We start from the raw sequence: 51,045 nt of genomic DNA, 5'->3' as shown, positions 1-51,045 counted from the left end.
ACACCCTCGGCCCAGCCCGTCCCGTCCGCCGACGCCGCGAACGCCTTGCAACGCCCGTCCGCGGACAGACCCCGCTGACGCGAGAACTCCACGAACATGCCGGGTGTGGCCATCACGGTGACACCGCCGGCCAGCGCCATCTCGCACTCACCACGCCGCAGCGACTGCACCGCCAGGTGCAACGCCACCAGCGACGACGAACACGCCGTGTCCACCGTCAGCGCCGGCCCCTCAAGACCGAACGAATACGCCAGCCGACCCGACGCGACACTCGTGGTGCCGCCGGTGAGCAGGTAGCCCTCGGAGCCGTCCGCGGTCTCGTGCAGGCGCGGGCCGTAGTCCATCGCGGTGGCGCCGATGAAGGTGCCGACCCGCTTGCCGCGCACGGACGCGGGGTCGATGCCCGCGCTCTCGAACACCTCCCAGGCCGTCTCCAGCAGCAGGCGCTGCTGCGGGTCCATCGCCGCGGCCTCGCGGGGGTTGATGCCGAAGAAGTCCGCGTCGAACTCGGTGGCCGTGTCGAGGAATCCGCCGTGCCGGGCGCTCGACAGGCCCGGCTGCGACGGGTCGGTGCCGAGGAGGGCGTCGAGGTCCCAGCCTCGGTCGGTGGGGAAGTCGCCGATGGTGTCGATGCCCTCGGCAACGACCTGCCAGAGCTCCTCGGGAGAGGTGATCCGGTCCGGGTAGCGGCAGGACATGGCGACGACGGCGATCGGCTCGTCGGCACGGACGACGGTGGCCATGGGGGCGCCGCTGTCCGTCGAGGTGCCGGAGAGCTCGCCGACGAGGTGGTCGATCAGAACCGCGGGCGTCGGGTAGTTGAAGAGCAGGCCGGCGGGCAGTCGGAGGTCGAGTTCCTCGTTGAGGATGTTGCGCAGTTCGACGGCGAGCAGCGAGTCGAAGCCCAGTTCCTTGAAGGTCTGGGTGAGTACGACGTCGTCATCGGCGGTGTGGCCGAGGACCGTGCCGACCGTGTTCCGTACGAGGTCGGTGAGTTCGCGGGTGAGTTCCCGCGTGCCGAGGGAGGCGCGGCGGCCCGGCTCGACGGCGGCGTGCGCCGTCTCCTCGTCCTTGGCACTGTGCGTGGCGGGGACGGCCGGTCCGGCGGTGGCCGCCGCGGTGGGGCGCGGGGTGTGCTCGGACCAGTAGCGGCGGCGTTGGAACGCGTAGGTGGGCAGGTCGACGACGGTCGCGTCGGCGTCGATCACCGCGCGCCAGTCGATATCGGTCCCGTTGACGTACAGCCCCGCGAGCGCGGCCGTAATCGCGTGTCCCTCGGCGCCCTCCCGCATACCGGGCAGGAAGACGGTGCCGGGCTCGTCCAGGCACTCCTGGCCCATAGCGGTGAGCACTCCGCCCGGCCCGACCTCGAGGAAGGTTCGCGCGCCGGCGGCGCGCAGGGCGTTCAGGGCGCCGGCGAAGCGGACCGGCTGGGCGACATGCCGGACCCAGTAGGCCGCAGACCGCAGTTCGTCCGCGTCGGCCGGTTCTCCGGTGACGGTGGAAACCAGCGGAACGGTCGGCTCGTGGTAGGTCAGGGTCTCGGCGACGGCCTGGAACTCGGCGAGCATCGGGGCCATGAGCGGCGAGTGGAAGGCGTGGCTGACGTTCAGCTGCCGGGTCTTGCGGCCCATCCGGCGGAAGTGCTCAGCGATCAGCAGCAGGTCCTGCTCGGCTCCGGAGATCACCGTGGAGTTCGGCGAGTTGATCGCCGCGAGCCCGACAGTCTGCTCCGAGCCGCGCAGCAGCGGGATCACCTCGGCCTCGGAGGCCTGGAGCGCGATCATCGCGCCGCCGGCCGGCAGGGCCTGCATCAGCCGGCCGCGCGCGGCGATCAGCGTCGCGGCATCGGCGAGCGAGAGGACACCAGACACGTGGGCGGCGGCGATCTCACCGATGGAGTGTCCGGCGAGGTAGTCGGGACGCACCCCCCATGAGGTGATCAGCCGGTAGAGGGCCACCTCGACCGCGAACAGCGCGGGCTGGGTGTACCGGGTCTCGTCGAGCGAGGCGCGGTCGGCGGCGGACCCCGCCTCACCGGTACCGCCCTTGTCGTCCTCCGCCCAGATGATGGCGCGCAGCGAGCGGCCGATGCGGTCGTCGAGTTCGGCACACACCTCGTCGAAGGCTTCGGCGAAGACCGGATGGGTCTCGTACAGCTGCCGGCCCATCCGCAGCCGTTGGCTGCCCTGGCCGGTGAAGAGGAAGGCGAGGGCGCCCTCCTCGGCGCCGCGACCGGTGATCACGCCCGCAGAGCGCTTGCCCAGCGCCAGCGCCTCCAGCCCCGCAGTGAGTGCGTCGAGGTCGCCGGCCACCACGGCGGCGCGGTGGGCGAAGTGGGTGCGCGTGGTGGCGAGTGAGAGCGCGACGTCGGCGGGGCACCGCGGCGCGTCGGTGCTAAGCGACGCGAGCAGCCGCTCGGCCTGGGCGCGCATCGCGGCCTCGGTCTTCCCGGACAGCAGCCAGGGCACGGGGGATCCGTCCTTGGACGGATCCCCGGCGGGCGCCAGCGGCCGGTGCCCGTCACGGTCGGCCGCGGGGTGCTCCGTCTCCTCCGCGTGGCCCGGCTGCGAGGCGAGCACGAGGTGCCCGTTCGTACCGCCCATCCCGAAGGAGCTGACCCCGGCCACCAGTTGACGGTCCGGGTGCGGCCACGGGCCCGATTCACTCTGCACGCGCAGGTGCAGGTCGTCCAGCGGGATCGCGGGATTGGGCCGCTCGTAGTTGAGGCTCGCCGGAATCCTCCGGTGGGCGATGCTCAGTCCGGCTTTCAGCAGACCGACGATGCCGGCGGCGCCTTCGAGGTGGCCGACGTTGGTCTTCGCCGAGCCGACGAGCAGGGGCGCGGCGACGGCCCGGCCGGCGCCGAGCGCGGCACCCAGCGCGGCGGCCTCGGTGGGGTCGCCGACCCGGGTGCCGGTTCCGTGCAGTTCGACGTACTGGACCAGGGCCGGGTCGATGCCGGCGTCGTCGTAGGCCCGCCTGATGACGTCTTCCTGGGCCGCTCCGCTGGGCACGGTGAGGCCGTCGCTGGCGCCGTCGCTGTTGACGGCGCCGCCCATGATGAGCCAGTGGATGCGGTCGCCGTCGGCGAGGGCCTGCTCGTACGGCTTGAGCAGCAGCGCGGCGCCGCCCTCGCCGCGCACGTAGCCGTTGGCCCGCTCGTCGAAGGTGTAACAGCGGCCGTCGGGCGAGAGACCGCCGAACTTCTCGGTGCTGAGGGTGGTCTCGGCGAGGATGTTGAGGCTGACCCCGCCGGCCAGGGCGAGTGTCGAGTCTCCACGGGCCAGGCTCTCGCATGCCATACGGACCGCCACGAGCGCGGAGGACTGCGCCGTGTCGACGGTCATGCTCGGCCCATGCAGGTCGAGGACGTAGGAGACGCGGTTGGCGATGATGCCGCGGTGGGTGCCGGTGACGGTGTGCGCGGTGATGCCGTCCGCGCCGGCCGTGTGCATCAGGTGGGCGTAGTCGTCGGCGATCGCGCCGACGAAGACGCCGGTCCTGCTGCCGCGCAGGTCGGCGGGAACGATCCGGGCGTCCTCCAGTGCCTCCCAGCCGAGTTCGAGCATCAGGCGCTGCTGTGGGTCCATGACGGTCGCCTCGCGGGGCGAGACTCCGAAGAAGCCCGCGTCGAAGCGGTCCACCTGGTCGAGGAAGCCGCCGAAACGTGCCGCGATGGGTGTGTCGGGATCCCAGCGGTCGGCGGGTGCCTCGGTGATCGCGTCCTGGCCGCCGTCGAGGAGCTTCCAGAACGCCTGCGGGTCCGGCGCTCCCGGCAGCCGGCAGGCGACGCCGATGACCGCGATGGTCGGGGTGCCCTGCGAGCGGGGGGTCTGTGCGAGCTCAGCCATGGGTCTTCTCCGGGGCCTGGAAGGCGGCGCAGGACCAGGTGTAGCCGGCGCCACCACCGATCACGAGGGCGATCTCGCCGGGCAGGAGCATGTCCGAGGCGATGATGTCGCTGAGGTTGGCGATGAAGTCGCCGGCGCCGAGGTGGCCGGTCTTCCGGCCGAGGAACAGCGGCTCGGCCTTGGTCACGTCCTCGATGACGGGCAAGTACATGAGGTTGTAGACGGAGTCGCCGGCGCGGGGCAGCGCGATGCAGCGGATTCGCGGGTCGCCCGGCTTGATGCCGGCGAATTCCAGGCACTCCAGCAGGATGTGCCGCACCTTGGCCAGGCCGAGCGACTTGAGCTGCTCCATGCCGCCCATCTCCAGGTACGCCTTCTTCGGGCGGCGTACGTCGATGGGCCGGCTGTGGTCGAGGGCGGCGTCGCTGAACGGATCGCGGCCTCGGAAGAAGAGCTCGGTCTCGGCGGCCGCGGCGGTCGAGAAGGAGAGCATGTGCAGCAGGTCGCCCTGGCCGTCGGTGCGGCCGAGCAGGAGGGCGGTACCGGCGTCGCCGTAGACGACGTCGTAGTCGCCGGCCCAACGGTCGAAGCCGGGCAGGGAGAAGCGGTCGCCGGTGGTGACCAGGACCGAATCCATCGCCGGGTCCGCGACCAGACGGGTCGCGGCGAGCTGAACGCCGAGCGCACCGCCGTTGGACATGTGCTGGAGGCCGAAGGGCAGCGCCTTGCCGACACCCGCCTGGTCGGCGACGTAGTGAGCGGGAGCCCAGAAGTCGTGACCCTGGTGGTAGATCCAGGCGTGGGCCAGCAGGCCGACGCGGTCGGTGTCCCAGTCGGCGGCACGCAGCGCCCGCTGGGCGGCACGCGCCGCGAGCTGCGGGCCGGCGAGCTCGGTCGAGACCGGGAGCTCGGTGACGCCGACGCGGTGCCGGTGCTCGGGTTCCAGCCGCCCGTCCGCGATCACCTCGTCCACGGCTTCCCGGTCCTCCGGTAGCCATGTCGAGGCCGCCTTGATGCTCAGAGCGCCGCCCAGCCTCATCCTGGAATCCCCCTACTGCCACGTGCTTCGAATGTGAAAGTCCGGCGTGAAGGGCAGGCATCCCGCCCGCTGACCTGCCGCGCGGAGGCCACGTTAGTTAGCCAAGAGCGTTGGGAAGTAGGTCACTTAAGGCGCAGCCGACCGTGTGCTCCTTTAGTGATACCGATGTGTCTCATGACCCTCATCGGTGCCCGCGCGGGCGTGCCGGAGGGCGGTTGGCGCAGGTCATCACTCTGATCACGACCCGGGTGCACCGGGCAACCCCCCACCCCGGGCGCCGGCCCGGAGGCGCGTACGGCGGCGCCGAGGATCACACTTACCGGCTGTGACCGTGGCGAAACGCTAAGAGTTCCGACTGTGCGGATCTACATCAATTGGCCATCGAGAAATGGAAGTTGAAACCGGTCCGAAACGCACGGCGGGGATTTCCGTGGTAGCCACGGTCGCCGCCACCCCACCCCCCCAGGCCGACACGTGACTCGGATCACTCCATTGGCGCCCACATCGGGCCGCCCCGCGAATCGGCGCCCCAATTAAACTGACTTGTCGTCATAACTGGAGCCATAGATGGCCGCGAACCAGAATCGAGCCTCGCGGCTCGCAGTGGACGATGTATCCTCGCCTTTCCAGGTCTGCGGCGTTGAGCAGTGCACCCGGGCGTTGCAGCAGGTGGTGCGCCGCCCCGAGCCGAGGACCCGGTAGATCCTTGGGAGCCCACCGAATCGGGGGATTACTCGTGGCCTTCAAGAAAAATCTGAGCAAAGAAAACGGGCCGGGGCATGCCCTCCTGGGCCGTTCCTCCGCCCTGGTCGAGCGGTTTTGTGCGCAACTGGTAAGCCAGCGGAGCACGCTGATGTGGAGTACTTCGAGCCGCGACCGTATCGCCGTCCAGGCCGGCGAGGTCATCGCCGCCTGTGCGCTGACCCTGGAGCTGGGGCGGGCCGTCACCCCGGAGGAGGCGACCCGTCTGGCGCGAGCCGCCGCCGATGCGCATCCCGCGGTCCATGCCGACGACCCGGTCGCCCTGGCGCAAGCGTCCACACTGCTCTTCGAGACGGTGGCGGCCGCACTGCGGGAGGTGGTGGGCGACGGGCCTCAGCGGACCTCCCTGCTCACCGAAGCACTCCTGACGCTCCACCGCAGCGTCAACGCACGGTGGCAGGTCATCTCGGGTGACCGCGAGGCCGCCCTGCTGACCGCGCTGCACAACACGACCGATGCCCACCGGCGGGCGCTCGCGCGTGACGTGCACGACCGCGTGGGCAGCAGCGTGAGCCTGGCGATGCGCCAGTTGGAGCTCTACGCACTGTCGATCGCCGACCGGCCCGAGGCCGAGCAGCAGCCGGTGCTGGCCGTGCGCGACACGCTCGTCGACACCCTGCTGGAACTGCGCGAACTCATCACCCGGCTCCGCGAGGACTCCTCCGACCTGGACCTGCGCGGCGCTCTCGCGGCGTTCGTGGAGTCGATGCAGGTGGCCAGGACGAGCACGGTGACGATCGATGTCATCGGGGACGGCGGCCCCGCCGGCCACCGGACGCTCGCCGAACTCTTCCTCGTGCTGCGCGAGTGCCTGCTCAACGCCCTGGCGCATTCCACGGCCAGCCGGATCGAGGTGCGCGTGGAGTTCACTGCGAGCGAGGTGAACGTCTTGGTCGAGGACAACGGCATCGGGCTCGACCTGCACCGGGCCGCATCCGGCCGCAGGGGCCACGGCCTGATCTCCATGTCCGAGCGGGTCGAGCAACTCAACGGCCGACTCACCATCAAGGACGCCGCGCCGACCGGCACCCGAGTCGACCTGTGGATACCGATCGGAGTCGCAGAACATGTCTGACCAGATCCGCATACTCGTCGCCGACGACCACACGATACTTCGCCAGGCCCTGTGCGACTCCCTGCGCAGCGAACCCGACCTCGAGATCGTGGCCGAGGCCGGGGACGGCCAGTACGCTGTGGAGCTGGCGGTGCAGCACCAGCCCGACATCGCCCTGCTGGACGTCGAGATGCCGGGGCAGAAGACCCTGACCACCGTGACGCAGCTGCGCGAGCGCTGCCCGGACACGAGCACGGTCATCCTGACCATGCACGACTCCCCCGGCCTGGTCCAGGAGTTCCTCGAACTGGGCATCAGCGGCTTCCTCCACAAGAGCGCGACCCGCGCGACGCTGATCTCCGCGATCCGCGCCGCCTGCAGCGCCGACCAGCAGGTGACCATGTCGGTCTCCCGGAAGAGCCTCAAGGTCTCCCGGCAAAAGCCGACCGGGCCGGGTGCGCTGTCCAACCGCGAGATCGAGGTTCTCAACCATGTCGCCGCAGCCCGCAGCAACAGGCAGACGGCGGCCTCGATGGGAATCGCTGAAGGCACGGTGAAGCGCCACATGCGAAACATATTCGAGAAACTCGACGCGGTTTCCCGGATCGACGCGGTGAACAAGGCGATGGCCGCCTCGGTCATCCGGACCGACACCTCGCACACATCGTGGCACGCGAATAACGCGGCCGTCTGAGCGCAAGAATTCGGTGCCGCCACCCGGGTGGCGGCTCTCCTTTTTTCGAATATCGCGCGCCGAATGAAATACCGTAGGCTACCGAGGAAATCTGTGAATATCGACCCCGCTCTCTCCCCCGTGCTCACCACCCTTCCGACGCTCGACTGGTTCAGCGACGTCGACGGCACCCGCGCCGCCACCCGGCAGCTGCTCGCCGCCGCTCCCGCGCCCGCCGACCCGAGGATCGAGATCAGCGGGGCCTCGTTCACCGGCCCTGACGGCAACCAGGTGGAGCTGCGCATCTACATCCCGACCGGGGAGGGCGCCGCGCCGTTGCCCGGGGTGCTCTACTGCCACGGCGGCGCCTTCGTCACCGGAGACCTCGACACCGCCGACGGCAACTGCCGCGAGATCTGCCTCGGAGGCGGCGCGGTGGTGGTCTCGGTCGGCTACCGGCTGGCGCCCGAGCACCCTTACCCCGCCGGGCTCACCGACTGCCACGCCGCGCTCGGCTGGCTGCACGCCAACGCGGCCGGCCTCGGCGTGGACCCCGACCGGCTGGCGGTCAGCGGGCGTTCCGCAGGCGGCTGCCTCGCCGCCGCGGTAGCCCTGATAGCCCGCGACCAGGGCGGCCCACGGCTGATCCACCAGCTCCTACTCATCCCTGTGCTGGACGACCGCTGCGACACCCCCTCCGCCCACAGCGTCACCGACCACCGCATACTCAACCGGCGGACCGCGTTGACCATGTGGCAGACCTACCTCGGCGGCGCGGACCCGACCGCTCCCTACGCGGCCCCCTCCCGCGCCGACGACTTGTCGGGACTCCCCTCCGCCTACATCATGGTGGCCGAAAACGACCCCCTGCGGGACGAGGGCATGGACTACGCGCGCCGACTCGTGGAGGCCGGTGTCAGCACCGAACTCCACCTCGTACCGGGCGCCTTCCACCTCTTCGAGGGGTACGCGCCGGACAGCGCCCTGGCCCGACGCACCACGGAGCACTGGATGGCCGCGCTGCACGGCGCGCTGCGCCGCTGAACCCGAAGTGGCATGGACACTCCCCAAAAGGAGTAGCCGCCCGTGCCCCTAATCGGCCTTACCGTCCAGCGCGGGTGCGGATAACTTCCAAGAGGCCACGACGGAGACGGCTCCCGCTGACGCGGCCCACTTCCCCTTTGACTCATGACGGAAGGCAGGGCCATGTCGGACGGCGGACGCGAGGAGAACACCTGGATTCGGCGGTACCAGCCCACCCCCGGGGCGGACCGCCGACTGGTGTGCTTTCCGCACGCGGGCGGATCGGCCACCTTCTTCCGCCCGCTCGCACTCGCCCTGTCGGGCGTCGTCGACGTCGTGGCCATTCAGTATCCGGGCCGCCAGGACCGGCGTACCGACCCTCTCATCGACAGCATTCCCCGGTATGCCGACGCGGTCGCCGAGGCACTCGCCGACTGGACCGACCTTCCGCTGCAGTTCTTCGGGCACAGCATGGGCGCGATTCTCGCCTTTGAGGTGGCTTTGCGATTCCAGCGCGAGGACATTATGGTCACCCACCTCTTCGCCTCCGGCCGTAGCGCCCCCTCCTTCCTCCGCACCGACGCGGTCCACCGGCTCGATGACGACGCGCTGCTGAAGGAGATGGCCGCGCTCGGTGGCACCGACCAGCGGCTGCTCGTCGACGACGAACTGCTCCGGGGCGCCCTGCCGGCCATCCGCAGCGACTACAAGGCGATCGAGACGTACAGCTGCGCCCCCGACGCCGTCCTCGATTGCCCCGTCACCGTGCTCACCGGCAACGGCGACTCCCGCGTCAGCCAGGCTGGCGCCGCCGCCTGGAGCAACCACACCACGGCGGGAACACGCTTCACGACCTTCCCCGGCGGACACTTCTTCCTCAGCGAGCAACTCCCCGCGATCACAACCCTGATCACGGCAGAGCCCGGGCCCGCGCCCCATCAGGCAGCGCAGAGCGCCTAGATGAATGAGTCCAATTGCCGGCCTAGCCGCGGCCCTGACAAAGGGTGCCCGTTCGTTGGGGGCACTGGCCCGGCAGGTCCCGACCTGGCACGACGACCTTCGGCTGATCGACTCGACGGACAGAGCGCACGTTTCTGGTAGCCCCCGCCCGTGTCGGCGCCAACCGCCCAATCCGGCAGCGGCCGAACGGCGTTCTGGCACGAACCTGACACGACAGGGATGAACTGGTCCAGATAACACGAAAGCCGCAGGTCTGTGACCTGCGGCTTTCGGTATGGCTCGACTTTCGACGTTTTCGTTGATCGTCGCTGGGGTCGCTCGGGTGGGTGATGTGGTGTCATCTGGCCGCTTGGGCTGGCGACAGCAGAGAAGCATCGGCGGTGCTTCTGTCGTCTCCGCGGAGGGACCTGCCGATGCTTCCGGATCCGACCGTACCTGCTTCGCTGCTCGCCGTGTTGCAGCTGCTGCGGGGCAACTTCACCGCGCCGACGTTCGGCACCTTCGCCGCGCTGGTCACAGGGCTGATCGCTCAGACCGGGAAGTGCACGGTGACCGGGATGCTTGTCGGCGCCGGGTTGACGCGCACCTGGTCCAATGACCGCGCCCACGCCTTCTTCTCCCGCGCCCGCTGGAGCCCGGACATCCTGGGCGCGTCCCTGTCCCACCTGATCGTGCGCCGCCTGCTGCCCGAGGACGGGGTGCTGACCGTGGCGGTGGACGACACGCTGTTCAAGCGGCGCGGGAAGAAGGTGTTCGGCGCGGCCTGGCAGCATGACGGCGCGGCCCAGGGCGCCAAGCCGGTCGGGCGCGGGACTTGCTTCGTCGTGATCGGCATCATCGTCCAACTCCCTTTCCTGGCCCGGCCGGTGTGCCTTCCGGTGATGGCCCGGCTGTGGCGCCCGAAGCAGGAGTTGAGCAAGGTCGACCTCGCCGCGTCGATGCTCCGGTTCCTGGCCGCATGCCACCATACCCGCCGTATCCGCGTCGTCGCGGACGCCGCCTACCACGGCAAGGCGCTGCGCGACTTGCCCGCCACCTGCACCTTCACCACCCGGCTTCCCGCGTCCGCGGTGCTCTACGACCTCGCCCCGCACCGACAAGCGCGGCCGGCCCGCTCTCAAGGGCGCCCGCCTGGGCACGGCGAAGGAACTGGCTGTGAGCTGCACGTTCGCGTCCGTCGAGGTCACGCGCTACCAGCGCACCGCCACCGTGCACCTGGCCGAGATCACCTGCCTGTGGTACGGCTCCTTCCGCACCCGCACCGTCCGCGTGATCCTCCTGCGCGACGAGGACACCACCACCGGCTACGACCTGGCGCTGGTCACCACCGACCTGACCACGCCCGCCCCGGCGCTGATCACCCGCTACGCGTGGCGGTGGTCGATCGAGGTCACCTTCGCCGAGACCCGCGACCTACTCGGGGCCGGCCAGGCTCACAGCCGAACCCGGGCCGCCGTCGAGCGCACCGTGCCATTCGGCCTGTACTGCTACACGATCACCATCGTCTGGTACGCGCTGCACGGCCACCACCCCGGCCATGCCGCCGACCGGCGCGAGCGTGCCCCCTGGTACACCAGCAAGACCGATCCGTCCGTCTCCGACATGGTCGCCAAGCTCCGCCGGGTGATCATCGCCGCCCGATTTCTGCCCACCCGACCAGGCAGACCCACCGATCAGGAAATCCGCGCCGTCCAGCAGGCATGGGCCGCAGCCAGCCTCGACAGCGCCGTTTGATCGCCCGGCGCGTTGCGACCGGGCGAGGCTCGGGCTCGGATAAATCGCCGATCACACGGACCACCGGCTTCCGGAAGCAGACGGACCTGCCGGATGCGGTGGTCAACTTCACTAGCTCTAGAGAGATTTCGCACGTCGCGGGGCCGCTAGCCTCGGCCAGCGCCCGTTGGAGATCAGGCACCGTCTCGAGCAGTGCCCGCGACCCGCTCACGTGGATGAACTCTCCCAGTGCCGGCTCGGCGGCGAGCTTGAACCGGATGCTGATGCTCGGCTGGGGGCCTCGGTAGGACCTCGCCGCCAGTCTCTTCTCCGCAAAGGTCCCAGGGCACCCGCAGGGCTTGCCGGCCTCCGCCTCGGGTGCGAGGAACCGGGTGCCGTCGCAGTCGTGGAGCACCTTCCCCTTGTAGCCGAAGAGCCGCATACGAGTCTGGATGGCTGGCGGTCCGTCGACGACGATCCGCACGGTCTCGTAGTTCCCGTTGACGAACACCGCGTGACAGACCGCCGAGGTGGTGGCGCACATGCCCGCATGCTCGCCGAACAGAGTGGACGCGGTGGTGATCCCGAGAGCCTCGGCCAGACCGATAGCATCCAGCATCGTCACGGCGGTCTTTCGCATCGACCCGGCGAAACTCGCCGTCTGGCCCGCCTGTCGGACTGCCTCCTCCGGGGAACGGCCCTCAGTCAGCGCGGCCTGGGCCGCCTGCACCGCAAGATGGAGTTGCCGACGCCCTGGCGTGACACCAACCAGGATCACCTTCACATCGGGATCGATGCTCCGGTCGAACGGCGTGTAATAGATCTGAATGTGCTTCGACCTGACAGTCTCCTCGTGGATGAGCAGTTCGGGTCGGGCGGGGTCGGCCTCGGCAAGGTCTGGCAGCCCGACAAGGACCTGGGCGAAGTGCTCAATGCACCAGTCGGCCGATATCAGACCCCCTGAGGCGGTTTTGATCGCGCAGGTGTGTCCGGCTGCTATCTGACCCATCGGGGCTCCAGTTGTTCCTCATGGTTCGCCGGTGCGGTCGGCGTGTATGAAACGGCAGCATAGGTAGATCAACTGACAATGCGTCAGCGATACTGGTTGATCGGTGCCCAGACAACCCCGATGCGATCATTGAAGAAGCAGGCCGCTGCCCCCTCCGTGCCGCACACCACCTCGCTGGAGACTTGGCATACCTGACCCACCCCGCCGCCAACCCGAGTTGTGGGGCACCTACAAGCGACTCGGACTTGTGGTCGCGCCCGACGATCGGCCACCCGCCGCCTGGACCACGCACCCAGGGCGAGAACATGGTGATGGGTATCGCAAAAAATCGATCTCATCATTCGAGACGCATGGCGCCCATCCCGCCCACCGGGCACCCTCAGTGGCCAAAATCTTCCAACGCCAACGCTCCGCTGGCGGCCTTCTGGCACGAATCTGGCACGACAGCCCCAAATTGGTCCAGACAACAAGCAAGCCCCAGGCCGTTGACCTGGGGCTTTACCGTGGAGCGGGCGACGAGAATCGAACTCGCGCTCTAAGCTTGGGAAGCTCATGTTCTACCATTAAACTACGCCCGCCTGATGAGCCGTCAGAGACCGCTCATTCCAGTGTCACTGTACCCCATCCGAGACAGTGGTTGCACGGCCCGCCCCGGGTCGTGGCGGAGCCGGGTGGGGGTGGGCGGGGGGCGTACTGTTTGGGCCGCGTGCGAGTGCTCCGGTGGGTGTGGGGGCGGGGCGGCGAGCCATGGTGTGGAATGTCCGGAACATCCCCTAATGTGACGCTGTCCCGGGGCCTGGCCGCCGGGGCGCGATGAGTACGGGTGAGTACTGGGTTAGGGATGGGAAGGGGATCGATGGAGCAGCGCGCCGTCGTTCGTTGTGCCGAGGGGCACCTGTTCAGCACCACCACGTTCCCGATGCAGAACCTCGGTCCCAGGCGGCTCGGGCCCGGGCGGTTGATCCGTTGTCCGCAGTGCGGACGGCTCCGGAGCTCGGTGCTGGCCGACGTGCGGGAGTTGTCGACGGCCCAACTGGCTCAGGCGATGCGGTTGGAGGCCGCTGAGTTCCTGGCCTGACGGCCGGCGGGAGGACACCGGGCCCCGGACGGATTCGTCCGGGGCCCCGTCGTGCACGTAACCTCGAAGCGTGCTGCTCTCTGACAAGGACATCCGGACCGAAATCGACCTGGGCCGGGTCGCCCTCGACCCGTTCGACCCGGCGATGATCCAGCCGTCGAGCATCGACGTGCGCCTCGACCGCTTCTTCCGCGTGTTCGAGAACCACAAGTACCCGCACATCGACCCCTCCGAGGAGCAGCCGGACCTGACCCGGCTGGTCGAACCGGACGGCGACGAGGCGTTCATCCTGCACCCGGGCGAGTTCGTGCTGGCCTCGACGTACGAGGTCATCACGCTGCCCGACGACGTGGCCTCCCGGCTGGAGGGCAAGTCGAGCCTGGGCCGGCTGGGCCTGCTCACCCACTCCACGGCGGGCTTCATCGACCCCGGCTTCAGCGGTCACGTGACGCTGGAGCTGTCGAACGTCGCGACGCTGCCGATCAAGCTCTACCCGGGGATGAAGATCGGGCAGTTGTGCCTGTTCCGGCTCTCCTCGCCGTCGGAGCACCCGTACGGCTCCGCGCGCTACGGCTCGCGCTACCAGGGCCAGCGCGGCCCGACGCCGTCCCGCTCGTACCTGAACTTCCACCGCAGCGAGGTCTGACCGCAGCGAGGTCCGACCGCACCGCGGCAGGGCGCACGCACGACGGGCGGCCACCCCCTCCCCGGGGGTGGCCGCCCGCGGCGTTTCCGGGCGGCGTACGGGCCCGCGCCCGAGCCGCCCCGGGCGTCAGGCCCGCTTGGGGCTGGTGACGGCGACCAGCTCGGCGCCGTCCTCGGACAGCCGCAGCTCGGTGCGCAGCTCGGCGAGCTCGCCGAGGTGGTGCAGGTGGGTGCCGCCGCAGAAGATCCGCGCGCCGCCCTCGGGCAGCTCGCAGTGCCACTGGCGGCGGGCGGTCAGCTCGGGGCCGGGGACCTCGATGCGGACCGGGGCGTCGGCCGCGACCCAGGCGGCGAGCCGGGCGTTGACGTCCTCGGTGAGGGCGGGCAGGGCGTCGGCGAGGGCGGGGAACTCCTCGGTGGCGTCGACCGTGAAGCCCTTCTTCTTCAGCGACTTGCCGAGCCGGTAGGTGTCCGTGCTGGCCTGGGTGTCCATGACCGAGCTCGCCATGGCGAGGCTGTCGAAGTCGGGGTTGCCGAAGGCGTCCGAGCGGCCCGGGTCCTTGCGCCAGCGCGGGGCGAGCGCGGCGTTGAGGGCGAGGGCGAGCAGGTGGCAGCCGCTGTGCGAGGCGCTCAGCGCGGCCCGGCGCTCGGTGTCGACGGCGAGCGCGACGGTGCGGCCGGTGAGGTCGCCGGGGTCGGTGGCGAGGACGTGCAGGACCAGCCAGGACCACTCCTCGTCCCCGCGCTTGACCGGGATCTCGGCGCCGACCAGCGGCGCGCCGCCGTCCGGGCCGACCGCGCCGGTGAGGCAGTCCACCACGGCCAGTTCGGTGCCGTCGACGGTGAGGGTGCCGTGGTCGGCCGGCTGGTCGGGCCAGGTGTGGTCGAGCGGGTGGAACGGGCTGGCCTCGGTCACCACCGCGTACCGGCCGTCCGCCAGCGGGTGCACCGCCAGCACCGGGGACTCTCCGGTCACCGCCCCGGCCGGGAAGCTGACGTGGGTGGTGGGGAGGGTCATGGCTGGCTCCGCTGGTGGTGGACGAACGAGGGTGGGCGGGCCCGGGCCTTCCGGCCGGACCCGCCCACCATTCTGCCTGCCGGCCCGCCGCCGGGGGCGGGGGCCTTGATCAGGACGCCGCGGTCGGCCCGGTCACCCCAGCGTCGGCAGCTTGATCAGCACCAGCAGCGCGATCAGCTGCACCGCCGCAGCCCCCGCCGCCTTGCCCCAGGGCAGGTCGTGCACCCGCCGGACCATGCTGGTCAGCAGGTACGCGCAGAGCCCCCAGGTCGCCCAGCCGACCACCTGCACCACCGGGCTGCCCGAGGGCAGCACCAGGTCGAGCACCAGCCGGGGCGCGTCGGTCAGCCAGCCGATCAGCACGGCCAGGCCGACCGTCGACTTCCACGGGCCGTCGCCGCCGAGCTGGCGGGCCAGCGCGTAGGTGACCGCGCCGAAGACGGCGCCGGCCACGGTGAAGCCGACGGCGGCGGCGAGCAGGCCGGTCAGCGCCACCGAGAAGGCGGAGTTGACGATGTCGTCGTGGGTCAGCCCGATGCCGAGCACCGCGAGCACGCCGTACAGCAGCGAGACGGTGAGGGCGGGCAGCCAGACCTGGTGGTCGCGGGTGCGGTCGAAGGTCGCGCTCGGGCTGCGGAAGATCCCGACGAACAGCTCGCGCCACTGCGGCCGGGGCCCGCTGACGTGCGGGGCGGACTGGCCGCCGGCCCGGTAGACGGTGACGTTGTCCTGCCCGTACGGGTGCTGCTGGTCCTGGCCGTAGGACGGCGGCGGCTGCTGCCCGTAGCCGCCGTCGTCGTACTGGCCCTGGCCGTACTGGCCGTGCTCCTGGCCGTACGGCGGCTGCTGCTGCCCGTACGGGGCGGCGCCGCCGCGGTACGGGTCGCCGGCCGGGAAGGCCCGGGTGTTGCCGGGCGCGTCGGCCGCGTACGGGTCTGCCGCGTACGGCCCGGCCGGGTACGGGTCGTACCCGTCGCCGACCGGACCGCCCGGACCGCCCGGACCGCCGTGGCCCCCCGGGCCGCCGGCCGCTGCCGTCGGGTGCGCGGCCGTGAAGTACTCCGGCCCGTCCCCGGGCCCGTCCGTCCGCCCGTACCCCCCGGGCGCCCCCGCCGGCGGCGGAGGGGGCGACCATCCGCCGTGCGGACGGTCGGCGCCCTGACCGCTGTCGTATCGATTACCAGCCACGCTCCGAAGGTACCCGTCCGGCCCAGTGCGCGTCGGCCCCGGACGAAGCCGGGGCCGGTTTGCAGCGAGCCTGAGACGAACGCGTCCGAAAGTCCTCCGCGAGGCGGTGGGCGGGGCGGTAGGCGGGGCCCTCCAGGGCCCCGGCCGGGGAGCCGGAGCCGCTACCGCTGGGCGGTGACCGACGGCCCGTGCACCGAGGCGGCCGCGGCCGTGCCGGCCGGGCAGCCGCCCGGGCCGGCCGTGGTGCGGACGGCGCCGACCGGCAGCAGGGTGCCGCAGGCGATCCGGATGCCGTTGGGCAGCTCGTTGTCGGACTCGACGATCGCGCCGTCGCCGATCACCGCGCCGTCCAGCGCCGAGCGGTCGCCGACGGTGGCGTAGGCGCCCACGATCGAGTCCTTGACCAGGGTGTCCGGCCCGATCACGGCGCCGGGCAGGATCACGCTGCCCTCGACGATCGCGCCGGCCTCGATCACCGCGTCCGCGGAGACCACCGTGCCGCCGCTGAGCACCGCGCCGGGGTGGACGGTGGCGCCGGGCAGCAGCAGGGCGTCGCCGGTGGGGCCGGGGACGGCCGGGGAGTCGACCTTGCCGAGCACCAGGTCGGCCGAGCCGCGGACGAAGGCGGCCGGGGTGCCGAGGTCCAGCCAGTACGAGGTGTCGACGACGCCGCGCAGCAGGGCGCCGGTGGCCAGCAGCTCGGGGAAGGTCTCGCGCTCGACGGAGACCTCGCGGCCGGCCGGGATGCGGTCGATGACGGACCGGGTGAAGACGTAGCAGCCGGCGTTGATCTGGTCGGTGACGATCTGCTCCGGCGTCTCCGGCTTCTCCAGGAACTCCAGCACTCGCCCGTTCTCGTCGGTCGGGACGAGGCCGAAGGCCCGCGGGTCCTCCACCCGGGTGAGGTGCAGGGTGACGTCGGCCCCGGCGGCCACGTGGCCGTCGCGCAGGGCGGCGATGTCGAGGCCGGAGAGGATGTCGCCGTTGAAGACCAGCACCGGCTCGTCCGGGCCGCAGGTCAGCCCGGAGGCGGCGTTGCGGATGGCCCCGCCGGTGCCCAGCGGCTCGCGCTCGGTCAGGTAGACCAGCTCGATCCCGTACGGGGTGCCGTCCTGGAAGTGGTCCTCGAACACCTCGGCCAGGTAGGAGGTGGCCAGCACCACCCGGGTGACCCCGGCGGCGGCCGCGCGGGCCAGCTGGTGCGCGATGAACGGGACGCCTGCCACGGGCAGCATCGGCTTGGGGGTGTGGGTGGTCAGCGGACGCAGTCGCGTGCCCTTACCACCGACGAGCATGATCGCCTCGGTCATGGTCTGCGCTGTTCCCCTTGTGGTCTCTGCGGCCCGGCCCGGCGGGCCGATACCTCCGTCGGTGGTCTGAACCCGTCCTGATCGGGTCGACCGGCTCGCAGCCGGTCCGGCGCCTACTGTATTTCCTTCCGACCGAATGCCCGTCCGGCAGCCGTGCGATTGACGTCACTCGCCGTCCGCCCGCCGTACCGCCGACCGTCGCCCGGGGCACCGAAAAGCCCGGCCCGGCGGGCGCGTTGGCGGCGTCCACCGGGCCGGGCGGTTGTTGCAGAACTGTCGAACAGCGAACGGTGACCGCAGTGACCGCGGTTACGCGTCCACCGTCGCGGGCTCCTCGGCCTCGGCCGGCGGGGTCGCCTTCACCGAGTCGAGCAGCAGCTGGGCCACGTCGACCACCTTCAGGTGCTCCTTGGCCGCGCCCTCGTTCTTCTTGCCGTTGACCGAGTCGGAGAGCATCACCAGGCAGAACGGGCAGGCGGTGGAGACGATGTCCGGGTTGAGCGACAGCGCCTCGTCCACGCGCTCGGTGTTGATCCGCTTGCCGATGCGCTCCTCCATCCACATCCGGGCACCGCCGGCGCCGCAGCAGAAGCCGCGCTCCTTGTGGCGGTGCATCTCCTGCTGGCGCAGACCGGGGACCTTGTCCATGATCTCGCGCGGCGGGCTGTAGACCTTGTTGTGGCGGCCCAGGTAGCAGGGGTCGTGGTAGGTGATCAGGCCCTCGACCGGGTTGACCGGGACGAGCTTGCCCTCGTCGATCAGGTGCTGCAGCAGCTGGGTGTGGTGGATCACCTCGAAGTGCCCGCCGAGCTGCGGGTACTCGTTGGCGATGGTGTTGAAGCAGTGCGGGCAGGTGGCCACGATCCGCTTGGTCGGGGCGTCCTCCAGCGCGGCGTTCAGCGTCTCCACGTTCTGGGCGCCGAGCATCTGGAAGAGGAACTCGTTGCCCAGGCGGCGCGGGGAGTCACCGGTGCAGGTCTCCTCCTTGCCGAGGATGGCGAACTTCACGCCCGCGGTGTGCAGCAGCTCGGCGAAGGCCTTGGTGGTCTTCTTGGCGCGGTCCTCCAGGGCACCGGCGCAACCGACCCAGTAGAGGTACTCGACCTCGGCGGGGTCGATGTCCTCACCGATCACCGGCACCTCGATGCCGGTCTCCTTCTTGAGCTCCTTGACCCAGTCGAGGCGGGCCTTGGTGGCCATGCCCCACGGGTTGCCCTTGTTCTCCAGGTTCTTGAGCATCGTCCCGGCCTCGGTCGGGAAGTTGCTCTCGATCATCACCTGGTAGCGGCGCATGTCGACGATGTGGTCGATGTGCTCGATGTCCACCGGGCACTGCTCGACGCAGGCGCCGCAGGTGGTGCAGGACCACAGCACGTCCGGGTCGATGACGCCGTTCTCTTCCGCGGTGCCGATCAGCGGGCGCTCGGCCTCGGCCAGGGCGGCCGCCGGGACGTCCTTGAGCTGCTCGGCGGTGGCCTGCTCGGTGCCCTCCATGTCCTTGCCGCCACCGGCCAGCAGGTACGGCGCCTTGCCGTAGACGTGCTCGCGCAGGCTCATGATCAGCAGCTTGGGCGACAGCGGCTTGCCGGTGTTCCAGGCGGGGCACTGCGACTGGCAGCGGCCGCACTCGGTGCAGGTGGAGAAGTCGAGGATGCCCTTCCAGGAGAAGTGCTCGACCTGGGAGACGCCGAAGACGGCGTCGTCGGCCGGGTCCTCGAAGTCGATCGGCCGGCCCTTGCTGGTCATCGGACGGAGTGCGCCGAGCGCGGTGCCGCCGTCCTCCTCGCGCTTGAAGTAGATGTTGAAGAAGCCGAGGAAGCGGTGCCAGGCCACGCCCATCGAGGGGTTGAGGCCGATGGTGATCGCCCACGCGAACGAGATGCAGATCTTCAGCATCGCGAACAGGTAGACCAGGTTCTCCAGGGTGCCGTGCGACAGCCCGCTCAGCGCGGAGGTGATCGGGTACGAGACCAGGTGCTCCGGGCCGTACGAGTCGACCCCGGCCAGGGCGCCCTCCAGGGCGCGCAGCATCAGGATGCACAGGCCGATGCCGAGGATCGTGTACTCGACGTAGAAGGCCTGCCAGGCGATGGAGCCGGCGAACCGGGACTTGCGGCCCGACCGGGACGGCAGGCTCATCAGCCGGATCACCATCAGGGTGACGATGCCCAGGGTGGTCAGGGTGCCGACCAGCTCGACGAAGAGCTGCCAGATCATCCAGTCGCCGATGATCGGCAGTTCCCACTCGGGGTCGAAGAGCTGGCCCATCGCGTTGACGATGGTCAGCACGAGGCTGAAGAAGCCGACCGCGACGAACCAGTGGGCGATGCCCACGATCCCCCAGCGGTTCATCCGGGTGTGGCCGAAGAACTCGGTGGCCAGGGTCTTGACGCGCTGGGCGGGCTTCCCGAAGCGGGTGGAGTCCTGGGCGCCGGTCAGCACCACCCTGAAGATGTGCCACGCCGCACGGAGGGCGAGCGCGGTGCCGATCACGAACGTGACCAGCGAGATGACGATCGCTGCTAGTTGCATCGCTCTCCGTCTCCTGCGGCTTGCGGTTGAGCAGTGTCTGCGGTTCTGCGGTCCTGCTGGTCCTGCGGTTTTCTGGAGCGATTGTACTGGTCGGTAACTTGCCGGGCCGACGGCCCGGACATTACAGGTCGCCAACAGTCCTCCAGAAGGTTCCCAAGCTATGGCGGCAGTCACGTGACCGCACGCGCGCCGCCCCGCACACCGCTCTGCGGCCACCCCGCAGCCACCCGCGACCGACCGACCGGACGCCCCGCTCCTCACGCCGGCCTCAGCAAAGTTGAGTGCCGAGCACTCATACCTGTTGACGCCCTCCGTCGAGTCGTGCATCCTTGAGCCTGTAAAGCTCAACTCTTCCGTGGAGGTATTTACGATGGCACGCGCGGTCGGCATCGACCTCGGTACGACGAACTCGGTCGTCAGCGTTCTGGAGGGTGGCGAGCCCACCGTCATCACGAACGCCGAGGGCGCTCGGACCACGCCGTCCGTCGTCGCCTTCGCCAAGAACGGCGAGGTCCTGGTCGGCGAGGTGGCCAAGCGTCAGGCGGTCACCAACGTCGACCGCACCATCCGCTCGGTGAAGCGCCACATGGGCACCGGGTGGAAGATCAACATCGACGGCAAGGACTTCAACCCGCAGCAGATCTCGGCCTTCGTGCTGCAGAAGCTGAAGCGCGACGCCGAGGCCTACCTGGGCGAGACCGTCACCGACGCCGTCATCACCGTCCCGGCGTACTTCAACGACTCGGAGCGCCAGGCCACCAAGGAGGCCGGTGAGATCGCGGGCCTCAACGTCCTGCGCATCGTCAACGAGCCCACCGCGGCCGCCCTGGCCTACGGCCTGGACAAGGACGACCAGACCATCCTGGTCTTCGACCTCGGCGGCGGCACCTTCGACGTCTCCCTGCTGGAGATCGGCGACGGGGTCGTCGAGGTGAAGGCCACCAACGGTGACAACCACCTCGGCGGCGACGACTGGGACCAGCGCGTCGTCGACCACCTGGTCAAGGTCTTCCAGTCCGGCCACGGCGTCGACCTGTCCAAGGACAAGATGGCCCTGCAGCGTCTGCGCGAGGCTGCCGAGAAGGCCAAGATCGAGCTGTCCTCGTCCTCCGAGACCTCGATCAACCTGCCCTACATCACGGCCTCCGCCGAGGGCCCGCTGCACCTGGACGAGAAGCTCACCCGGGCTCAGTTCCAGCAGCTGACGGCCGACCTGCTGGAGCGCTGCAAGGTTCCGTTCCACAACGTGATCAAGGACGCCGGCATCTCGCTCTCCGAGATCGACCACGTCGTCCTGGTCGGTGGCTCGACCCGCATGCCCGCCGTCGCCGAGCTCGTCAAGGAGCTGACCGGCGGCCAGGACGCCAACAAGGGCGTCAACCCGGACGAGGTCGTCGCCATCGGCGCCGCGCTCCAGGCCGGTGTCCTCAAGGGCGAGGTCAAGGACGTCCTGCTGCTCGACGTCACCCCGCTGTCCCTCGGCATCGAGACCAAGGGCGGCATCATGACCAAGCTGATCGAGCGCAACACCACGATCCCGACCAAGCGCTCCGAGATCTTCACCACGGCCGAGGACAACCAGCCGTCCGTGCAGATCCAGGTCTACCAGGGCGAGCGCGAGATCGCCGCGTACAACAAGAAGCTCGGGATGTTCGAGCTGACCGGCCTCCCGCCGGCGCCGCGCGGCCTGCCGCAGATCGAGGTCACCTTCGACATCGACGCCAACGGCATCATGCACGTCGGCGCGAAGGACCTCGGCACCGGCAAGGAGCAGAAGATGACCGTCACCGGCGGCTCCTCGCTGCCGAAGGACGAGGTCGACCGCATGCGCCGCGAGGCCGAGCAGTACGCCGAGGACGACCACAAGCGCCGCGAGGCCGTCGAGACCCGCAACTCTGCCGAGCAGCTCGTCTACTCGACCGAGAAGTTCATCGCCGACAACTCCGACAAGCTGCCGGCCGACGTCAAGACCGAGGTCGAGACCGCCATCGGCGAGCTCAAGGAAGCCCTCAAGGGCGAGGACATCGCGAAGATCCGCGAGGCCTCCGAGAAGGTCTCCACCACCGCCCAGAAGCTCGGCCAGGCGCTCTACGCCAACGCCGACGCCGCCGGTGCCGGTGCCGCCGCGGCCGGCGAGTCCACCCACGCCAAGGAGGACGACGTCGTCGACGCCGAGATCGTCGACGACGAGAAGCCCAAGGGCGGTGCGTCGGCATGACGGACAAGCCGCAGGGCGGCAAGCCCGGCGACGACTCCGCCGCCGAGGAGGCCGTGATCAAGGCCGCCGAGGAAGCCGCGTCGGCGGGCGCGGGCGAGGGCTCCGACGAGCTCGCCTCGGCCAAGCGTGAGCTGGCCGAGCGCACCGCGGACCTGCAGCGGCTGCAGGCCGAGTACCAGAACTACCGCAAGCGGGTCGAGCGCGACCGGCTGACCGTCCGCGAGATCGCGGTCTCCAACATCCTGGAGTCCCTGATCCCCGTCCTGGACGACATCGGCCGCGCCCGCGAGCACGGCGAGGTGACGGGCGGCTTCAAGTCCGTCTCCGACTCCCTGGAGACGGTCGTCGCCAAGCTGGGCCTGCAGCAGTTCGGCAAGGAGGGCGAGCCCTTCGACCCGACGCAGCACGAGGCGCTGATGCACAGCTACTCCTCGGACGTCACCGAGGACACCTGCGTGCAGATCCTCCAGCCCGGCTACCGGATCGGCGAGCGGATCATCCGCCCGGCGATGGTCGCCGTGGCCGAGCCCCAGCCCGGCACCCAGACGACGCCCGGCCCGGACGCCGAGGCGAAGTCCGCCGACACGGACAAGTCCGACGGTGGCTCGGACAGCTGACAACCTGTGACAGCTGACTACCAGTGCGCTGCGGAGTCGTACGCCGGCCAGTACGGCGGCCGACTCCGCAGCGCGTTGTCAACGGCACCTCTTTCCCCGGCTCCTGCCGCGCCTGTTGACAGCACAGTGACGATGGACATCGGGAGGTGGCGGAAGCCGTGAGCGAGCGCAGCGGGCGAACCAGTGAGGGGCGCGTGTACCGCTCAGCGGCTGCCGAGCGAAGCGAGGTGGGCGCATGAGTGGCAAGGACTACGTGGAGAAGGACTACTACAAGGTCCTCGGCGTGCCCAAGGACGCCACCGCCACCGAGATCAAGAAGACCTACCGCAAGCTGGCGCGCGAGTTCCACCCGGACGCCAACAAGGGCGACGCCAAGGCCGAGGAGCGCTTCAAGGACATCTCCGAGGCGTATGACGTCCTCTCCGACGAGAAGCGCCGCAAGGAGTACGACGAGGCCCGCAGCCTCTTCGCCAACGGCGGCTTCCGCACCGGCGGCCCCGGCACCGGCAGCTACGGGTTCGACTTCGGCGACCTGTTCAGCGGCAGCCAGGGCGGCGCCGGTGGCGGCGGCGGACTCGGCGACGTCTTCGGCGGCCTCTTCAACCGCGGCGGCGCCCGGCAGGCCCAGCCCCGACGCGGCGCCGACGTCGAGACCGAGGTGACGCTCTCCTTCGAGGAAGCCGTCGACGGCGCGACCGTCCCGCTGCGGATGACCAGCCAAGCCCCCTGCCGCCTCTGCAACGGCACCGGCGCCAAGGCCGGCACCACCCCCCGGGTCTGCCCGACCTGCGTCGGCGCCGGCACCGTCAGCCGCGGCCAGGGCGCCTTCGCGCTCTCCGAGCCCTGCAAGGACTGCCGCGGCCGGGGCATGATCGTCGACGACCCGTGCACCGACTGCCACGGCAGCGGCCGGGCCAGCTCCGCCCGCACCATGCAGGTCCGCATCCCGGCCGGCGTCCAGGCCGACCAGCGGATCCGGCTCAAGGGCAAGGGCGCCCAGGGCGAACGCGGCGGCCAGCCCGGCGACCTCTACGTCACCGTGCACGTCGACCCCCACCCGGTGTTCGGGCGCAAGGGCGACAACCTCACCGTCACCGTCCCGGTCACCTTCCCCGAGGCCGCCCTCGGCGCCACCATCGAGGTGCCCACGCTCAACGGCCCCGCCGTGAAGCTCAAGCTCCCCCCGGGCAGCGCCAACGGTCTCACCATGCGCGCCCGCGGCAAGGGCGCCACCCGCAAGGACGGCACCCGCGGCGACCTCCTCGTCACCGTCGAGGTCGTGGTCCCCCAGCACGTCGACGGCGACGCGCTGAACGCCCTGGAGCAGTACCGCGAGGCCACCGCCTCCGACGACCCGCGAGCCGCTCTCTTCCGGGCGGCGAAGGGAGCGTGACGACCAGATGTCCCCGAACCCGATGAACCCGACGAACCCGATGGACCCGATGGCCTCCAACGGCCCGATCGGCCCGGGCCTCGGTGAAGGCCTCCCCGGCAACCCCGCCGGCGGCCGCCCCCGGCGCGCCGCCGGCCCGCCGCAGTACGTCCTCACCGAGGACACCCCGGTGTACGTCATCTCGGTCGCCGCCGAACTCTCCGGCCTCCACCCGCAGACCCTGCGCCAGTACGACCGCCTCGGCCTGGTCTGCCCCGACCGCGCCGCAGGCCGCGGCCGCCGCTACTCCGCCCGGGACATCCAGCAGCTGCGCGAGGTCCAGCGGCTCTCCCAGGACGAGGGCATCAACCTGGCCGGCATCAAGCGGATCATCGAGCTGGAGAACCAGGTCAGCGCCCTCCAGTCGCGCATCACCGAGCTGGTCGACTCCCTCGAGGGCGCGGCCAGCGCCCTCCAGCAGCGCGAGGCCGCCGTCCACGCCTCCTACCGCCGCGACCTCGTGCCCTACCAGCCCCCGACCCCGCAATCCAGCGCCCTCGTCGTCTGGCGCCCCAAGCGCTGACCGGGCCCTGGCCGCACCACCAGCCGCCGGCTCCCTCCTGTTCGGGGGGTGCCGGCGGCTGCGTCGGCATGGCAGGCTCCTTCCTGCCACGTGGGAGCAGGTTCGGTCATGCGACAGTTGCAGCGAAATCTGGTAGTGAATACAACCGAGTAAGGCCGAAGGGTCCAAGCCGAGGCAGGGAGCAAAACATGAGTGGGACTGAGGCATCCGGTCCCATGGCCAACGCCTACAGTCAGCTCTCCCCCGAGGCCAGATCTCTCTACATGGCCGTCCTTCGGGAACCCGGGAGGGTGATCGCCGCCATAGCGGACGAAGGCGACCGCGCTTCCCTCCACGAATTGGTCGAAATCGGCTTGTTGGTACCGGATATCGAGGATCCGGGAATGCTCGTCGCCGTCGACCCAAAGCAACTTGCCAGCGCTCTCACGGCGACCTGGCAACGCAAGGCCCTCGATCTGCTCAGCCGGGCCGCTGCTCTGCCCGCCGAGTTCCAGGAGCTCACCCACGCCTATGGCAACGGAGGAAACGAGGCGCACGACGGTGGCCCGATCGAGCACCTCCACGGCCTGGCCGAGATCAACCGCCGACTGGTCGACCTCATGGAAGGCAGCCGCGAGGAGGTACTGAGCGCCCAGCCGGGTGGGGGCTCCCGCTCCTTCCCGACGGAGGCGGCCATCGCCCTGGACACCGACATGCTCCGTCGCGGAGTCTCACGACGCACGCTGTACCAGCCGAGCACGCGGTACTCCGCTCCCACACGGGCCTACGTCGCGGCCATGACCGCTGCCGGCGGCGAGGTCCGTACGTTGGGTGAGCCGTTCACCAGGATGATCATCGTCGACCGCACCGCCGCGATCATTCCCGTCAGCGGTGACCAGCAGCGAGCGGCATTCATTCAGGACGAGGCCGTGATCGGCTTCATGGTCAGCCTGTTCGAAAGCTTCTGGGAACGCGCCATCCCGTTCCAAGGAGGTCTCGACGTCCCCCCGGAGGTCGTTTCGAGGCTCCGCGAGAACATCCTCAGGATGATGCTGCAGGGCATCGGCCATCGCGTCATAGCTAGGAACCTGGGCTTGAGCGAGCGCACACTCGCCCGCCACATCGCCGAGCTGCGGGATGAATACGCGGCTGACACTCTGTTCCAACTGGGTTGGAAGCTGTCCGAAAGCCACCGCACCATGCCGCTGTTCAACGACACCGAGACACCCTACTGAGACGCGCTCAAGTCCAAATCACGTCATCCGCGATGGTGGCAGCGGCAAGGTTCCGGGTGGCCGTGGACTGCGCCTGGGAGGCAGCAGGCTGCTTGGTCCAGATCACGTCAGCGTGCACGGGAGCCGAACTAAACAGAACCGCCACTACAGCCAGTGCTATAGCGGTCGCGCACCGACGCGCCTCGCGCACTGTGACCACTCCCCTTCGGACAATGTTGAACGCTCAGCGAATCGACCGCGCATGAGCCACAGCGCTGATTATGCTGCACGATCCCGAACGTGTCAGCGAGGGGTGCTCCACAACACTCTTGTCCGGCCTAACTCTTCCAAAGTTCCGGGCACAGTCGAAGACGGCCAGCATGTCATCTCTCTGCCATGCAGCGAGATGACACCTCGGGCCAGTGGACGCGCAGGCGGGCCCGGCGACACGATCAGTGCACCGACTGATCGCCACGTACGAGCGTGACACATCGGATGTGTTCACATCAAATTCCTCTGAACGACCGTCTTCGGTGTGAGAACCACCAAACAGCAGCAGCCGCTGGGCCCCGTCCCCCCGACCCGGTCGGCCTTTCAATGGAGTCGACATGACTGACCACTACCAGGGCTCCGCTTCCCGTCACCTCAGCAATGACCCTGAGGGTCGGCGTGCACGTGTGTTCCTGGCCGCGCCGCTGATGCGGCTGACCGGCCCCGCGGACAGCGTGGTGACGCTCGCCAGCCGGACGCGGCTGACGACGCTCCGCACCACCCTCCTCCGCAGCGGTGCCGCCGTGTACAGCGCGCACCACAGCGACGCCTGGACCGTCGCCGGTCGGGCGCCCGAGCCCCGGGTCCCCTCCGACTTCCGGGCGCTCCAGTCCGCGGACCTGGTGTTCGCCTACGTCGGCGCCCCGCTCTCGGCCGGCGTCAGCCTCGAACTCGGTTGGGCGTCGGCGCTGCGGAAGCCGATCGTCCTGCTCGTCGACGAGGCCATCACCCACAACCCGCTGATCGCCACCATCGAGCAGGTCGCCCCCGTCCTGCCGCTGGTCTTCGACGACACCTGGTCCCAGGAGGCCCTCCACCACACCGTGGAGACCGCCCTCGACTGGGCCGGCATGGCGCTCTCCCTCCGCGAGGGCTTCTGGACCGCCCCCGGCGACCGCTTCAACGTCCCCCGACAGCAGACCGCCACCCCCGGCTACTGGCCGACCGGCGCCGCCACCGGCTGAAACACCGCCACCGGCTGAGCAGACCTCATCCACCGGACTCCCCCGTCCGGGCTCCCCGCATCTGCCAGCCGAGCTGGAACAACGTCTCCGCGTCGTACACCTCACGCAGCCGGGCGATGTGACCGGCCACGGTCCGTTCGCTCAGGCCCATCCGGGTAGCGATCGCCCGCTGCGTGAGCCCCCTGGCGAGCAGACGACCCACCTGTTCGTGGGCTATCGGGGCGGAGCCGGCTGCGAGTGACTCCCAGTCCACGACCTGGGCCTGCTGCCACTGCTGCTCGAAGACCCCCACCAGGTAGGCGACCATCGCGGCGTCCTCGACCACGGCGGCGACCGTGTGATCGGGGGTGGCCGGGATGACGGACACGGTGCGGTCGAAGATCAGCGTCCTGATGAAGGGCCCCTCCAGCAGCCGGATCGGGGCGCCTGCCTGGGTGGAGTGCAGCGCGTACTCGACCGTCCGTCGATCGGAGCAGGCCGACGGCTCGAAGAGGGTGTGCACCACCCCGCCCGCTTCGACGTAGCGGCGGCTTTGATCGAGCGAGTCCCGCATGTGAGCGTGGGGACGGGGACCAGGCTGGGCGGCGAAGGCCTCGTGCGGGTAGTCCTTGACCAGCTGCGAGATCAGGTGCCGGATCTCCACCATGCCGACCACCCGCCGCACTCCACCGACCGGATCGGCGCGACGGGGCGCGGTGTCGTAGGCCTGGGTCAGGTCGTCCAGCAGGTCCGGGACAGCGGCGGCCCGGGCGAGCAGGCGGGCGCTCTCCTCCCTGAGGTCCGCACCGATGCGCTCACCGACGGCGCGCGGGTTCACCGCGCTGTAGGTGCCGTCGGCGGTACGGAGAACCAGCAGGCCGAGGTCGGCGAGCTGCCGGACGGTGGACTCGTCCTCGGAGCGGATGTCGCTGAGGCGGATCCGGCCGCCTTCGGCCAGGATCGCGCGGTAGAGCTCGCGGGCGGCGGCATCGGGCAGGTCGGGCTCAGGCATCGCGGGCTCCCCGCATCTGCCAGCCCAGCTGGAACAACGTCTCCGCGTCGTACAGCTCCCGCAGGCGGGCGATGTGGCCGGCGACCGTGCGCTCGCTCAGGCCCATACGGCTCGCGATCGAGCGCTGGGTGAGACCCTGGGCGAGCAGGCGGCCGATCTGGCCGGGGGCGTCGGGTTCGGTTGAACCCTCCGCCAAGGCAGCCCAGTTGACGCCGTCGGATTGGTGCCACAGCTGCTCGAAGGCATCGACGATGAAGGCCACCGTCGCCGGGTCGTCGACGACGGCGGCACTGTTGAGGTCAGGGGCTGCGGGGATGACGGCGACGGTCCGGCCGAAGACCAGGAAGCGCTTGAACGGGCGGTCGAGCACCCGGATCGCGCAGCCGAGCCCCGTGGCCGCCGCCGCATAGGCCACGGCCCCGGGGTCGGTACGGGCGCCGAGCTCGAACAGGCATCGGATGGCGCCGCCGCGTTCGAGGTAGCGGCCGGTGCGGACGAGGGATTCGGCGAACTGACCGGCATCACGCATGGCACCGGGTTGGGCACTCAGGACTTCGCCGGCGAACTCCTCGGTCAGCTGCGCCACTTCGTGCCGGATCTCCGCCTTGCCGGTGATGACCCGGGCCCGGCCGAGGCTCGGTTCCCGCCGGGGTGCGGTGTCGTAGGCATGGGTGAGGTCGCGCAGTTGCTCGGGGACCTGGTCCGCCTCGGTCAGCAGTCGGGCGCCGACCCTGCGGATGTCGGCGCCGATGCGTTCGGCGACCGCGCGGGGATCGACCGCACTGTACGAGCTGTCGACCAACTGCGGAACCAACAGACCGAGTTCCACCAGTCGCCCGAGCGCCTCCCGGTCGCCCGGGCCGACCTCCGCGGCGCGGATGCGGCCGCCCTCGCGGAGGACGGTGAGGTAGAGGGCACGGCCGCCGTCGTCGGGGAGGGCGGCGGCGAGGAGGGTGGTGGGGTCATCAGCCATGGCGCTCTCCGCGGAGGTGCCAGCCGAGGTGGAAGAGGGTCCGGGCGCCGTAGCGGTCGCGCAGGCGGGCGATGTGGGCGGCGACGGTGCGTTCGCTGAGGCCGAGGCGGGTGGCGACGGCGCGTTGGGTGAGGCCGCGGGCGAGCAGCCGGCCGATCCGGACGGTGGTGGGGTGGGGGGCGCGGAGGTTGCGGTCGGCGGGGGTGGCGCGGGCCCAGTCGCGTTCGAACTGGGCGACCAGGTAGGCGATGGTGGTGGGGTCGGTGACGACGGCGGCGCGGCTGCGGTCCTCGGCGGCGGGGATGACGGCCACCGAGCGGTCGAAGACCAGGACCCGCTCGTACGGTTCCGCGAGCACCCGGACCTCGGCGCCCTCGCCGCTGCGGAGGGCGACCTGGCGCAGTGCGGCGGGGTCGTCGAGGGCGCCGGGCTGGTGGAGGGTGCGCATCGAGCAGCCGCGCCGGAGCAGGGCGAGGTCCTGGGCGAGGGCCGTCCGGAGGGCCTCGGTGGCGTGGTGGCCGGGTCGGGCGGCGAGGAACTCCTGCTTGCACCCGGCGAGGAGTTCGGAGAGGCACTGGCGGACGGCGGCGCCGGTGCCGCCGAGCCGGGCGGTGTCGACGGCACCGGCCCCGTCGGCTACGGACGGCCGGTGGAGCGCCTCGTAGGCGCGGGAGAGCGGCTGGAGGGCGCCCGGCAGCCGTTCGGCGTGGACCAGCAACCGGGTGGCCCGGTGGCGGAGTTCGGCGCCGAGGCGGTCGCCGAGGGCGCGCGGGTTGGCGGCGGTGTAGCCGGTGGCGGTGGGAGTGAGGAGCCCGCGGGCGACGAGGGCCGCGACGGTGGGGCGGTCGGCGGGGGCGAGCTCCTCGGGGCACAGCCGGCCGCCGGCGCGGACGACGGCGAGGTAGAGGGATTGCTCGGCCGAACCGGGTTCATCGGTCATCGCCGGCGCCTCTCATCAGCCAGCCGAGCTGGAAGAGGGTCTGGGCGCCGTACCGGTCGCGGAGGCGGGAGATGTGGCCGGCCACGGTGCGTTCGCTGAGGCCGAGGCGGGTGGCGACGGCGCGTTGGGTGAGGCCGCGGGCGAGCAGCCGGCCGACCCGGTCGGGGATGGTGCGGGCGGGGCCGTGGCCGAGGGCGGCGGCGGCTTCGGCGGTGTCGGCGCGGGCCCAGTCGCGCTCGAAGCCGCCGATCAGGAAGGCGAGGGTGGCGGGGTCGCTGATGAACGCGGCGGTGCTGTTGTCGTCGTTGGCGGAGATGACGGCGACGCTGCGGTCGAAGACGATCAGGCGCTGGAAGGGCTCGTCGAGGACCCGGATCTGCGAGCCGTGCCGGGTGACCTTCTCGGCGTAGGCGAGGGCGGCGGGTTCGACGAGGGCGACGGGCTGGTAGATGGTGCGCAGCGAGCAGCCGCGCTGGAGGAGTTGGACGTCCTGGTCGAGGGCGACCTGGAGGGTGTCGGCGGGTCGGTGGCCGGGTTGGGCGGTGAGCACCTCGGAGCGGCAGTCGGAGACCAGTTGGGAGATCCGCTGGCGGATGTGGACGTGCCCCTCGACGTAGACCGCGCCGCCGGAGCCGCCGGACGGGCGGGGCATCGCGTCGTAGGCGCGGGTGAGGCCGTCGAGGGCGCCGGGGAGGTTCTCGGCGCGGACCAGCAGTCGGGTGGCCTCGCTGCGGAGTTCGGCGCCGAGCCGGTCGCTGACGGAGCGCGGGCTGACGGCGGTGTAGCAGCGGTCCATCCGGTTGGCCATGACGAGGCCGATGTCGAGGAGCTGCCGGAGCGCGATCCGGTCGACGTCGGTGATGTCGGCGAACGGGATGCGGCCGCCTTCGGCGATGATCGCCAGGTAGAGCTGTCGGGCGGCCTCGTCGGGTTCTCCGCCCTCGGGTACCGCATGGTGCGGCACGACCGCCGGTTCCGCCGTCACGTCGTACTCTCCCTGCCGGACGCCTCTCCCCTGTTGCCTTCCCCGCCCGTACGCGCGGGGAGCGGGGTACGCGGTCCGCGGATACCGGTGGCCGGGCGTCTCACGCTACCGGCCGGACGGCGGGCCCCCGGGTCCGGGTGCCGTCGCACACGGGGCCCGGGGGCCGCCATCAGCACGCCAATGCCTAGGCGCTTCCGTCGAGGCGGAGCAGCAACGCCTCGCCGGCTCCGGCCCGGGCTCCATCACCACACATGGATCCCGGCCAGGGCTCTTCCCCCCCCCGTTCCACAGGTGCGGGACGCACCCGTGGTCAGTTCTGAAGAGCAAGTCGCCACCATCGGGCTGCGGTGCCCGGACGACCTGGCGTACCTCCACCCTCACAGCGTGACGGCCGGTGGACAAGTGCCGCCCGAGTGCAGGTTCGCGCAATTGCAGCTATCTGCATCCCGCAGCGGGTGCGGGGCTGCGGGCGGCGGGCGGGATTCCGGTAAAGCCCGAGGCCAGCGGGGGGTGCGGGTGGCGGGCGGCGGTCGGCGGTGCGCCGCCATCGTGCAGCTGCGCGTTCCTGCAACGACGGCGTGCTGCTGCGCAGCTCAGCGCGCCACGGCGGACGGCGGCGCCCCGGCTCAGCGCGCCAGCAGCCGGCCGCGCAGCAGCCCGGTGGCCGTACCGGTCGCGGCGAGCACCCAGGCGGTGCCCAGCAGCAGGTAGAGCCCGACGGCGAGGCCGGTGAAGCCGCCGAAGCCGGTGTGCCGGGCGAGCGCGGAGGCGCCGGTGACGCAGGTGCCGACCGGGAAGGTGAACGCCCACCAGGTCATCGCGAACGGCATCCCGGCCCGCCGGGCGCGCAGGTTGGCGGCGAGCGCGACGGCCAGCCAGAGCATCGCGACGCCCATCACCGCGACGCCGTACAGCTCGGCCAGCGGCAGCAGGACGGGCGCCAGTACGGGCAGCACCGGGCGGCTCTGGTCGGCGAGCTGGTGGATCGCGGTGACCGACTGGCCGAGCGGGCCGAGCACCAGGAACAGCGCGGGGGTGAGCACCAGGGTGGGCAGCTTGCTGTGGAACAGGCCGGTGAACACCACGGGCAGCAGCACCAGGGTGGCCAGCAGGCCGATCCCGAACAGGGCCCAGCAGCCGTACAGCAGGGCCTGCTGCGGTGTTCCGGCGGGCAGGTGGGGGACGAGCGCCGGGCCGCAGGCGGAGGCGACCAGCGGGGCGACCACGGGCAGCAGCCAGGTCGGGTTGGCCTCCAGGGCGGACACCCGGTGCCGGGTGATCATCAGGTACGGGATGCCGGCCGCGACGGTCAGCGCGTAGAGCGTGCCGACGCCCCACAGCACGGCGTCCAGGACGACGGCCGGGCCGGTGCCGATGACCCGGGAGCCGAGCAGCAGGGTGCCGAGCCCGACCGCCAGCAGCGCCATCGGCGGGCAGCCGTAGAAGACGGCGGTGGCCGGGTTGTCCAGCAGCTGGGTGCGGGCCGCCTCGCGGTGCCGGGTGAGGTGCACCAGCCGGGCGCCGGCCAGCAGCAGCAGGGCGGCCGCGCCGAGCGCCCACATCACCTCGCCGAAGCCGATCAGCCCGGGCAGCCGGACCGGCAGGGCGGCGGCGCCGTTGGCCACGATCGCGGTGCCCATCACGGCGGCGTACCAGTTGGGGCCGAGCTGGGCGAGATCGGGGCGCGGGAGGCGGGAGAGACCGGAGAGGCGGGACGGCCGGGGCTGCTCGGAGGAGCGGGCAGGAGCGGCGGGGCTGGTGAGCGGGCGGACATCGGCCGAGGTGGACATGGTTCCACCGTCGCCGAACGGCCCGGCCGCCGGTAGCGACGCGGGTTCTATGAGGGCATAGCCTGAACCTATGCCCCTCTCTCCGCACGTCCCCGAACTGGGTGCCCTGGAACTACTGCTCGCGGTGGCCCGACTGGGCAGCGTCGGCCGGGCCGCAGGCGAGCTGGGCGTGAGCCAGCCGACCGCGAGCGCCCGGATCAAGGGCATGGAACGGCAGATCGGCGTCCCGCTGCTGGAGCGCTCGCCCCGGGGCAGCCGGCCGACCGAGGCGGGCCGGCTGGTGGTCGAGTGGGCTCGCCAGGTGGTGGAGGCGGCGCAGGCGCTGGACGCCGGGATCGACGCGCTGCGCGAACGGCGGGACGCCAAGCTGCGGGTGGTGGCCAGCCTGACCGTCGCCGAGTACCTGATGCCGGGCTGGCTGATGGCGCTGGCCGAGGCCAGTCCGGGGACGGCGGTGACGTTGCGGACGGCGAACTCGGCGGAGGTCGCCGGGCACGTGCTGGCCGGGGACGCCGACCTCGGCTTCGTCGAGGGCCCGACCACCCCACCGGGGCTGGCCGGCGCGGTGGTGGCGGCGGACCGGCTGGTGGTCGTGGTGGCGCCCGGCCACCGCTGGGCGCGCCGCCGCACCCCGCTGACCGGGGCGGAGCTGGCGGGCACCCCGCTGGTGCTGCGCGAGCCGGGCTCGGGCACCCGGGAGGTGCTGGAGATGGCGCTGGCGCCGTACGGGGGCGCGGCCCAGCCCCGGATGGAGCTGGCCTCGTCCACGGCGTTGAAGGGGGCGGCGATGACCGGGGCCGGGCCGGTCTGCCTGAGCGAGCTGGCGGTGGTGGAGGAGCTGACCACCCGACGGCTGGTCGAGGTGCCGCTGGCGGAGGAGCTGGACCTGCGGCGGCCGCTGCGGGCGGTGTGGCCGGCCGGGCAGCGGCCGGGCGGGCCGGCCCGGGAACTGCTGGGGTTGACCCGGCGGAGCGCCCGCCGGCACCTGGGACGGAAGGCCTGAACCCGGGGGCCGAGTCCTCCGGAAAGCCCTCTGGAAGCCTTCCAGGAGAAAGTTGAGCGGAATACACTCAACTTAGTGCATGCTGTACCTGGCAGCAGTGAAAGCAGCAGTGAAGGACGACGAGGGAGGATCCCCCAGCAGTGGACGCGAGCAAGTTCACCACCAAGACGCAGGACGCCCTGGCCACCGCCATCCGGCAGGCGGGCGCGACCGGAAACCCGGACGTCAGGCCGGTGCACATCCTGATCGCCCTGCTGGAGCAGCCCGAGGGCATCGCCCGGCCCCTGCTGGAGGCGGTCGGGGCGAACGCCGCCCGGGTCGACGCCGAGGCGCGCCGCCAGCTGACGGCGCTGCCCAGCGCGACGGGCTCGACGGTCTCGGCCCCGCAGCTGGCCCGGGACACCCTCGCCGTGCTCACCGAGGCCGGCCGGCGTGCGGACGACCTGGACGACCAGTACGTCTCCACCGAGCACCTGCTGGTCGGCCTGGCCGCCGAGGGCGGGGCGGTCGCCGAGCTGCTGGCGCAGCAGGGCGCGACGCCGAAGGCGCTGCTCGCCGCGTTCAAGGACGTCCGGGGCAGCGGCCGGGTGACGTCGCCGGATCCGGAGGGCACCTACAAGGCCCTGGAGAAGTACGGCACCGACCTCACCCAGGCCGCCCGGGACGGCAAGCTCGACCCGGTGATCGGCCGGGACCACGAGATCCGCCGGGTGGTCCAGGTGCTCTCCCGCCGGACGAAGAACAACCCGGTGCTGATCGGCGAGCCCGGCGTCGGCAAGACGGCCGTGGTCGAGGGCCTGGCCCAGCGCATCGTGGCCGGTGACGTGCCGGAGTCGCTGCGCGGCAAGCGGCTGGTCGCGCTGGACCTCAGCGCGATGGTGGCCGGCGCCAAGTTCCGCGGCGAGTTCGAGGAACGGCTGAAGGCCGTCCTGAACGACATCAAGTCCTCCGACGGCCAGGTCGTCACGTTCATCGACGAGCTGCACACCATGGTCGGCGCGGGCGCCGGCGGCGACTCCGCGATGGACGCGGGCAACATGCTCAAGCCGATGCTGGCCCGCGGCGAGCTGCGGATGGTCGGCGCCACCACGCTGGACGAGTACCGCGAGCGGATCGAGAAGGACCCGGCCCTGGAGCGCCGCTTCCAGCAGGTGCTGGTCGGCGAGCCCAGCGTGGAGGACTCGATCGCCATCCTGCGCGGCCTCAAGGGCCGGTACGAGGCGCACCACAAGGTGCAGATCTCGGACGCCGCCCTGGTCGCCGCGGCCACCCTGTCCAACCGCTACATCACCTCCCGCTTCCTGCCCGACAAGGCGATCGACCTGGTCGACGAGGCGGCCTCCCGGCTGCGGATGGAGATCGACTCCTCCCCGGTCGAGATCGACGAACTCCAGCGCGCCGTCGACCGCTTGCGGATGGAGGAGCTCGCCCTGGAGAAGGAGTCGGATCCGGCCTCGATCGACCGCCTCGCCCGGCTGCGGCGCGATCTCGCCGACAAGAACGAGCAGTTGAGCGTGCTGACGGCGCGCTGGGAGCAGGAGAAGAAGAGCCTCAACCGGGTCGGCGAGCTCAAGGAGCGGCTGGACGATCTGCACGGAGCGCTCGAACGGGCCCAGCGCGACGGGGACTTCGAGCGGGCCTCCAAGCTGATGTACGCCGAGATCCCCGCCGCCGAGACGGAGCTCACCGAGGCCCAGGAGCGCGCCGCCACCGCAAACGCCGAGCCCGGCTCCGCCTCCCCCTCGATGGTCAAGGAGGAGGTCGGCCCGGACGACGTGGCCGATGTGGTCGCCTCCTGGACGGGCATCCCGGCCGGCCGGCTGCTGGAGGGCGAGAGCGCCAAACTCCTGCGCATGGAGGAGGAGTTGGGCAGGCGCCTGATCGGCCAGGCGGAGGCCGTGCAGGCCGTCTCGGACGCGGTGCGGCGCACCCGCTCGGGCATCGCCGACCCGGACCGCCCGACCGGCTCCTTCCTGTTCCTCGGCCCGACGGGCGTCGGCAAGACCGAACTCGCCAAGGCCCTCGCCGACTTCCTGTTCGACGACGAGCGGGCGATGGTCCGGATCGACATGAGCGAGTACGGCGAGAAGCACTCGGTCTCCCGCCTGGTCGGTGCCCCGCCCGGGTACATCGGCTACGAGGAGGGCGGCCAGCTCACCGAGGCGGTCCGCCGCCGCCCGTACAGCGTGGTGCTGCTGGACGAGGTGGAGAAGGCCCACCCGGAGGTCTTCGACGTGCTGCTCCAGGTGCTGGACGACGGCCGGCTCACCGACGGCCAGGGCCGCACGGTGGACTTCCGCAACGCGATCCTGATCCTCACCTCCAACCTGGGCTCGCACTACCTGGTCGACCCGACCACCCCGGAGGACAAGAAGAAGGCCCTGGTGCTGGACTCCGTCCGGGCCGCGTTCAAGCCGGAGTTCCTCAACCGGCTGGACGACATCGTGGTCTTCGACCCGCTGGGCACGGCCGAGCTCAGCCGGATCGTCGACCTGCAAGTGGCCCGCCTCGGCGAGCGGCTGCGCGAGCGACGGCTCACCCTGGAGGTCTCCGCCGCGGCCCGCGACTGGCTGGCCCTCACCGGGTACGACCCGGCGTACGGCGCCCGCCCGCTGCGCCGGCTGGTGCAGTCCGCGATCGGCGACCAGCTCGCCCGGGCGATCCTCTCCGGCCAGGTGCACGACGGGGACACCGTGCTGGTCGAGCGGGACGACGAGAGCGACCGGCTCACGGTCCGCGGCCGGGGGCCGTTGGAGAAGTAGGCACCGGGTACGGGCCGCCGCCTCGCGCACGCGAGGCGGCGGCCCGCGCCGCGCCTGCCCGACAACGCCGGACCGGCCCTGATCCGCCGGACCGGCTAGTCCGCCGACGCCCGTCGCCGACGCCGCGAGTGGTCCCGCCAGGCGCGCGCCAGCCGGTGCAGCTCGGCCCCCTGGGACTCCGGGAGGCTCCAGGTCTGGGTGAGCAGCCGCAAGGTGGACACCCGCGGGCAGGACACCCCCCGCTCCAGGTCGCGGATCGACCGCACGCTCAGCCCCGACGCCTCCCCCAGCTGCTCCTGCGTCATCCCCCGGTCCAGCCGGATGTTCCGCAGCAGCGCCCCGAGCGAGGCGCCCTCCCCGGTCACCGTACGCTCCATCCCCGTTCCCCCCATCGGTTCGAAACACCTCAACTCACCCGGGGGAGAAGGACTTTGCCCCGGGTGATTTCCGTCGCACGCTAACCGCATCCGGCCCGTACGGCAGGCGAACCCGGGCGCCGGGCGCGTGACTTGGCTCACGCCCGCGCCGGGCGCGCGGCGGGGCCACCGCACCCCGGACACCGTGCGTGACGAAGGCCTCCGGACGCCCCCGGAGGAAGATCGACGCGCCCCCCGGTGCCCCTGTGAGCGGCGCCCAGGATGAGGCAGGATGGGAGGTGGAAAGGGCGGCCTCTCATTGCCGGCCACCACGTGCACTGAGGAAGAGGACCCCCATGAGCATCGACCCGTCGTCCATCCCGTCGTTCGGCGTGCCCCAGGGCGGCCAGCCCGGCGGCCAGGGTGGCCGACCGGCCGGCCCTCCGCCGATCGTCGTCCCGGAGCAGAGCCTGGTCGCCCAGCTGCTCGACCAGATGCAGCTGAAGCACGTCGTGGACGAGGAGGGCGACCTCACCGCCCCCTGGGAAGGCTTCCGCGTCTACTACATGTTCCGCGGCGAGCAGAAGGAGCTCTTCGCGGTCCGCGCCTTCTACGACCGCGCGTACCCGCTGGAGAAGAAGGGCGAGATCCTCGACCTGATCGACGAGTGGAACCGCGAGACCCTGTGGCCCAAGGTGTACACCCACACCCACGAGGACGGCGTGGTCCGCCTGATCGGCGAGGCCCAGATGATCGTCGGCACCGGCGTCAACCTGGACTACTTCGTCACCACCACCGCGAACTGGACCCAGGCCGCGGTCGGCTTCGAGCAGTGGATCGTCGAGCGCCTCGGCCTGCAGAACGAGATCGAGGGCGAGGACGGCGAAGGCGAGGGCGGCGAGGAGGCCTGATCCCGGCCCCGGCCCGCACCCCTGCGGCCCGGCCCCCGGCGCCGCCGGGCGGCCGGGCCGTTTCCGTTCCCGCACCCGCACCGGCACCCGCCCCGGCCGGCCTTCTCCCCGGCTCCGGCCCCCGCCGGCCTTGTCCCCGGCCCCCGGCTACCCCAGGATGGCCCTGACGACGAGCCGTGAGGAGCCGACGATGGGTACCAGGCCGCTGCTGAACCGCCGACTGGCCGGGATGGGCACGACGATCTTCGCCGAGATGTCCGCCCTGGCCACGGCCACCGGCTCGATCAACCTCGGCCAGGGCTTCCCGGACACCGACGGGCCGCGCGAGATCGCCCAGGCCGCCGCCGACGCCGTACTGAGCGGCCGCGGCAACCAGTACCCGCCCGGGCCCGGTATTCCTGAGCTGCGCACCGCGATCGCCGAGCACCAGCAGCGCTTCCACGGCCTGACCTACGACCCCGACACCGAGGTCCTCGTCACCGCCGGCGCCACCGAGGCCATCGCCGCCGCGCTCCTCGCACTGCTGGAACCCGGCGACGAGGTGATCGCCTTCGAGCCGTTCTACGACTCCTACGCCGCCTGCATCGCCGTGGCCGGCGCCGTCCGCGTGCCGCTCACCCTCCGCGCGCCGTCCTTCCGCCCCGACCTGGACGAGCTGCGCTCACTCATCACCCCGCGCACCCGGCTGCTGCTGATCAACACCCCGCACAACCCCACCGGCACCGTCCTCACCGCCGAGGAGCTGGCCGGCATCGCCACCCTCGCGATCGAGCACGACCTCCTGGTGATCACCGACGAGGTCTACGAGCACCTGGTCTTCGGCGCCACCCACCACCCCCTCGCCGCCCTCCCCGGCATGCGCGAGCGCACCGTCAGCATCTCCTCGGCCGGCAAGACCTTCTCCTTCACCGGCTGGAAGGTCGGCTGGGTCACCGCGAGCCCCGCCCTGGTCGCCGCCGTGCGCACCGCCAAGCAGTACCTCACCTACGTCAGCGCCGGCCCCTTCCAGTACGCCGTGGCGGAGGCCCTGCGCCTGCCCGACAGCTACTTCGCCACCCTGCGCACCGACCTCCTCCGCAAGCGCGACCTCCTGCTCGACGGCCTCACCGCGGCCGGCTTCCGCGCCTTCACCCCCGAGGGCACGTACTTCATCACCACCGACATCACCCCGCTCGGCGAGAAGGACGGCATCGAGTTCTGCCGCGCCCTCCCCGACCGCTGCGGCGTCGTCGCCATCCCGAACGCCGTCTTCTACGACGACCCCGACGCCGGCCGCAGCCTGGTCCGCTTCACCTTCTGCAAGAAGGACGAGGTCCTCCGGGAGGCGGTGTCACGACTCCAGCGCCTCTGACAGGGCCCGTTCGCCATGACCGGGAGCCGTCACAGCAGACGGCACCCGGCAAGCCCGAATCGCCGTCGGATGAGCGCTGGGCAGCGCCACCCTGCACAACTCCCCCCTGCCGGTGGCAGCCCCCGTGGCCCCGTGGACGACGTTCCAGCCGCTCAGCGGCGGAACGCTTCGCCGTCCTGGTCGCTCACGAAGGGCGGAACACCGGTCCGCGGACCATCCTGCCGTTCCCCCGCCCGTCCGTGGCCGGGGAACGTCGGCACCGGCGCGGGCCCACTGCTGCCGTCCGGCCGTACGCCGTGGCCGGTCCCGCCCCGTCCGCCGCTTCGCGACGGGCCAACGGCACGCCCCTGCACAGGAGTTGACTGCTGATCGGGGCCGTGCTCGACCCCTCCCGTGACTCGCGGCGGCTCCTGGCCGGGCCACCGGCGCCGCGCTTATCCGTCTGGCGGGCGGTTTGTGCAAAAGGAGTGCGGCCATCCGGGGTGCGTTGCATAGCTGCGGCGCGCGCTGGGGTTTCGCGCGCCCCCTGAGACGGGACCAATTCTGGCCCGCCAGGCGCGCTGATTAGCCCTCAACTCCCCTGGATGGCATGCTCCTTTGCTGCCTGCGAGGCAAGCCCGGCAGCCCGACCGGCATACCCGGACCGCCCTCCGTACCCCGCGTGCGACAGGTGGCGGCGCACGAAGCGCTCGAAGAGTGCACAACCGGCGCACACGGCGCACGGGCCGGTGGCAGGGGCGCGCGCTGTGCAGACTCGCACACCGGGTCGATCAGAGCCGGGAAGCAGGTGTGCTCGAAACGGTGAATGCTTGACAAAGTTGGGTAAATCACCGACGGACCCGGCGTATTCATGCTTCTCTGCTGCTGAATCTCCAGCCGGAATCCTTCCTTCCACGGTCGGCCGCGCCCAGGGCCGCACAGCCACGAACAGCCTCGCCATCGCCTAGGCCTACTCGCTGCTGCTCGGCGGGCGCGCACGGAGCTGAAACGCGGAGCCGAGCATGCTCACCACACTGCAGACCTCCTACACGGACACCCGCGCCGGTGACCTGGCCTGGTGCCTCGGCGGCGACCCGCTGCCCGCTCTCGCCGTCCGCGACCTGAGACTCGGCGGCCGCCGCCCCGAAACCTCCGGCACCCTGCAGCTGCGACTGCTGGGCGCCTCGCACCAGGTGGTGATCTCGGCGGGCCCCGGCGAGTGCCTGGAGACCGTCGCCTGCATGCCCGGCCGCCGCACCCCGCTGCCGGCCCGGGTGGCCAAGCAGGTCGGCGGCTGGGAGTACGAGTTCGCCGCCCGTATCGAGGCCCTGCCCCCGCACGACTTCGCGGCCCGCGCCCAGGAGCTGCTGGCCCTGGTCGAGGGGCACCCGCGCGGCCTCGCCGGGGTCTTCCCGGGCGACCCGAGCGCCTTCACCGCCCTGGTCACCCAGGGCGGCACGGATCGGCTGCTCTGGCGTACCTGGCACGCCTACCCGCAGGAGGGGCAGCTGGTCTGCACCCGCTCCTCACTGGTGGTGTCGGGGCCGTGACGGCCCGCGAGCCGAACGCCCAGAGCCCGTGCAGCAGCACCGCTCCGGTCATTCGGCACCCGGCACAAGCCTACGAATCGTACGCAGGAACGATTCGTCAATCCGACGGTCCTCGCTGTCCGTCGGATGGGCGCAGCCATCCGTCCCGCACGTCCCCTAGCGTTTGTTCGTGATCAACCATCCGGCCGGTCCGCCCGCACGCCCGCGAGTGGACCTCGACGACGGCACCCCACCCAGGCCCGGGCGAACCCTCACCCCCCTGCCCGCCCGCCGTCGCTCCCGGCTGCGCTCCCGCCCCCGGCTCGCCCGGCTGACCGTCCTGCTGGCCGCGTTCGTCTGCGCGGCCTGCGGACTCGTCTACGAGCTCGAACTCGTGGCACTCGGCGACTACCTGCTCGGGGACACCGTCACCCAGACCTCCGTCGTGCTCTCCGTCATGGTCTTCGCGATGGGCCTCGGCTCGCTGCTCGCCAAACGGCTCACCCGCCGGCCCGCCACCGCCTTCGCCCTCGTCGAGTGCGCCCTCGCCCTCACCGGCGGGCTCTCCGTCCTCGCCCTGTACTCCTGCTGGGCCTGGATCGGCCGCTACCAGGCCGCCATGGTCGGCCTCACCTGCCTCATCGGCATCCTGATCGGCGCCGAGATCCCCCTGCTGATGACCCTCATCCAACGGATCCGGCGCGAGGACGCCGGACGCGCCGCCGCCGACCTGTTCGCCGCCGACTACGTGGGCGCGCTGATCGGCGGCCTGGCCTTCCCCTTCCTCATCCTCCCCGGGCTCGGCCCCGGCGACGGCGCCCTGCTCACCGGGGCGGTCAACGCCGTCGCCGGCTCCGCCGTGGTGCTCTGGCTCTTCCGCGAGGAACCCGCCCCCCGGATACGACGGCTGCTCTGGGCCGGCTGCACCCTCGTCCTCGCCCTGCTCGCGGCGGCCGCCGTCGGCTCCGACTCGATCGAACGCGCCGCCCGGCACGCCCTCTACGGCGACCAGGTCCGCTACGCCACCCGCAGCCGGTACCAGGAGATCGTGCTCACCGGCCCCTCCGAAGGCCCGCTCCGGCTCTACCTCGACGGCCGCCTCGCGGTCTGCGGGCCCGACGAGTACCGGGGCAGCGAAGCCCTCGTCCACCCCGCCATGGCCGCCGGGCCGGACGCCCGGATCCTGCTGCTCGGCGGCGGCGACGGCCTGGCCCTGCGGGAGGTGCTGCGGCACCGCGGCGTCCGCACCGTCCGCCTCGTCGACGCCGACCCGGCCCTCCCCCGGCTCGCCCGCACCGACCCCGGCCTCGCCGCCCTCGACGGCCACTCCCTCGACGACCCCCGGGTCCGCACCACCGCGGCCGACCCGATGGCCTGGCTGCGCGGCGCCCCCGACGAGGAGTACGACGTGGTGCTCGCCGACCTGCCCGCGCCCTCGGACGGCGGGCCGGTCAAGTTCCACTCCCAGGAGTTCTACGGCCTCGCCGCCCGCTTGCTGGCCCCCGGCGGCCGGATCGCCGTCCGCGCGGGCGGTGACGCCGGGGACGCCGACGGCCTCTGGCGGATCGAGTCGGGCCTACGGGCGGCCGGGCTGCGGACCACCCCGTACGCGGTCGAGGGCGGCGCCGCCGCCGGCTGTCGCCCCGGCCCGCGGGACACCGCCCAGGACTTCCTGCTCGCCGCCGCCACCCCGCCCCCGCTCACCCTCGCCCCGGACGCTCCGCCACCCCGCGCCCTCACCCCCGACAGCCTCCGCGACTCCGCCACCCGCCTCACCGCCCTCCGCCCGCCCCGCCCGCCGGCCCCGCTCACCCTCCTGGGCCCCCGCTGAGGCAGCCCGGGCGGGGCGGCACGGCTTCGGACGGGTGAGGCGGGTGGCGGGGCCGGCGGGTGGCGGGGGCCGGCAGGGGAAAGTCGGGCGGTGGTGGGTAGGGACCGGGCGGGGCCCAGTCGGTAGGCTCCGTGGCATGGAGCATGAGGTTGTCGTCCCGATGTCCGCAGAGCTGGTGCAGCAGGCCTTGCAGGATCCGGCGCTGCTGGCGCGGAGCGTGCCGGGACTGAGCACCGAGCCGGCGGCGGTCGGGGCCGGGCCGGCCGAGGAGATCGGTGGGCGGCTGAAGCTGCGGATCGGCGGCTCGACGATCACCTACAAGGGCGTGCTGTCGCTGATCGAGGGCCGGGGCGGGGTGCTGACCGTGCTCGCCGAGGGCGAGGAGGTCCGGGGCAGCGGCGAGGCGACCGCCACCGTACGGGTGAGCGTCGCGGAGGGTGCCGAGGACGGCACCGCGACGGTCCGCTTCACCGGCGACCTGAGCGCCACCGGTCGGCTGACCGAGTTCGACGCCGAGACCCTCGACGCCGTCGGCCGCCGTCTGCTGGAGCGTTTCGCCACCGCGCTCGCCTCCCCGGACGCCCCGGCCGAGGACGACGAGGAGCTCACCGACGAGGCCGCCGCCGAGACCGCGGACGAGGCCGGGACGGGGTCCGAGGACGAGGACGAGACCGGGACCGACGCCGAGGTGGTGTTCATCGAGGAGCGCCAGGACCAGCCCGGCGACGACCTGGACGACGACCTCTCCGACCTGATCGCCTTCTCCGACGCCGATGCCGAGCGCTTCGGCCTCCCCACCGGCTCCGACGACGACGATGACGACATCGACGACCACGACAATGGCAACACCGCCGAGGCCGGCGGCCCGCAGGACGGGGTCGCCGAGGAGCTCCCGGTCGAGCCGCTGTTCGCCTACGAGGACGAGCCGGAGCTCTCCGGCCCGGTCCGCCGCAGCATCGTCGGCCGTTCGGCCGAGGAGGTGGACCACGCCCCGCCGCGCGGCCGGTACGCCCCGGCGCTGCCGTCCCGCAGCGCGCGGGCCCGGGCGGCGTCCCGCTGGGGCGGCGAGGCCGGTGGCATCGTGGTGCCGGGCGCCGGCGGCCGCAGTGCGGTGCCGTGGGTGATCGGCGGCTCGGTGGCCCTGCTGGGCGGCGCTGTGGTGCTGGTCCGGGCGCTGCGTCGCCGCTGAGACCCGGCTTCCGGCGCTGCCCCGCAGGCGGGAGGCCCGGGCCGGGCCCTAGACTGAACGCTCATGAGCAACGACCGCGACGCCCTGCTGGCACAGATCAAGGACAAGGCCGTCGTGCACGGCAAGGTCACCCTTTCCTCCGGCAAGGAGGCCGACTACTACGTCGACCTGCGCCGGATCACGCTGGACGGCGAGGCCGCCCCCCTGGTCGGCCGGGTGATGCTGGACGCGACCTCCCACCTGGAGTACGACGCCGTCGGCGGCCTGACCCTGGGCGCCGACCCGGTGGCCGCCTCGATGCTGCACGCCGCCGCCGCGCGCGGGCAGCAGCTGGACGCCTTCGTGGTCCGCAAGGCCGGCAAGGCGCACGGCCTGCAGCGCCGGATCGAGGGCCCCGACGTGAAGGGCCGCCGGGTGCTGGCGGTCGAGGACACCTCCACCACCGGTGGCTCGGTGCTGACGGCCGTCGAAGCGCTGCGTGAGGCGGGCGCCGAGGTGGTCGGCGTCGCGGTGATCGTCGAGCGCGGTGGCGCAGCCGCCGTCGAGGCGCAGGGCCTGCCGTACGTGACCGCCTACACCGCGGCCGACCTGGGTCTCTGACCGCACGGACGACACGACAGCGAAGGGCCGGGCCCTGTTTCACGTGAAACCACGTGGAACGGGGCCCGGCCCTCCGCCTTTACGCCGTAGCGGCCGTCAGCGGCCGTCAGCGGCTGTCAGCGGCCGTCAGCAGCCGTCAGCGGCCGCGAACGCCTCAGCCGCGCCGGTGCCGCCCGCTGCCGCCCGCTGCCGCGTCGGCGGCCGGGGCCTCGACCACACCGGCCTTCTTCTTGCGGCGCTCCCGCACGACCTCGATCAGGATCGGCGAGATCGACAGCAGCACGATCAGCAGCACGGCCGGGATCAGGTACTTGTCGATCACCGGGGCGAGCGCGTCGCCGAAGAAGTAGCCGATCAGCAGCATGGACTCGGTCCAGAGCACGCCACCGATGACGTTCCACAGGAAGAAGGTCTTGGCGGGCATCTCCAGGGTGCCGGCCACCGGGTTCAGGAAGGTCCGGATGATCGGCATGAAGCGGGCCAGCACGACGGCCTTGCCCGAGCCGAACTTGTTGAAGTACTCCTCCGCCTTCACCACGTACTCGCGGCGGAAGATCTTCGAATCGGGCTTGTCGAACATCTTCGGTCCGACCTTGGCGCCGATCAGGTGCCCCAGCTGGGCACCGGCGACCGCCGCGATCGGGCAGCCCACGAGCAGTACGGCGATCGGCAGCTTCGCGCCGTCGCCGAGCACCGAGGAGGCCGCGTTCGAGGCCGCGACGCCCGCCAGGATCAGCAGCGAGTCGCCCGGGAAGAAGAAGCCGACCAGCAGGCCGGTCTCCGCGAAGATGATCGCGATCAGCCCGATGGCGCCGAGGGACGAGATCAGGGATTTGGCGTCGAGCAGGTTGACGGCCAGCTGGTTGTAGTCCACGGGCGCAGGATAGCGGTCGTACCTTTCCGGCGGCTTCCGGCCAAGCCCCCGCACCCCCGCCAGGGTCCGACGACGAGTTCCGGCCGAGCCCCGCCGCTGCGACGTCCCGACAGGCGGGCTCCTGCTGACCTGCGGGCACGAGTCTGGGAAGATGACACCGGCGTCCGGTCCGCGGCAGCCACCACCCTCATGGCCGTACCGCGGAGGTCGCCTCGAACCTTGGTGCCGGAGAGCCACACCGCAGCGCCGCGCGTCGGCGGGCCGGCACGGAGTCGTCACGAAGGCGTACACAGCGTCGGACAGCACCGTCCGTACGCCGCAACCCGACAGGAGCGGATCGCATGCCCATCGCAACTCCCGAGGTCTACAACGAGATGCTGGACCGGGCCAAGGCGGGCAAGTTCGCCTACCCGGCCATCAACGTCACCTCGTCGCAGACCCTGCACGCCGCGCTGCGTGGTTTCGCCGAGGCCGAGAGCGACGGCATCATCCAGATCTCGACCGGTGGCGCGGAGTTCCTGGGCGGCCAGCACAACAAGGACATGGTGACCGGCGCGGTCGCGCTCGCCGAGTTCGCCCACATCGTCGCCGCCAAGTACGACATCACGGTCGCGCTGCACACCGACCACTGCCCGAAGGACAAGCTGGACGGCTACGTCCGCCCGCTGCTGGCGGTCTCCGCCGAGCGCGTGGCCAAGGGCGAGAACCCGCTGTTCCAGTCGCACATGTGGGACGGCTCGGCCGAGACCCTCGCCGACAACCTGGCCATCGCCCAGGAGCTGCTGGCCGTGGCCGCCGCCGCCAAGATCATCCTTGAGGTCGAGATCACCCCGACCGGCGGCGAGGAGGACGGCGTCACCCACGAGATCAACGACGAGCTCTACACCACCGTCAACGACGCCGTGCGCACCGCCGAGGCGCTGGGCCTGGGCGAGCAGGGCCGCTACCTGCTGGCCGCCTCCTTCGGCAACGTGCACGGCGTGTACAAGCCGGGCAACGTCGTGCTGAAGCCGGAGCTGCTGCGCGAGCTGCAGGACGCGATCGGCAAGCAGTACGGCAAGACCGACCCGTTCGACTTCGTCTTCCACGGCGGCTCGGGCTCGACCGCCGAGGAGATCGCCACCGCGCTGGAGAACGGCGTCGTGAAGATGAACCTGGACACCGACACCCAGTACGCCTTCACCCGCCCGGTGGCCGGCCACATGTTCGCCAACTACGACGGCGTGCTGAAGGTCGACGGCGAGGTCGGCAAGAAGAACACCTACGACCCGCGCACCTGGGGCAAGCTGGCCGAGGCCGGCATGGCCGCCCGCGTGGTCGAGGCCGCCGAGCAGCTGCGCTCGGCCGGCAAGCGCCTGAAGTAACGAGCGCGGAGCAACGGGTGCCCGGCCTGCCGGGCACCCGAAGCGACGGGCACCCGAAGCGACGGGCACCCGGAATGACGAGTCCCCCCGGTGGACGATCCACCGGGGGGACGGTCACGTCCGGGCCCCTACAGCTCGGACGGCTCCAGCTCGGACGGCTCCAGCTCGGACGACTACAGCTCGGTCGACTGCTTGAGCTCCGCGTACGCCTCCGCGCTGCTGTCCTTCAGGAACTGCCAGCAGCGGGCCTCCTCCTCGGTCTCCTTGATCGCGCCGGCCGCCCGGGCGAGCGCCGCCAGGCAGCGCAGGAAGCCGCGGTTGCCGCGGTGCTCCCACGGCACCGGCCCGTGGCCCTTCCAGCCGTTGCGGCGCAGCGCGTCGAGGCCCCGGTGGTAGCCGGTGCGGGCGTAGGCGTACGACTCGACGTGACGACCGGCCGCGTAGGCGTCGTCGGCGAGCATGGCCCAGGCGAGGCAGAAGGTCGGGAAGTCCGCGGCCACCTGGGTGGGTGAGGCGGACTCCTCCGCCAGCATCCGGTAGGGCTGCTCGTCCTCCGGCAGGAGGGTCGGTTCGGGGCCGTCGAGAAGATTCTTGTGAATCGCCATGGGGTGCAGTCTGCCATCCGGGGCGCCGGGGTCAACCGCCCGGCCGCGGCGGAGCGCCGGGAGCCGCCCGCTGCATACCCCGTATGTAGACATTCACCCGTTCGCATGCCAGGGTGTCGCTCGTGCCAGCCGCAAGACCCGCCCGCCGACGAGCCGCGCCTTCCAGGAACGACCGCGGTGGCCGACGCCGCCGCCGGACACGCCGCAGGATCGGCCCTGGCATGCTCACGGCACTGGTGGTCTCCGTCCTGCTGCTGGGCGCCGCGGTCTTCGTGCTGAACCGCACCCCGGACACCCCGGCTCCCGCCGCGACCGCCCAGGCCCGGGTCGCCCCGCCCGCCGAGCAGGTGTCCGGCACCCCGTCGGCGGCACCGGCGGCCCCCAGCCCCGCCATCACACCCACCCCGCCCCCGGCGACCACCCCCGCACCCGCGCCCACCGGCCCGGACCCCGGCCCCACCAAGGGCTCGGGCACCTTCAGCATCGCCCCCGCCAACGCCAAGGCGGTCGGGCGCGGCACCGTGCGCCGCTACCGGGTGGAGGTCGAGGACGGCATCGGCATCGACGCCGCGTCCGCCGCCGCACAGATCCACGGCATCCTCGGCGACCCCCGCGGCTGGACCAACGACCGCAAGAACGCCTTCCAGCTGGTCGCCGGCGGCTCCTACGACTTCACCGTGAAGATCGCCTCCCCGGCCACCGTCGACAAGATCTGCGGCGCCTCCGGGCTGGACACCCACGGCGAGGTCAACTGCAACGTCGGCAACCAGGTGCTCGTCAACTCCAAGCGCTGGAACACCGGTTCACCCCAGTTCAGCGGCCCGCTGGAGGAGTACCGGGCCCTGATCGTCAACCACGAGGTCGGCCACCGGATCGGTCACGGGCACGAGACCTGCCCCGGCCCCGGCAAGCCCGCGCCCGCGATGATGCAGCAGATCTACGGCCTCAAGGGCTGCGCGCCCAACGCCTGGCCGTACTCGGCCGAGGGCAGCTACCTGAGCGGCCCGGCCGTGCCCTAGGGTCCGGGGTCGCCCTTCGGAACGGAGTTGAGACCGGATCGGCAGACCGCCGGTACGACCACGGCCTACCCTGCGATCATGACCGCTGCCCAACGCCGAAAGCTCGCCGCCGTGTTCGCCGCCACCGGGCTCGCCCTCGGTGCCGCCGCCTGCTCGTCCTCGGCCGACAGCGGCCCCGGCACCGGCGGTGGACCGCTGTCCTACGACCGCGTCCGGTCGACCGCCCTCGACCTGGTCAAGAACAAGTCCACCAGCTGCCCGTTCGGCCTCGACCTCGCGAAGGCGACCGCCGCTGCCGGGATCAGCGGCGCCGTCGCCCCCGCCGTCACGGACGGGCGCTCGGTCACCGGCAACGCCGGCGACGGAGTGCCGGCCCAGCCCTGGCCGTCGGGCGCCACCCACCCGCCGACCATGCCCGAGATGCCGGCCATACCCCCGAACGCCCAGATCACCTGCTCGTACACGGTCGGCCCGTCCACCGTCGACATCGACCTGCTGGCCGTGTCGAAGAACGACTACGGCGTCAGCACGATGCTCCCCAGGATCCAGCACGCCGGGCGGCTCAGCCTGGACCAGCTGACCCGGTTCTCCACCGACCGCCCCTCCGTCGGGCAGACCAGGCTCACCCCGGGCCAGGGCACGGCCGCCGTCTCCCGGATCGCCCTGCACGGTGAGGGCGACCTGGTGCTGATGCTCGACCAGAACACCGTCGGCCAGGACGCCCCGGACCCGGCCCTCGCCGGTGAACCGCTGCTCAGGGCCGCCGAGGCGCTAGCCGGGCAGATCCGCTAGGCAGGCCTATCCCAGCACCGGCAGGTACTCCGCCAGGTCGCTGCGCTCCCCCGAGGCGGACACCCGGTGGTCGGCCACCGCCGCAGCCCATGGCAGGCGGCCGGTGGCGAGCCGGATCCAGGTCAGCGGGTCGGTCTCGACCACGTTCGGCGGGGTGCCGCGGGTGTGCCGGGGGCCCTCGACGGCCTGGACCACGGCGTACGGCGGGATCCGCAGCTCGACCGCGCCACCGGGGGCCCGGACGGCCAGGGCGTCGGCGAGCAGCCGGGTGACGGCGGCGAGGGCCTGGCGGTCGTGCGGGAAGGCCGCGGGGCCGAGGGCGTCGGCCAGGTCGTCGGCGTGCACGACGGTCTCGACCAGCCTGGTGACCAGCATGTCGGCGAGCGTCATCGAGCCGAGCCGGATCTCGAACCGCCGTACCGGGTCGGCGGCTTCGGGTTCGGCCAGCAGCCCGGTCAGCGCGTCGGCGGCGCGCCCGAAGGCCGCCGCGACGGCGGCCGCGTCCCCGCCGAAGTCCGCCGCGGCGCGCTCCCGGGCCTGCTCGTCCAGCAGCGGCGCCACCGTGCCGACCGCCGCCACCCAGCCCGGCAGGTCGAGCGGCGGGCGCCCCTGGAGCGGGTCGTCCAGGTGCGCGGGGACGAAGTCGAGTTGGAGGGCCAGGTGCGCGAGCAGCTCCCGCACCCGCCAGTCCCCCAGCCTGGTCGGCAGGTCCAGCTGTTCGTCGCCGAGGCCCGCCACGGCGGCGCGCAGCGCCCCGGTCTGGGCGGCCAGCGCGGCGCGGACCTTCTGCGGTTGGTACGTACGGGACTTGGCGGGCATGGGGCCCAAGATACGCGCAGGGGCTGTCCCCCGGGTTTGGTCGGATCAGGCAAGGACCCGGGAGACAGGCCCTGAGTGGTCGACGCCGAAAGTCCTTCGGGGGTTGCCGCGGTGGTGGGTGCCGTGCCGGGAACGCGTGGGTGTGGACCGGGGTGTACCCGGGGTGGGGGCGAGAGCGGTGGTTCGAGCGGGTGCGTCGCGCACCGTGGGGCGGGGGTGGTTCATCGCTGGACGGATGATCTCCGCCGAGATAGTCTATGCGTAGATCAACGAGCCGAGGAGACCACCATGTGGGTGTACGAGCACAGCATCGAGACCGACGCCGCACGCGAGGCGATCTGGCGGCTCTGGGCCGACGTGGAGAACTGGGGCGCCTGGAACGCCGAGATCGAGAAGATCGAGTTCCGGGGCCCGTTCGCCGAAGGTGCCGAGATCACCATGACCCCGCCCGGGGAAGAGCCGGTGGCGCTGTGCGTCACCGAAGTCAGCAAGGGTGAACTGTTCACCGACGAGGCCCGCTTCGACGGCCTCGTCCTGCGCACCACCCACCGCCTCGTCCCGCTCGACCAGGAGCGCACCCGGGTGGTGTACCGGATGGAGATCACCGGTGAAGGCGCCGACGAGGTCGGCCCGCAGATCGGGCCGGGCATCACCGCGGACTGGCCCGAGACCATGGCCGCGCTCGTCGACCTCGCGGCACGGAGCTGAGAACACTGAACCCCGGAGACAGCCCCGGATTCCTGCTCTGGCACGCCACACTGCGCTGGCAGCGCGGCATTGCCGCAGCCCTGACGCCTCTTGGCCTGACCCACGTTCAGTTCGTGCTGCTCGCCTGCGCCTGGTGGCTGAACGGCCAGGGCGAGCACCCCAACCAGCTGGCCCTCGCCCGCCAGGCGGGCACTGACGTCAAGATGACCTCCCAGGTGCTGCGCACCCTGGAGCAGAAGGGCCTGATCGAACGCGAGGTCGACCCGGCCGACACCCGCTCCAAGCGCCTGCGCGTCACCAGCCTCGGCGCCGACCTGGCCCCCCGCGCGATTGCCGCCGTCGAGCACGTCGACGCGCAGTTCTTCCAGCCGGTCCCCCTCGCCGACGCGGTGGCCCTGCTCGGCCGCCTGGCCCATCCCGAACCCTGACACCGGCAGCGACGACCGGAAGCCTCGGAATCGACCCCCGAAGGACTTTCAGCGTCGACCGCAGAGGGGCGGACGGTTCGATCCGTGCCGCTGGACGAGGACGTCGCCTACGACGGCCTGGTCTCCTACATCGACAGCTTCGGTCACCAGCCGGACCCGCCGCGTCTCGC

Annotated in this window: 41 protein-coding genes, 1 tRNA gene and 2 pseudogenes; 27 read left to right on the top strand and 17 right to left on the bottom strand. The window is 71.6% G+C overall.

Annotated elements, in window-relative coordinates; translation table 11 throughout:
- The coding region (locus ABTY61_RS21620; RefSeq protein ID WP_350506633.1) for a type I polyketide synthase at positions 1-3,854 on the bottom strand (3,854 nt) is incomplete at its 3' end.
- Positions 3,847-4,827, bottom strand: a complete 981-nt coding sequence (locus tag ABTY61_RS21615; protein ID WP_350506632.1) for a beta-ketoacyl-[acyl-carrier-protein] synthase family protein — start codon at positions 4,825-4,827, stop codon at positions 3,847-3,849. The genes ABTY61_RS21620 and ABTY61_RS21615, both read right to left, overlap by 8 nt.
- Before the next feature lie 802 nt (positions 4,828-5,629).
- Between ABTY61_RS21615 and ABTY61_RS21610 the strand changes: the two genes are divergently transcribed.
- The 6 genes and pseudogenes from ABTY61_RS21610 to ABTY61_RS21585 all read left to right on the top strand — a co-directional run bounded on the left by ABTY61_RS21610 (position 5,630) and on the right by ABTY61_RS21585 (position 11,099).
- Positions 5,630-6,730, top strand: coding sequence for a sensor histidine kinase (locus ABTY61_RS21610; protein WP_350506631.1), 1,101 nt, complete (start codon positions 5,630-5,632; stop codon positions 6,728-6,730).
- The gene (locus ABTY61_RS21605; protein ID WP_350506630.1) at positions 6,723-7,403 is read left to right on the top strand and encodes a response regulator transcription factor; all 681 of its coding nucleotides are present in this window, start codon (positions 6,723-6,725) and stop codon (positions 7,401-7,403) included. The genes ABTY61_RS21610 and ABTY61_RS21605 overlap by 8 nt, the downstream gene beginning before the upstream one ends.
- A gap of 93 nt (positions 7,404-7,496) precedes the next feature.
- Entirely contained in the window at positions 7,497-8,426 is a 930-nt protein-coding gene (locus tag ABTY61_RS21600) for an alpha/beta hydrolase (protein WP_350506629.1), read from the top strand.
- A 144-nt stretch (positions 8,427-8,570) separates the two neighbouring features.
- Entirely contained in the window at positions 8,571-9,365 is a 795-nt protein-coding gene (locus ABTY61_RS21595; protein ID WP_350506628.1) for a thioesterase II family protein, read from the top strand.
- A 329-nt stretch (positions 9,366-9,694) separates the two neighbouring features.
- A pseudogene (locus ABTY61_RS21590) lies at positions 9,695-10,450 on the top strand (transposase); the annotation flags it as partial.
- A gap of 70 nt (positions 10,451-10,520) precedes the next feature.
- Positions 10,521-11,099: a hypothetical protein gene (locus tag ABTY61_RS21585; RefSeq protein ID WP_350506627.1), complete on the top strand. Its 579-nt coding sequence runs from the start codon at positions 10,521-10,523 to the stop codon at positions 11,097-11,099.
- Here ABTY61_RS21585 and ABTY61_RS21580 read toward each other — a convergent pair.
- Both ABTY61_RS21580 and ABTY61_RS21575 read right to left on the bottom strand, forming a co-directional pair.
- A complete protein-coding gene (locus ABTY61_RS21580; protein ID WP_350506626.1) occupies positions 10,993-12,087 on the bottom strand; it encodes a hypothetical protein in 1,095 nt (364 codons plus the stop codon). The two genes, ABTY61_RS21585 and ABTY61_RS21580, sit on opposite strands and share 107 nt — an antisense overlap.
- Positions 12,088-12,591: 504 nt before the next feature.
- Positions 12,592-12,665: transfer RNA gene (locus tag ABTY61_RS21575), tRNA-Gly, on the bottom strand.
- A gap of 263 nt (positions 12,666-12,928) precedes the next feature.
- Between ABTY61_RS21575 and ABTY61_RS21570 the strand changes: the two genes are divergently transcribed.
- On the top strand, positions 12,929-13,165 hold the full coding sequence (locus ABTY61_RS21570) for a hypothetical protein (RefSeq protein WP_350506625.1): 237 nt from the start codon (positions 12,929-12,931) through the stop codon (positions 13,163-13,165).
- Positions 13,166-13,235: 70 nt separating this feature from the next.
- On the top strand, positions 13,236-13,811 hold the full coding sequence (gene dcd / locus ABTY61_RS21565; RefSeq protein WP_350506624.1) for a dCTP deaminase: 576 nt from the start codon (positions 13,236-13,238) through the stop codon (positions 13,809-13,811).
- A 126-nt stretch (positions 13,812-13,937) separates the two neighbouring features.
- On the opposite strand, the gene ABTY61_RS21560 is transcribed toward dcd, so the two are convergent.
- The 4 genes and pseudogenes from ABTY61_RS21560 to ABTY61_RS21545 form a co-directional block, all read right to left on the bottom strand.
- Positions 13,938-14,828 (bottom strand): alanyl-tRNA editing protein, encoded by an 891-nt coding sequence (locus ABTY61_RS21560; protein WP_350506623.1) that lies wholly within the window; start codon positions 14,826-14,828, stop codon positions 13,938-13,940.
- A gap of 132 nt (positions 14,829-14,960) precedes the next feature.
- The gene (locus ABTY61_RS21555; RefSeq protein WP_350506622.1) at positions 14,961-16,016 is read right to left on the bottom strand and encodes a Yip1 family protein; all 1,056 of its coding nucleotides are present in this window, start codon (positions 16,014-16,016) and stop codon (positions 14,961-14,963) included.
- 245 nt (positions 16,017-16,261) lie between these two features.
- Positions 16,262-17,326 (bottom strand): annotated as a pseudogene (gene manB / locus ABTY61_RS21550) (mannose-1-phosphate guanylyltransferase); the annotation flags it as partial.
- A gap of 309 nt (positions 17,327-17,635) precedes the next feature.
- Complete coding sequence (locus tag ABTY61_RS21545) at positions 17,636-19,858, bottom strand: (Fe-S)-binding protein (RefSeq protein WP_350506621.1); 2,223 nt, start codon at positions 19,856-19,858, stop codon at positions 17,636-17,638.
- Between the two features lie 370 nt (positions 19,859-20,228).
- Here ABTY61_RS21545 and dnaK point away from each other — a divergent pair, with 370 nt between their 5' ends.
- The 6 genes from dnaK (at position 20,229) to ABTY61_RS21515 (ending at position 27,076) form a co-directional block, all read left to right on the top strand.
- Positions 20,229-22,076, top strand: a complete 1,848-nt coding sequence (dnaK, locus tag ABTY61_RS21540) for a molecular chaperone DnaK (protein ID WP_350506620.1) — start codon at positions 20,229-20,231, stop codon at positions 22,074-22,076.
- Positions 22,073-22,693, top strand: coding sequence for a nucleotide exchange factor GrpE (gene grpE, locus ABTY61_RS21535; protein ID WP_350506619.1), 621 nt, complete (start codon positions 22,073-22,075; stop codon positions 22,691-22,693). Before dnaK ends, grpE begins: the two co-directional genes overlap by 4 nt.
- Before the next feature lie 235 nt (positions 22,694-22,928).
- A complete protein-coding gene (gene dnaJ / locus ABTY61_RS21530; RefSeq protein WP_350506618.1) occupies positions 22,929-24,086 on the top strand; it encodes a molecular chaperone DnaJ in 1,158 nt (385 codons plus the stop codon).
- A gap of 49 nt (positions 24,087-24,135) precedes the next feature.
- Positions 24,136-24,648: a heat shock protein transcriptional repressor HspR gene (locus ABTY61_RS21525; RefSeq protein ID WP_502895390.1), complete on the top strand. Its 513-nt coding sequence runs from the start codon at positions 24,136-24,138 to the stop codon at positions 24,646-24,648.
- 215 nt (positions 24,649-24,863) lie between these two features.
- Positions 24,864-25,862, top strand: coding sequence for a hypothetical protein (locus ABTY61_RS21520; RefSeq protein ID WP_350506616.1), 999 nt, complete (start codon positions 24,864-24,866; stop codon positions 25,860-25,862).
- Positions 25,863-26,449: 587 nt separating this feature from the next.
- Positions 26,450-27,076, top strand: coding sequence for a hypothetical protein (locus tag ABTY61_RS21515; protein WP_350506615.1), 627 nt, complete (start codon positions 26,450-26,452; stop codon positions 27,074-27,076).
- A 25-nt stretch (positions 27,077-27,101) separates the two neighbouring features.
- Here ABTY61_RS21515 and ABTY61_RS21510 read toward each other — a convergent pair whose 3' ends face one another.
- The 5 genes from ABTY61_RS21510 to ABTY61_RS21490 form a co-directional block, all read right to left on the bottom strand.
- On the bottom strand, positions 27,102-28,067 hold the full coding sequence (locus tag ABTY61_RS21510; protein ID WP_350506614.1) for a LuxR family transcriptional regulator: 966 nt from the start codon (positions 28,065-28,067) through the stop codon (positions 27,102-27,104).
- Positions 28,060-29,040: a LuxR C-terminal-related transcriptional regulator gene (locus ABTY61_RS21505; RefSeq protein WP_350506613.1), complete on the bottom strand. Its 981-nt coding sequence runs from the start codon at positions 29,038-29,040 to the stop codon at positions 28,060-28,062. Before ABTY61_RS21505 ends, ABTY61_RS21510 begins: the two co-directional genes overlap by 8 nt.
- Entirely contained in the window at positions 29,033-29,980 is a 948-nt protein-coding gene (locus tag ABTY61_RS21500) for a LuxR C-terminal-related transcriptional regulator (protein WP_350506612.1), read from the bottom strand. Before ABTY61_RS21500 ends, ABTY61_RS21505 begins: the two co-directional genes overlap by 8 nt.
- Entirely contained in the window at positions 29,970-30,965 is a 996-nt protein-coding gene (locus ABTY61_RS21495; protein WP_350506611.1) for a LuxR family transcriptional regulator, read from the bottom strand. Before ABTY61_RS21495 ends, ABTY61_RS21500 begins: the two co-directional genes overlap by 11 nt.
- Before the next feature lie 626 nt (positions 30,966-31,591).
- Positions 31,592-32,755, bottom strand: coding sequence for a TDT family transporter (locus ABTY61_RS21490; protein ID WP_350506610.1), 1,164 nt, complete (start codon positions 32,753-32,755; stop codon positions 31,592-31,594).
- Between the two features lie 70 nt (positions 32,756-32,825).
- Between ABTY61_RS21490 and ABTY61_RS21485 the strand changes: the two genes are divergently transcribed.
- Positions 32,826-33,758, top strand: a complete 933-nt coding sequence (locus ABTY61_RS21485; RefSeq protein WP_350506609.1) for a LysR family transcriptional regulator — start codon at positions 32,826-32,828, stop codon at positions 33,756-33,758.
- 140 nt (positions 33,759-33,898) lie between these two features.
- A complete protein-coding gene (gene clpB, locus ABTY61_RS21480) occupies positions 33,899-36,520 on the top strand; it encodes an ATP-dependent chaperone ClpB (protein ID WP_350506608.1) in 2,622 nt (873 codons plus the stop codon).
- A gap of 95 nt (positions 36,521-36,615) precedes the next feature.
- On the opposite strand, the gene ABTY61_RS21475 is transcribed toward clpB, so the two are convergent.
- Positions 36,616-36,897, bottom strand: a complete 282-nt coding sequence (locus ABTY61_RS21475; protein ID WP_350506607.1) for a helix-turn-helix domain-containing protein — start codon at positions 36,895-36,897, stop codon at positions 36,616-36,618.
- 335 nt (positions 36,898-37,232) lie between these two features.
- Between ABTY61_RS21475 and ABTY61_RS21470 the strand changes: the two genes are divergently transcribed.
- The 6 genes from ABTY61_RS21470 to pyrE all read left to right on the top strand — a co-directional run bounded on the left by ABTY61_RS21470 (position 37,233) and on the right by pyrE (position 44,266).
- Positions 37,233-37,787 (top strand): type III secretion system chaperone family protein, encoded by a 555-nt coding sequence (locus ABTY61_RS21470; protein WP_350506606.1) that lies wholly within the window; start codon positions 37,233-37,235, stop codon positions 37,785-37,787.
- Positions 37,788-37,977: 190 nt separating this feature from the next.
- Complete coding sequence (locus tag ABTY61_RS21465; RefSeq protein ID WP_350506605.1) at positions 37,978-39,138, top strand: pyridoxal phosphate-dependent aminotransferase; 1,161 nt, start codon at positions 37,978-37,980, stop codon at positions 39,136-39,138.
- A gap of 1,001 nt (positions 39,139-40,139) precedes the next feature.
- Positions 40,140-40,667 carry a DUF2617 family protein gene (locus tag ABTY61_RS21460; RefSeq protein ID WP_350506604.1) on the top strand — a complete coding sequence of 176 codons (528 nt, stop codon included), beginning with the start codon at positions 40,140-40,142 and terminating at the stop codon, positions 40,665-40,667.
- 169 nt (positions 40,668-40,836) lie between these two features.
- The gene (locus tag ABTY61_RS21455; RefSeq protein WP_502895388.1) at positions 40,837-42,477 is read left to right on the top strand and encodes a polyamine aminopropyltransferase; all 1,641 of its coding nucleotides are present in this window, start codon (positions 40,837-40,839) and stop codon (positions 42,475-42,477) included.
- A 136-nt stretch (positions 42,478-42,613) separates the two neighbouring features.
- Positions 42,614-43,666 carry an SRPBCC family protein gene (locus tag ABTY61_RS21450; RefSeq protein ID WP_350506603.1) on the top strand — a complete coding sequence of 351 codons (1,053 nt, stop codon included), beginning with the start codon at positions 42,614-42,616 and terminating at the stop codon, positions 43,664-43,666.
- A gap of 63 nt (positions 43,667-43,729) precedes the next feature.
- Positions 43,730-44,266, top strand: a complete 537-nt coding sequence (gene pyrE, locus ABTY61_RS21445; protein WP_350506602.1) for an orotate phosphoribosyltransferase — start codon at positions 43,730-43,732, stop codon at positions 44,264-44,266.
- A 154-nt stretch (positions 44,267-44,420) separates the two neighbouring features.
- On the opposite strand, the gene ABTY61_RS21440 is transcribed toward pyrE, so the two are convergent.
- Positions 44,421-45,140, bottom strand: a complete 720-nt coding sequence (locus tag ABTY61_RS21440) for a DedA family protein (RefSeq protein ID WP_350506601.1) — start codon at positions 45,138-45,140, stop codon at positions 44,421-44,423.
- A gap of 341 nt (positions 45,141-45,481) precedes the next feature.
- Between ABTY61_RS21440 and fbaA the strand changes: the two genes are divergently transcribed.
- Positions 45,482-46,504, top strand: coding sequence for a class II fructose-bisphosphate aldolase (gene fbaA / locus ABTY61_RS21435; protein ID WP_350506600.1), 1,023 nt, complete (start codon positions 45,482-45,484; stop codon positions 46,502-46,504).
- 173 nt (positions 46,505-46,677) lie between these two features.
- Here fbaA and ABTY61_RS21430 read toward each other — a convergent pair whose 3' ends face one another.
- Entirely contained in the window at positions 46,678-47,109 is a 432-nt protein-coding gene (locus ABTY61_RS21430; RefSeq protein ID WP_350506599.1) for a DUF3151 domain-containing protein, read from the bottom strand.
- Positions 47,110-47,330: 221 nt separating this feature from the next.
- On the opposite strand from ABTY61_RS21430, the gene ABTY61_RS21425 reads away from it, so the two are divergent.
- Both ABTY61_RS21425 and ABTY61_RS21420 read left to right on the top strand, forming a co-directional pair.
- On the top strand, positions 47,331-48,128 hold the full coding sequence (locus ABTY61_RS21425) for a DUF3152 domain-containing protein (protein ID WP_350506598.1): 798 nt from the start codon (positions 47,331-47,333) through the stop codon (positions 48,126-48,128).
- 78 nt (positions 48,129-48,206) lie between these two features.
- Positions 48,207-48,920: a hypothetical protein gene (locus tag ABTY61_RS21420; RefSeq protein WP_350506597.1), complete on the top strand. Its 714-nt coding sequence runs from the start codon at positions 48,207-48,209 to the stop codon at positions 48,918-48,920.
- 6 nt (positions 48,921-48,926) lie between these two features.
- On the opposite strand, the gene ABTY61_RS21415 is transcribed toward ABTY61_RS21420, so the two are convergent.
- Positions 48,927-49,739 carry a maleylpyruvate isomerase family mycothiol-dependent enzyme gene (locus ABTY61_RS21415; protein WP_350506596.1) on the bottom strand — a complete coding sequence of 271 codons (813 nt, stop codon included), beginning with the start codon at positions 49,737-49,739 and terminating at the stop codon, positions 48,927-48,929.
- Between the two features lie 288 nt (positions 49,740-50,027).
- Between ABTY61_RS21415 and ABTY61_RS21410 the strand changes: the two genes are divergently transcribed.
- Together ABTY61_RS21410 and ABTY61_RS21405 are read left to right on the top strand one after the other, a co-directional pair.
- Positions 50,028-50,447: an SRPBCC family protein gene (locus ABTY61_RS21410; RefSeq protein WP_350506595.1), complete on the top strand. Its 420-nt coding sequence runs from the start codon at positions 50,028-50,030 to the stop codon at positions 50,445-50,447.
- A complete protein-coding gene (locus ABTY61_RS21405) occupies positions 50,399-50,875 on the top strand; it encodes a MarR family winged helix-turn-helix transcriptional regulator (RefSeq protein WP_350506646.1) in 477 nt (158 codons plus the stop codon). The genes ABTY61_RS21410 and ABTY61_RS21405 overlap by 49 nt, the downstream gene beginning before the upstream one ends.
- Positions 50,876-51,045 lie beyond the last annotated feature (170 nt).

It is taken from the genome of Kitasatospora sp. NPDC096128 (assembly GCF_040303105.1).
Taxonomy (GTDB): domain Bacteria; phylum Actinomycetota; class Actinomycetes; order Streptomycetales; family Streptomycetaceae; genus Kitasatospora.
The sequence above is the reverse complement of the archived record's forward strand: the minus strand, read 5'-3'. Positions and strand labels throughout refer to the sequence as shown.

Bases quoted from the DNA above. Each gene is read 5' to 3' on its own strand.
- ABTY61_RS21485 (WP_350506609.1), top strand. From the start codon at position 32,826: ATGCCCCTCTCTCCGCACGTCCCCGAACTGGGTGCCCTGGAACTACTG.
- dnaJ (WP_350506618.1), top strand. From the start codon at position 22,929: ATGAGTGGCAAGGACTACGTGGAGAAGGACTACTACAAGGTCCTCGGC.
- ABTY61_RS21515 (WP_350506615.1), top strand. From the start codon at position 26,450: ATGACTGACCACTACCAGGGCTCCGCTTCCCGTCACCTCAGCAATGAC.
- ABTY61_RS21460 (WP_350506604.1), top strand. From the start codon at position 40,140: ATGCTCACCACACTGCAGACCTCCTACACGGACACCCGCGCCGGTGAC.
- ABTY61_RS21500 (WP_350506612.1), bottom strand. From the start codon at position 29,980: ATGACCGATGAACCCGGTTCGGCCGAGCAATCCCTCTACCTCGCCGTC.
- ABTY61_RS21430 (WP_350506599.1), bottom strand. From the start codon at position 47,109: ATGGCGATTCACAAGAATCTTCTCGACGGCCCCGAACCGACCCTCCTG.
- ABTY61_RS21595 (WP_350506628.1), top strand. From the start codon at position 8,571: ATGACGGAAGGCAGGGCCATGTCGGACGGCGGACGCGAGGAGAACACC.
- ABTY61_RS21425 (WP_350506598.1), top strand. From the start codon at position 47,331: ATGCTCACGGCACTGGTGGTCTCCGTCCTGCTGCTGGGCGCCGCGGTC.
- ABTY61_RS21525 (WP_502895390.1), top strand. From the start codon at position 24,136: ATGGCCTCCAACGGCCCGATCGGCCCGGGCCTCGGTGAAGGCCTCCCC.
- ABTY61_RS21605 (WP_350506630.1), top strand. From the start codon at position 6,723: ATGTCTGACCAGATCCGCATACTCGTCGCCGACGACCACACGATACTT.
- ABTY61_RS21510 (WP_350506614.1), bottom strand. From the start codon at position 28,067: ATGCCTGAGCCCGACCTGCCCGATGCCGCCGCCCGCGAGCTCTACCGC.
- ABTY61_RS21470 (WP_350506606.1), top strand. From the start codon at position 37,233: ATGAGCATCGACCCGTCGTCCATCCCGTCGTTCGGCGTGCCCCAGGGC.
- ABTY61_RS21475 (WP_350506607.1), bottom strand. From the start codon at position 36,897: ATGGAGCGTACGGTGACCGGGGAGGGCGCCTCGCTCGGGGCGCTGCTG.
- ABTY61_RS21570 (WP_350506625.1), top strand. From the start codon at position 12,929: ATGGGAAGGGGATCGATGGAGCAGCGCGCCGTCGTTCGTTGTGCCGAG.
- ABTY61_RS21545 (WP_350506621.1), bottom strand. From the start codon at position 19,858: ATGCAACTAGCAGCGATCGTCATCTCGCTGGTCACGTTCGTGATCGGC.
- pyrE (WP_350506602.1), top strand. From the start codon at position 43,730: ATGAGCAACGACCGCGACGCCCTGCTGGCACAGATCAAGGACAAGGCC.
- ABTY61_RS21490 (WP_350506610.1), bottom strand. From the start codon at position 32,755: ATGTCCACCTCGGCCGATGTCCGCCCGCTCACCAGCCCCGCCGCTCCT.
- ABTY61_RS21420 (WP_350506597.1), top strand. From the start codon at position 48,207: ATGACCGCTGCCCAACGCCGAAAGCTCGCCGCCGTGTTCGCCGCCACC.
- ABTY61_RS21560 (WP_350506623.1), bottom strand. From the start codon at position 14,828: ATGACCCTCCCCACCACCCACGTCAGCTTCCCGGCCGGGGCGGTGACC.
- ABTY61_RS21465 (WP_350506605.1), top strand. From the start codon at position 37,978: ATGGGTACCAGGCCGCTGCTGAACCGCCGACTGGCCGGGATGGGCACG.
- ABTY61_RS21415 (WP_350506596.1), bottom strand. From the start codon at position 49,739: ATGCCCGCCAAGTCCCGTACGTACCAACCGCAGAAGGTCCGCGCCGCG.
- dnaK (WP_350506620.1), top strand. From the start codon at position 20,229: ATGGCACGCGCGGTCGGCATCGACCTCGGTACGACGAACTCGGTCGTC.
- fbaA (WP_350506600.1), top strand. From the start codon at position 45,482: ATGCCCATCGCAACTCCCGAGGTCTACAACGAGATGCTGGACCGGGCC.
- ABTY61_RS21580 (WP_350506626.1), bottom strand. From the start codon at position 12,087: ATGGGTCAGATAGCAGCCGGACACACCTGCGCGATCAAAACCGCCTCA.
- ABTY61_RS21410 (WP_350506595.1), top strand. From the start codon at position 50,028: ATGTGGGTGTACGAGCACAGCATCGAGACCGACGCCGCACGCGAGGCG.
- grpE (WP_350506619.1), top strand. From the start codon at position 22,073: ATGACGGACAAGCCGCAGGGCGGCAAGCCCGGCGACGACTCCGCCGCC.
- ABTY61_RS21450 (WP_350506603.1), top strand. From the start codon at position 42,614: ATGGAGCATGAGGTTGTCGTCCCGATGTCCGCAGAGCTGGTGCAGCAG.
- ABTY61_RS21505 (WP_350506613.1), bottom strand. From the start codon at position 29,040: ATGGCTGATGACCCCACCACCCTCCTCGCCGCCGCCCTCCCCGACGAC.
- ABTY61_RS21520 (WP_350506616.1), top strand. From the start codon at position 24,864: ATGGCCAACGCCTACAGTCAGCTCTCCCCCGAGGCCAGATCTCTCTAC.